The sequence below is a fragment of the Mesorhizobium sp. M0659 genome (genome assembly GCF_040320605.1).
Lineage (GTDB): Bacteria > Pseudomonadota > Alphaproteobacteria > Rhizobiales > Rhizobiaceae > Mesorhizobium.
Window position 1 is genome coordinate 115,344 of sequence record NZ_JAMYPY010000004.1, and the last position, 56,481, is coordinate 171,824.

Annotated in this window: 54 protein-coding genes and 1 pseudogene (2 of these 55 running past the window's edge); 22 read left to right on the forward strand and 33 right to left on the reverse strand. The window is 63.1% G+C overall.

The genetic code is table 11. The features are described from left to right. Positions 1-494: pseudogene (locus NKI31_RS08205) on the reverse strand (polysaccharide pyruvyl transferase family protein) (its annotated part extends 673 nt beyond the left edge of the window); the annotation flags it as partial. A 177-nt stretch (positions 495-671) separates the two neighbouring features. Between NKI31_RS08205 and NKI31_RS08210 the strand changes: the two are divergent. The 6 genes from NKI31_RS08210 (at position 672) to NKI31_RS08235 (ending at position 8,307) form a co-directional block, all read left to right on the forward strand. Then, positions 672-1,844 (forward strand): glycosyltransferase, encoded by a 1,173-nt coding sequence (locus NKI31_RS08210; RefSeq protein WP_023689991.1) that lies wholly within the window; start codon positions 672-674, stop codon positions 1,842-1,844. A gap of 42 nt (positions 1,845-1,886) precedes the next feature. After that, on the forward strand, positions 1,887-2,882 hold the full coding sequence (locus NKI31_RS08215) for a glycosyltransferase family 2 protein (RefSeq protein ID WP_023711254.1): 996 nt from the start codon (positions 1,887-1,889) through the stop codon (positions 2,880-2,882). Further along, a complete protein-coding gene (locus NKI31_RS08220; protein WP_023684220.1) occupies positions 2,879-3,826 on the forward strand; it encodes a glycosyltransferase family 2 protein in 948 nt (315 codons plus the stop codon). The genes NKI31_RS08215 and NKI31_RS08220 overlap by 4 nt, the downstream gene beginning before the upstream one ends. Next, positions 3,816-4,766: a glycosyltransferase family 2 protein gene (locus NKI31_RS08225; protein ID WP_352651150.1), complete on the forward strand. Its 951-nt coding sequence runs from the start codon at positions 3,816-3,818 to the stop codon at positions 4,764-4,766. Before NKI31_RS08220 ends, NKI31_RS08225 begins: the two co-directional genes overlap by 11 nt. A gap of 75 nt (positions 4,767-4,841) precedes the next feature. Beyond that, entirely contained in the window at positions 4,842-5,738 is an 897-nt protein-coding gene (galU, locus tag NKI31_RS08230; protein WP_023668795.1) for a UTP--glucose-1-phosphate uridylyltransferase GalU, read from the forward strand. Between the two features lie 190 nt (positions 5,739-5,928). Beyond that, positions 5,929-8,307: a polysaccharide biosynthesis tyrosine autokinase gene (locus NKI31_RS08235; RefSeq protein ID WP_023742523.1), complete on the forward strand. Its 2,379-nt coding sequence runs from the start codon at positions 5,929-5,931 to the stop codon at positions 8,305-8,307. A gap of 89 nt (positions 8,308-8,396) precedes the next feature. Here NKI31_RS08235 and NKI31_RS08240 read toward each other — a convergent pair whose 3' ends face one another. Beyond that, the gene (locus NKI31_RS08240) at positions 8,397-9,098 is read right to left on the reverse strand and encodes a metallophosphoesterase family protein (protein ID WP_245259932.1); all 702 of its coding nucleotides are present in this window, start codon (positions 9,096-9,098) and stop codon (positions 8,397-8,399) included. Between the two features lie 71 nt (positions 9,099-9,169). Continuing rightward, the gene (locus NKI31_RS08245) at positions 9,170-11,077 is read right to left on the reverse strand and encodes a propionyl-CoA synthetase (protein ID WP_023742521.1); all 1,908 of its coding nucleotides are present in this window, start codon (positions 11,075-11,077) and stop codon (positions 9,170-9,172) included. Between the two features lie 218 nt (positions 11,078-11,295). Between NKI31_RS08245 and NKI31_RS08250 the strand changes: the two genes are divergently transcribed. From NKI31_RS08250 to NKI31_RS08265, 4 genes are all read left to right on the forward strand, one after another. Next, the gene (locus NKI31_RS08250) at positions 11,296-12,093 is read left to right on the forward strand and encodes a DUF2259 domain-containing protein (RefSeq protein ID WP_023689998.1); all 798 of its coding nucleotides are present in this window, start codon (positions 11,296-11,298) and stop codon (positions 12,091-12,093) included. Between the two features lie 545 nt (positions 12,094-12,638). Further along, a complete protein-coding gene (locus NKI31_RS08255) occupies positions 12,639-12,926 on the forward strand; it encodes a PqqD family protein (protein WP_023684213.1) in 288 nt (95 codons plus the stop codon). Next, a complete protein-coding gene (locus NKI31_RS08260; protein ID WP_023668789.1) occupies positions 12,926-13,360 on the forward strand; it encodes a lasso peptide biosynthesis B2 protein in 435 nt (144 codons plus the stop codon). Before NKI31_RS08255 ends, NKI31_RS08260 begins: the two co-directional genes overlap by 1 nt. Then, a complete protein-coding gene (locus tag NKI31_RS08265) occupies positions 13,357-14,352 on the forward strand; it encodes a serine kinase (protein ID WP_352651153.1) in 996 nt (331 codons plus the stop codon). Before NKI31_RS08260 ends, NKI31_RS08265 begins: the two co-directional genes overlap by 4 nt. Positions 14,353-14,369: 17 nt before the next feature. On the opposite strand, the gene NKI31_RS08270 is transcribed toward NKI31_RS08265, so the two are convergent. The 15 genes from NKI31_RS08270 to NKI31_RS08340 form a co-directional block, all read right to left on the reverse strand. Continuing rightward, positions 14,370-15,395, reverse strand: a complete 1,026-nt coding sequence (locus tag NKI31_RS08270; RefSeq protein ID WP_352651397.1) for a nucleotidyltransferase family protein — start codon at positions 15,393-15,395, stop codon at positions 14,370-14,372. Between the two features lie 448 nt (positions 15,396-15,843). Continuing rightward, positions 15,844-16,830, reverse strand: coding sequence for a dihydroxyacetone kinase subunit DhaK (dhaK, locus tag NKI31_RS08275; protein ID WP_023668785.1), 987 nt, complete (start codon positions 16,828-16,830; stop codon positions 15,844-15,846). Between the two features lie 22 nt (positions 16,831-16,852). After that, positions 16,853-17,278 carry a hypothetical protein gene (locus NKI31_RS08280; protein WP_023668784.1) on the reverse strand — a complete coding sequence of 142 codons (426 nt, stop codon included), beginning with the start codon at positions 17,276-17,278 and terminating at the stop codon, positions 16,853-16,855. A gap of 10 nt (positions 17,279-17,288) precedes the next feature. After that, complete coding sequence (gene ptsP / locus NKI31_RS08285) at positions 17,289-18,875, reverse strand: phosphoenolpyruvate--protein phosphotransferase (RefSeq protein WP_352537231.1); 1,587 nt, start codon at positions 18,873-18,875, stop codon at positions 17,289-17,291. Next, positions 18,859-19,161 (reverse strand): HPr family phosphocarrier protein, encoded by a 303-nt coding sequence (locus NKI31_RS08290; protein WP_352651156.1) that lies wholly within the window; start codon positions 19,159-19,161, stop codon positions 18,859-18,861. The genes ptsP and NKI31_RS08290 overlap by 17 nt, the downstream gene beginning before the upstream one ends. A gap of 21 nt (positions 19,162-19,182) precedes the next feature. Then, entirely contained in the window at positions 19,183-19,572 is a 390-nt protein-coding gene (gene dhaM / locus NKI31_RS08295; protein ID WP_352511052.1) for a dihydroxyacetone kinase phosphoryl donor subunit DhaM, read from the reverse strand. Next, on the reverse strand, positions 19,569-20,171 hold the full coding sequence (dhaL, locus tag NKI31_RS08300) for a dihydroxyacetone kinase subunit DhaL (protein WP_352651158.1): 603 nt from the start codon (positions 20,169-20,171) through the stop codon (positions 19,569-19,571). The genes dhaM and dhaL overlap by 4 nt, the downstream gene beginning before the upstream one ends. Before the next feature lie 70 nt (positions 20,172-20,241). After that, positions 20,242-21,885 (reverse strand): dihydroxyacetone kinase subunit DhaK, encoded by a 1,644-nt coding sequence (locus NKI31_RS08305; RefSeq protein ID WP_352651160.1) that lies wholly within the window; start codon positions 21,883-21,885, stop codon positions 20,242-20,244. 60 nt (positions 21,886-21,945) lie between these two features. Further along, positions 21,946-22,959, reverse strand: a complete 1,014-nt coding sequence (locus tag NKI31_RS08310; RefSeq protein ID WP_352651162.1) for an ABC transporter ATP-binding protein — start codon at positions 22,957-22,959, stop codon at positions 21,946-21,948. Further along, positions 22,952-24,064 carry an ABC transporter ATP-binding protein gene (locus NKI31_RS08315; protein WP_352651164.1) on the reverse strand — a complete coding sequence of 371 codons (1,113 nt, stop codon included), beginning with the start codon at positions 24,062-24,064 and terminating at the stop codon, positions 22,952-22,954. Before NKI31_RS08315 ends, NKI31_RS08310 begins: the two co-directional genes overlap by 8 nt. Positions 24,065-24,066: 2 nt before the next feature. Then, positions 24,067-24,270 (reverse strand): hypothetical protein, encoded by a 204-nt coding sequence (locus tag NKI31_RS08320; RefSeq protein WP_352651166.1) that lies wholly within the window; start codon positions 24,268-24,270, stop codon positions 24,067-24,069. A gap of 208 nt (positions 24,271-24,478) precedes the next feature. Continuing rightward, positions 24,479-25,429, reverse strand: a complete 951-nt coding sequence (locus NKI31_RS08325; RefSeq protein WP_352651168.1) for a carbohydrate ABC transporter permease — start codon at positions 25,427-25,429, stop codon at positions 24,479-24,481. Further along, the gene (locus NKI31_RS08330) at positions 25,426-26,373 is read right to left on the reverse strand and encodes a carbohydrate ABC transporter permease (protein ID WP_031198535.1); all 948 of its coding nucleotides are present in this window, start codon (positions 26,371-26,373) and stop codon (positions 25,426-25,428) included. Before NKI31_RS08330 ends, NKI31_RS08325 begins: the two co-directional genes overlap by 4 nt. Positions 26,374-26,602: 229 nt before the next feature. Next, positions 26,603-27,934: an ABC transporter substrate-binding protein gene (locus tag NKI31_RS08335; RefSeq protein ID WP_023713419.1), complete on the reverse strand. Its 1,332-nt coding sequence runs from the start codon at positions 27,932-27,934 to the stop codon at positions 26,603-26,605. 268 nt (positions 27,935-28,202) lie between these two features. Beyond that, positions 28,203-28,886 (reverse strand): PIG-L deacetylase family protein, encoded by a 684-nt coding sequence (locus NKI31_RS08340; RefSeq protein ID WP_352651170.1) that lies wholly within the window; start codon positions 28,884-28,886, stop codon positions 28,203-28,205. A 26-nt stretch (positions 28,887-28,912) separates the two neighbouring features. Here NKI31_RS08340 and NKI31_RS08345 point away from each other — a divergent pair, with 26 nt between their 5' ends. The 5 genes from NKI31_RS08345 to nhaA all read left to right on the forward strand — a co-directional run bounded on the left by NKI31_RS08345 (position 28,913) and on the right by nhaA (position 35,916). Further along, entirely contained in the window at positions 28,913-29,803 is an 891-nt protein-coding gene (locus tag NKI31_RS08345; protein ID WP_023725843.1) for a DMT family transporter, read from the forward strand. Between the two features lie 40 nt (positions 29,804-29,843). Continuing rightward, positions 29,844-32,306, forward strand: coding sequence for an ATP-dependent helicase HrpB (gene hrpB / locus NKI31_RS08350; protein ID WP_352651172.1), 2,463 nt, complete (start codon positions 29,844-29,846; stop codon positions 32,304-32,306). Between the two features lie 32 nt (positions 32,307-32,338). Then, positions 32,339-33,664 carry an ActS/PrrB/RegB family redox-sensitive histidine kinase gene (locus NKI31_RS08355; RefSeq protein WP_023692667.1) on the forward strand — a complete coding sequence of 442 codons (1,326 nt, stop codon included), beginning with the start codon at positions 32,339-32,341 and terminating at the stop codon, positions 33,662-33,664. Between the two features lie 86 nt (positions 33,665-33,750). After that, entirely contained in the window at positions 33,751-34,314 is a 564-nt protein-coding gene (locus NKI31_RS08360) for an ActR/PrrA/RegA family redox response regulator transcription factor (RefSeq protein ID WP_352651174.1), read from the forward strand. Between the two features lie 369 nt (positions 34,315-34,683). Beyond that, complete coding sequence (gene nhaA, locus NKI31_RS08365) at positions 34,684-35,916, forward strand: Na+/H+ antiporter NhaA (RefSeq protein ID WP_352651176.1); 1,233 nt, start codon at positions 34,684-34,686, stop codon at positions 35,914-35,916. Positions 35,917-35,923: 7 nt separating this feature from the next. Here the strand turns inward: nhaA and NKI31_RS08370 are convergent, their stop codons facing one another. Continuing rightward, entirely contained in the window at positions 35,924-36,424 is a 501-nt protein-coding gene (locus NKI31_RS08370) for an MmcB family DNA repair protein (protein ID WP_023806146.1), read from the reverse strand. A 127-nt stretch (positions 36,425-36,551) separates the two neighbouring features. On the opposite strand from NKI31_RS08370, the gene NKI31_RS08375 reads away from it, so the two are divergent. From NKI31_RS08375 to NKI31_RS08385, 3 genes are all read left to right on the forward strand, one after another. After that, positions 36,552-36,809: a hypothetical protein gene (locus tag NKI31_RS08375; protein WP_352651178.1), complete on the forward strand. Its 258-nt coding sequence runs from the start codon at positions 36,552-36,554 to the stop codon at positions 36,807-36,809. Positions 36,810-37,013: 204 nt separating this feature from the next. Then, positions 37,014-37,205: a hypothetical protein gene (locus NKI31_RS08380; RefSeq protein WP_352651180.1), complete on the forward strand. Its 192-nt coding sequence runs from the start codon at positions 37,014-37,016 to the stop codon at positions 37,203-37,205. After that, positions 37,202-37,849: a Fic family protein gene (locus tag NKI31_RS08385; protein WP_352651182.1), complete on the forward strand. Its 648-nt coding sequence runs from the start codon at positions 37,202-37,204 to the stop codon at positions 37,847-37,849. The genes NKI31_RS08380 and NKI31_RS08385 overlap by 4 nt, the downstream gene beginning before the upstream one ends. A gap of 11 nt (positions 37,850-37,860) precedes the next feature. On the opposite strand, the gene NKI31_RS08390 is transcribed toward NKI31_RS08385, so the two are convergent. The 4 genes from NKI31_RS08390 to cueR form a co-directional block, all read right to left on the reverse strand. After that, a complete protein-coding gene (locus NKI31_RS08390) occupies positions 37,861-38,046 on the reverse strand; it encodes a hypothetical protein (protein ID WP_352651184.1) in 186 nt (61 codons plus the stop codon). Continuing rightward, positions 38,018-38,977: a hypothetical protein gene (locus NKI31_RS08395; protein ID WP_352651186.1), complete on the reverse strand. Its 960-nt coding sequence runs from the start codon at positions 38,975-38,977 to the stop codon at positions 38,018-38,020. The genes NKI31_RS08390 and NKI31_RS08395 overlap by 29 nt, the downstream gene beginning before the upstream one ends. A 369-nt stretch (positions 38,978-39,346) precedes the next feature. Then, entirely contained in the window at positions 39,347-40,300 is a 954-nt protein-coding gene (locus tag NKI31_RS08400) for an IS1595 family transposase (RefSeq protein ID WP_352651188.1), read from the reverse strand. A 686-nt stretch (positions 40,301-40,986) separates the two neighbouring features. Continuing rightward, the gene (cueR, locus tag NKI31_RS08405) at positions 40,987-41,406 is read right to left on the reverse strand and encodes a Cu(I)-responsive transcriptional regulator (protein WP_352543470.1); all 420 of its coding nucleotides are present in this window, start codon (positions 41,404-41,406) and stop codon (positions 40,987-40,989) included. Between the two features lie 238 nt (positions 41,407-41,644). Here cueR and NKI31_RS08410 point away from each other — a divergent pair, with 238 nt between their 5' ends. Beyond that, positions 41,645-42,262, forward strand: coding sequence for a L,D-transpeptidase (locus NKI31_RS08410; protein WP_023692663.1), 618 nt, complete (start codon positions 41,645-41,647; stop codon positions 42,260-42,262). 182 nt (positions 42,263-42,444) lie between these two features. On the opposite strand, the gene NKI31_RS08415 is transcribed toward NKI31_RS08410, so the two are convergent. From NKI31_RS08415 to NKI31_RS08440, 6 genes are all read right to left on the reverse strand, one after another. Continuing rightward, positions 42,445-43,014, reverse strand: a complete 570-nt coding sequence (locus NKI31_RS08415) for a NifU family protein (protein WP_023685140.1) — start codon at positions 43,012-43,014, stop codon at positions 42,445-42,447. A 200-nt stretch (positions 43,015-43,214) separates the two neighbouring features. Then, on the reverse strand, positions 43,215-43,706 hold the full coding sequence (locus NKI31_RS08420; protein WP_023672856.1) for a universal stress protein: 492 nt from the start codon (positions 43,704-43,706) through the stop codon (positions 43,215-43,217). A 101-nt stretch (positions 43,707-43,807) separates the two neighbouring features. Further along, complete coding sequence (gene trpS / locus NKI31_RS08425) at positions 43,808-44,875, reverse strand: tryptophan--tRNA ligase (RefSeq protein WP_352651191.1); 1,068 nt, start codon at positions 44,873-44,875, stop codon at positions 43,808-43,810. A 172-nt stretch (positions 44,876-45,047) separates the two neighbouring features. Continuing rightward, on the reverse strand, positions 45,048-46,655 hold the full coding sequence (murJ, locus tag NKI31_RS08430; RefSeq protein ID WP_352651193.1) for a murein biosynthesis integral membrane protein MurJ: 1,608 nt from the start codon (positions 46,653-46,655) through the stop codon (positions 45,048-45,050). A gap of 76 nt (positions 46,656-46,731) precedes the next feature. After that, a complete protein-coding gene (locus tag NKI31_RS08435) occupies positions 46,732-49,527 on the reverse strand; it encodes a [protein-PII] uridylyltransferase (protein ID WP_352651195.1) in 2,796 nt (931 codons plus the stop codon). A 33-nt stretch (positions 49,528-49,560) separates the two neighbouring features. Further along, positions 49,561-50,598 carry a glycosyltransferase family 25 protein gene (locus NKI31_RS08440; RefSeq protein WP_352651197.1) on the reverse strand — a complete coding sequence of 346 codons (1,038 nt, stop codon included), beginning with the start codon at positions 50,596-50,598 and terminating at the stop codon, positions 49,561-49,563. On the opposite strand from NKI31_RS08440, the gene NKI31_RS08445 reads away from it, so the two are divergent. The 3 genes from NKI31_RS08445 to NKI31_RS08455 all read left to right on the forward strand — a co-directional run bounded on the left by NKI31_RS08445 (position 50,581) and on the right by NKI31_RS08455 (position 54,450). After that, entirely contained in the window at positions 50,581-53,085 is a 2,505-nt protein-coding gene (locus NKI31_RS08445) for a heavy metal translocating P-type ATPase (protein WP_023703107.1), read from the forward strand. The genes NKI31_RS08440 and NKI31_RS08445 overlap by 18 nt on opposite strands. 43 nt (positions 53,086-53,128) lie before the next feature. Then, on the forward strand, positions 53,129-53,512 hold the full coding sequence (copM, locus tag NKI31_RS08450; protein WP_023685134.1) for a CopM family metallochaperone: 384 nt from the start codon (positions 53,129-53,131) through the stop codon (positions 53,510-53,512). 92 nt (positions 53,513-53,604) lie between these two features. Continuing rightward, positions 53,605-54,450: an aldo/keto reductase gene (locus NKI31_RS08455; protein ID WP_023703106.1), complete on the forward strand. Its 846-nt coding sequence runs from the start codon at positions 53,605-53,607 to the stop codon at positions 54,448-54,450. Positions 54,451-54,478: 28 nt separating this feature from the next. On the opposite strand, the gene NKI31_RS08460 is transcribed toward NKI31_RS08455, so the two are convergent. From NKI31_RS08460 to mutS, 4 genes are all read right to left on the reverse strand, one after another. Beyond that, entirely contained in the window at positions 54,479-55,027 is a 549-nt protein-coding gene (locus NKI31_RS08460; protein WP_023703105.1) for a hypothetical protein, read from the reverse strand. Between the two features lie 129 nt (positions 55,028-55,156). Further along, complete coding sequence (locus tag NKI31_RS08465) at positions 55,157-55,717, reverse strand: TetR/AcrR family transcriptional regulator (protein ID WP_352651200.1); 561 nt, start codon at positions 55,715-55,717, stop codon at positions 55,157-55,159. A gap of 66 nt (positions 55,718-55,783) precedes the next feature. Beyond that, the gene (locus NKI31_RS08470; RefSeq protein ID WP_023729603.1) at positions 55,784-56,248 is read right to left on the reverse strand and encodes a nuclear transport factor 2 family protein; all 465 of its coding nucleotides are present in this window, start codon (positions 56,246-56,248) and stop codon (positions 55,784-55,786) included. Positions 56,249-56,320: 72 nt separating this feature from the next. Beyond that, positions 56,321-56,481 carry the end of a DNA mismatch repair protein MutS gene (mutS, locus tag NKI31_RS08475; RefSeq protein ID WP_352651202.1) on the reverse strand. 2,569 nt of this gene lie beyond the right edge of the window, so only the last 161 of its 2,730 coding nucleotides appear in the window; its start codon lies beyond the right edge, outside the window; it ends in the stop codon at positions 56,321-56,323.

Consider the following 56,481-nt stretch of genomic DNA (forward strand, 5'->3'; position numbering starts at 1 on the left):
CCTGTGGTGACCACCATGTCCGCGTCGGCGTAGATATCGAGACCGCGCCGGTCGCGATAGCTGAAAAAATTGCCTAGCGCGCTGCTGCCAAACCAGCGCAGAGCCTGGAGAACGAGCCGATTGTAGATCGGCTTGAACCGGTCCCTCAGCCCGCTGCCATTCTTGTATCGGAACAGGGATTCCGACAGCAGCTTATGAAATTCGAGGTCGGGATAATCCGTCTTCGGATAGAGTCGTTCCGCAACCTCGGGCTGGCTGTCGAAGACGGCAAACCGCACGTCGCCTTGCACGATCGTCTTGAGAATGTGGCGGATCGCCAGCAGAATCGCCGCATCCCCGGTATTCAGGCAGACTGTGTTTTCAACGACGATCTTCATGGGATACCTCATTTCGTCAGCAGATTCCGCGGCGTGGCCTGCGGTGCCTAGGACGGGCATGGTGACCGAAAATACCCACGCCAGGACGATCCCGATGCGGCTCGCGTCACAATCCATCGCTGCATCGGGCTGGGTGACCAGCCAGAGCGGCGCTCAAGCCCGACGGAGGGTAACGCATCAATTTTGCAGTGCAACAAAAAACGTGCACTTATGCTACGGCGCACCAAAAATGTTGCGATGCAGCAAAAGCTGGGTTAGCATTCCCGTGGGTGGGCCAACAGCGGTCGAGTTTTCATGCTGCATGTCTTGTACCTTGTGCACGATGTTTCCGACCCGGCGGTGCGCCGGCGGATCATAATGCTCAAGGCAGGCGGCGCGCGGGTCACGTTGGCCGGCTTCCGTCGGACCACAAATGCTGTTCCCGACGTCGAGGGGCTGCAGCCGGTCGACCTCGGCGCGACGCGTGACGGCCGATTCGGCCAGCGTCTGGCGGCGGTCGCCAAGGCGGCGCTGTCGATAGGCTCGAAGCTTGCGGCGATGCCGAAGCCCGACCTCATCATCGCGCGCAATCTGGAAATGCTGGCGCTGGCCAGGCGCGCCAAGGCCGCCTTTCGCGGCGGCGTGCCGATCGTCTACGAATGCCTCGACATCCATCGCCTGGTGCTGCGCAATGACATGCTGGGCAAAGCACTGCGCACAGCGGAGCGTTATCTCGCCCGCGACGTGAAGCTTCTGGTGACGAGCTCACCGGCCTTCATCGCCAATTATTTCAAGCCGTTCGGGCAGGTCGCCGCACCGGTGGAACTGGTCGAAAACAAATACTTCGAAACCGCGCCGATCGCCTTGGATGACAGGTCAAAGGCCGAAAACCCTGCAGCACCCCCGTGGCGCATCGGCTGGTTCGGCGCGCTGCGCTGCCGCCGCTCGCTGGAGCTGCTGGCCGACTTCACGCGCCGTCAGGGCGGGCGCTTCGAGGTCGTCCTCCGGGGCCGTCCGGCACTCTCGGAATTCCCGGATTTCCATGCTTTTGTCGAGGCCGAACCCTATCTCTCCTTTCGTGGCCCCTACCGCAACCCGGAAGACATGGCCGCGATCTACGGCGAAGTGCATTTTTCCTGGGCGATCGATTTCTTCGAGGAAGGGCAGAATTCGGAATGGTTGCTGCCCAACCGCCTCTATGAGGGCTGCCGCTTCGGCGCCGTACCGATCTCGATGGGCACTACCGAGACGGGGCGCTTTCTCAACCAGCAGGACATTGGCATCCTGCTTTCTGCTGCCACGCCCGAAATCCTGGAAACCGCGCTCGGCCGCATGGACCAGGAGCACTTCGGCAAGGCCAAGGCGCGTGTGCTGGCCCGCAACCCACGAACCTGGAGCTACGACCGCAGCGACTGCCGCGCCTTTGTCGACAGGCTGCGCGGCCTTGCGGTTGCCCCTGGTTCGTTCGCCACCGAGGCACTGGCCTGAAGGATGACCAATGACAAAAGTGCAGTTCATGGAAAGGCGCCGATGACGCAAACCGAAGCGCTGCCGCCAAGCCTGATCGTCATTCCGTGCCTGAATGAGGCAGCCCATATCGGCGCGTTGCTCGAGCAGCTCAGGCCGGCAGCGCTAAGGCTCGGCGCCCGCATCGTCGTTGCCGATGGCGGCAGCACCGATGGTACTTTGGCCATTGTCGAAGCGGTTGCGGCCAAGGACCCTCAGGTCGTCCTCCTGCACAACCCAAAACGTATCCAGAGCGCGGCGATCAATCTCGCCGTCGCCAGCCTCGGTGACGGCGCCGAATACCTGATCCGCATCGATGCCCATGGCGGCTATCCCGCCGATTATTGCGACCGGCTGGTCGAGGAGGCGCTCGCCACTTCAGCCGATTCGGTCGTCGTCTCGATGCTGACCAGCGGCAGCGGCGCGGTGCAGAAAGCGGTCGCGGCGGCGCAGAATTCCAAGCTCGGCACCGGCGGCTCCAAGCATCGGCACTTCTCGGCCGGCGAATGGGTGGACCATGGCCATCACGCGCTGATCCGGATCTCGGCCTTCACCGCGGTCGGCGGCTATGACGAGACCTTCAGCCACAATGAGGATGCCGAACTCGACTACCGCCTGCGCCGGGCAGGCTACCGCATCTGGATGAGCGGCAAGACGCAGATGGTCTACTATCCGCGTTCGTCGCTGAAGGGCCTGTATTTCCAATATCTCGGCTATGGCCGCGGCCGCGCCAAGAATGTGCTCAAGCACCGCATGATCCCGAAAGTTCGGCAGATGATCCCGCTGCTGGTGGCGCCGGTCGTCCTTCTCGCGGTATTTTCCTTTATCCACTGGCTGGCGGCGGTGCCGCTGCTGGTCTGGGCTTCGGTCTGTCTGGGCTACGGCGCTGTGACCGCCATCAGCCAGCGCAATCCCAACAATGTGCTGGCGGGCATTTCGGCGATGGTCATGCATTTCGGCTGGTCGCTCGGGTTTTGGCTGCAACTGCTCGGCTCGCGATCGCAGCGCGGGGTGGCATGATGGTCGCCGACAGCCGCCGAATCGACATCTGCGTCTGCACGTTCCGGCGGCCGGAACTGGCCGACACGCTGCGGTCGCTCGCTGCCATGGATATGCCTGCCGGTTTCGGCATCGGCGTCATCGTCGCCGACAATGACGACGAGCCGACCGCCGAGCCGCTGGTGACCGCGCTGGCGAGCGAATTGAAGCTCGTGGCCCGCTACCGGCACGCTCCGGCGCGCAACATCTCGGTTGCCCGCAACGCCTGTCTTGATGCCAGCACGGCCGATTTTGTCGCCTTCATCGACGACGATGAAACCGCTTCCCGGCAATGGCTGGCCGAACTGATTGCTATCGCGGAGACAAGCGGCGCCGAGGCCGTGCTCGGTCCGGTGCGGGCGCTCTACCGCCCGGATGCGCCGGACTGGATGCGCAAGGGCGATTTCCATTCGACCTTGCCGGTCTGGGTGCAGGGCGAAATCCGCACCGGCTACACCTGCAACGTCCTTTTGAGGATGAGCGCCGACAGCTTGCGCGACCGTCGTTTCAGCCTGGCGCGCGGCCAGAGCGGCGGCGAGGACACCGAATTCTTCAACCGCATGGTCAAGGCAGGCGGTCGCATCGCCTTTGCGCCGGAGGCGTGGGTCGAGGAAGTCGTGCCGCGTTCGCGAGCCGCTTTCGACTGGCTGCGCCGCCGCCGCTTCCGCTTCGGCCAGACGCACGGCCACCTCATCGGCCATGACGCAGGCGTGATAGAGCGTGCGAAGGCTGTCGGCCTTGCCTCGGCCAAGGCCGTCTATTGCTTCGGCATGGCGGCGTTGACCGCGATTAGCCCGGTCCGCCGCAACCGCAGCGTGCTGCGCGGCATCATGCATGTCGGCGTCGTCAGCGGCCTGGTCGGTATCAGCGAAATTCGCCAATACGGACTGTCTTCCCCGCAGCAAGGAGGCAAGCGTGCAGCCTGACGTCTCCTTTGTCATCGCAGCCTACAATGCCGCGGCCACGCTCGACCGGGCGATCGCAAGCGCCATGGCCCAGCGCGATGTCAGCGTCGAAATCATCGTCGCCGATGACCAGTCGCGCGACAACACGCTCGACGTCGCAAGAGCCTATCCAAAAGATGTCGTCAAAGTGGTTGCGCTGCCGGCAAATCGTGGCCCTGGCGGCGCCAGGAATGCCGGGCTCGAACTGGCTTCCGGCCGCTGGGTCGCGGTGCTCGATTCCGACGATGCCGTCCTGCCCGGGCGGCTTTCTGCCATGATCGCGCGAGCCGAAAGTGCGGGCGCTGTAATCGCCGTCGACAACCTCCAGGTGGTGCGCGAGGACGGCATTGCCGAAGCGACGATGTTTCCCGCCAAATATCTGGAGGGCCTGCGTGAAATCACGCTCGCCGACTACATCGCTGGCAACATCGTTTTCGAATCCACGTTCAACCTTGGCTATCTCAAGCCGATCTTCCAGCGCCGTTTCCTGATCGAAAACGGGCTTCGCTATGATGAAAGTCTGAGCATAGGCGAGGATTACATCCTGCTCGCCAACGCGCTGGCCAAGAGCGGAAAATGCGTCGTCGAGCCGACGACCGGCTATATCTACCACATCCGCACGGGCTCGATCTCGCGCGTGCTCGAGCTTCACCATATCGAGGCGATGCGCAAGGCCGACGCGGTCTTCGCCGAGACCAATTCCATGGACGCTGCTGCTGCGGCCGCCTTCGCCAAACGCGCCCGCAGCCTGCGCAAGGCGGCATCGTTCCTGTCGCTGGTCCAGCACATCAAGGCGCGTTCGCCGTTGAAAGCGATACGCACCGCGCTAAGTGATCCGGCGGCTGTCAGGCACATGTCGATGCCGATCGCCGTCCGCCTCAAAAGGGTGGCGGCGCAGTTTGCCGTCGGCGCGGAGAGGTAAGGAGGGCGAGTACATGAAGACGTTTGTTCGTGGCCTGCAACAGGCTGAAATCGATCTGCTCAGAAGGAATTTGCGATGAAGAAAATCAGGAAGGCAGTCATCCCTGTGGCGGGGCTTGGAACACGGTTCCTGCCGGCAACCAAGTCGATTCCGAAGGAGATGCTGCCCGTGGTCGACCGGCCGGTCGTCCAATATGCGGTGGACGAGGCCTTCGAAGCCGGCATCGAGCACATCGTGTTCGTCACCGGCCGCAACAAGGCTGTCATCGAGGACTACTTCGACCTGCACCCCGAACTGATTGGAACGCTCGAACAAACCGGCAAGAAGACCCAGCTGGAGGCGCTCGAAAGCATGCTGCCCGTGGCCGGCGCCACCAGCTTCATCCGCCAGCAGTCGCCACATGGTCTCGGCCATGCGGTGTGGTGCGCACGCGAAGTCATCGGCGACGAGCCCTTCGCCCTGCTGCTCCCCGATATGGTGTCGTTCGGTCGCCGAGGTTGCCTGGCTGAAACAGTCGATCTCTATCAGCAGACCGGCGGCAATGTGATCGCCGTCGAGCGCTGTGATCCCAGCGAGACCAGCAAATACGGCATCGTCGGGCGCGGCGCCGAGACAGGCAGCGGCTTCGAGGTGACGGCCATGGTCGAAAAGCCGGCGCCGGCCAATGCGCCGTCGAACTATTACATCAACGGCCGCTACATCCTGCAGCCCGAGATCTTCTCGCTGCTGGGCAACCAGCAGCGCGGCGCCGGCAACGAAATCCAGCTTACCGATGCCATGGTGCGGCTGGCGAAAAGCCAGTCTTTCTTTGCCCAGCCTTTCAATGGCCGCATGTTCGACTGCGGCTCCAAGGAAGGCTTCATAGAGGCGACCATCGCCTTCGCGCTGGCGCGCGACGACATGAAGGGACCTGTGCTGGAAATGCTGCAGGCGTTCGTGCGGTCGCATGAGCGTCAGGAAGTGGCCGCATAATGCCCATCTTTCGAGGGCATATGCGTTTGGACGATGGCGCGGCTCATGCCTGCACGCCTGGCCGCTCAGGCCCGGCGCCGGATGGCATGAAGCTTGCGTTGCATATCTTGCCCCCGATCTCCGCAGCTTCGGACGAGGTGGGACCTGACCCGTCTCGCTCCGGCGCCTGTAACCTAGAATTGGATCGAAGATGAATTATGCCAGCTTTCCTCTCGACAAGAGGATGCCATTGCCCAACCCCGATCAGGAAAAGGGTGAAGACTTCATCGACGTCGAGCGCCTGCTTGGCATGGCGGCGCGTCAGGTCAAGGTGGTGGCGGTCTGCGCCATCATCGGCCTGTTCCTGGGGTTGCTCTATCTGCAGACCACGCCCAAGCAATACATGTCGGTCGCCAGCGTGCTGATCGACGAAGGCCTGAACAAGGTCATCGACGACATCTCGGCTGCATCCGTCACCATGCAGACCGACGCCGCCCTGCTCAGCCAGATCGAAATCATCACCTCGGCGCGGCTGGCCTCGGTGGTGGTCGACAAGCTGAAACTCGACCAGAACGCAGAGTTCATGAACCCGCCGCAATCGGCGCTGGTCAAGGGCATCGGCTTCGTGCGCGGCGTGATCGGCTATTTCCGCTCAAGTTCCGCCGAGCAGATTCCCGGCATGGAAAACGTCGATGAGGCGACACGCCAGGCCATGATGCAGACGGCGCGCCACGACTATGCCGTGCTGAAGCTGCAGAGCGAGGTGCTGGCGCAGCGCAACGGCCGCTCCTATGTGCTCGCCATCGGTTACCAGTCGACCAATCCGGCGCTCGCCACCGCCATCACCAAGGCCTATGCCGACGCCTATCTCGCCGACCAGCTCAACGCCAGTTTCGACGCCACCGAACGCGCTGCGGTCTGGCTGCAGGGCCGGCTGACCGAGCTTCGTCAGAACTCACAGGCGGCCGCTATGGCGGTCGAGAAATTCAGGGCCGAGCATGGTCTGGCCGCCAACAGCGACGGCCAGCTGATCAGCGACAAGCAGATTGCCGATCTCACCGCGCAACTGATCGTCGCGCAGGCCGATACGGCGCGCGCCAGCGCCCGCTATCAGCAATACAAGACCATCGTCGAAAGCGGCTCGGACAATGCCTTCAACGATTCCGCCATCTCAAGCGATCAGCCGGCAAGCTCGGTCATTGCAACGCTCAAGACTCGCTATCTCACAGTCGCCAAGCGGCTGCAGGACGTGACGGCCAATTTCGGCGCCGACCATCCGCAGGCGGTGGCGCTGGCCAAGGAAAAGGCCGATCTGTCGACCCAGATTTTCGGCGAGTTGAAGCAACTGACCGAAAGCTATCGCAATGAATATGAAGTCGCGCTTTCACGCGAGACCTCACTGAGGCAGAAGATCGCCGACGCGGCCGGCAAGAGCTCCATCGACAACCAGAGCCAGGTCAAACTGCGCGAGCTCGACCAGCAGGCGCAGGCGCTCACTACGCTCTACCAGACCTTCCTTAGCCGCTACGAGGAGGCCTCGCAGCAGCAATCCTTCCCGGTCGGCAAGGTCCGCATCATCTCGGATGCCTCAACGCCGCTTTCCGCCTCAAGCCCGCGCACCTCCAGGGTGCTGGCGCTGTCGCTGGTGCTTGGCGTGCTGCTTGGCGCCGGCTTTGGGGGCCTGAATGAGTTCAACGAGCGCTTCTTCAGGACCGGCGAGGACATTCGCGATCGCGTCGGCCTCAAATTCCTCGGCTATTTGCCGATGATCGGCGGCAGGCTCGGCAAGGACGCCGACGACGGTGCGGCGGATGCCAAAGGCGCCAACACATTGTCGGCGGCCGAGAAACGGGCGCGCTTGCGGGTCAGCGTCGATGCGCCGGCATCGATGTTCTCCGAAACGCTGCGCAACGCCAAGATCGCCTTCGACGTTGTCATGGAAGGGCAGGGCAGCCGGGTCATAGGCGTGGTCTCGATCCTGCCAGGCGAAGGCAAATCGACGGTCGCCGCCAATCTCGCCGGATTGCTGGCCGCCAACGGCTCGAAGACGCTTTTGATCGATGCAGATCTGCGCAATCCTGGCCTCAGCCGCAACCTCGGCATGGAGGCCGAGCAGGGATTGATGGAAGCCGTGGTCAACGGCCAGACCTGGCAGTCGGTCGGCAAGGTCGACCGCCAGACCAAGCTGGCGATCATCCCGGCCGTGCTGCGTGGCCAGTTCTCGCATACCAGCGAGCTGCTGTCGTCGGCCGGCATGCGGCGCTTCATCGACAACGCCAAGGAGACGTTCGAGTACATCATCGTCGACCTGCCGCCGCTCGGCCCCGTGGTCGACGCCAAGGCGTTTGCGCCGCTGGTCGACGGCTTCGTGCTGGTTGCCGAATGGGGCCGCACGCCGCGCGCCATGGTGCGCTCGCTGCTGGAGCAGGAACCCTACGTCGCAAGCAAGGTCGTCGGCGCCGTGCTCAACAAGGTCGATCTGAAGAAGCTGCCGAAATACGGCTCGCTCGGCGGCTCGGAAAAGTTCTTCGACCGCTATTCGACCTACTATCTGGAGAAATCGGACGTGCGGGCGAAGACCGCCGCCTGAACGGAGCGCGATCCTGAAAAGGAGCGTGATCCGGAAAAGCGGATCCGGTTTTCGGAAAGGATCACGCTCAAACGAAGAAGCACGGCATGTCAGGAAAAGATCAGCTTGCCGAATTTACCCACGATCCTGAGCGCTGTCAGCCGGCCGCTTTGAAAGGCGCCGGTGTCGATGCCGAGCCTTCGCCCGTCAAGCCTGGGGATATCGACCGGCGTGTGCCCATGCACCACAAAGCGGTCGAGCAGATGGGCGGCGTTGAAGAACTCGTCGCGGATGTTGAGCAGATCCTGCTCATCCTGTGCGACCAGGTCGATACCCGGCCTGATACCGGCATGGACGAAAACGAATTTATCCGAACAGAGCAGCACCGGCAGGCTGCGCAGAAAGTCGATATGGCTGGCCGGAATGACTTCCTTCACGCGCCGGTCGACCTCGTCGCTCGAGGCATAGAGGCTGGCAAGCCGCGCCGGATCGACCCCATAGGAAAACAGCGTCTCGAGGCCGCCGACCGCCAGCCAGCGGTCCCGCGACAGATATCCGTCGAGATAGTTCAGCATTGCCACTTCGTGGTTTCCCGCCAGGCAGACGCGCAGGAAGCCTTGTGGCGGCGCCGCCAACAGATGGTCGAGCACGCGCGCCGATTGCGGCCCGCGGTCGATATAGTCGCCAAGCATCACGATGATCTTGCGGCCGCTGAACTGCTGCGCGTCGCGCTGAACATTCTGCTCAAGCGACAGCAATTCCTTGTAGCAGCCATGCACGTCGCCGACCGCGTAGACGATTGCGTCCTCCATATCCATCTCCAGGCGCTCGCGCGGCGCCGGCCGGGGAGGTCTGGACCGCTGAAACAACGCCACTGGGACCGTCAGACCCCGATGCCGCGGGCTTTGAGCGCCGCGGTGATCTCGTCAAGAATGGCGGGATCGTCGATGGTCGCCGGCATCGTCCATTCTTCCTTGTCGGCGATCTTCTGCATGGTGCCGCGCAGGATCTTGCCGGAGCGCGTCTTGGGCAGGCGCTTGATCGTCACCACCATCTTGAAGGCGGCGACCGGGCCGATCCGTTCGCGCACCAGCCCCACCACTTCGCCTTCGATGGCAGCGGTATCGCGCGACACACCGGCATTGAGCACGACGAAGCCGAGCGGAACTTGGCCCTTCATCACATCGGCGACGCCGATGACGGCGCATTCGGCAACATCGGGGTGCGCTGAAAGCACCTCCTCCATGGCCCCGGTCGACAGCCGGTGTCCGGCGACATTGATAATGTCGTCTGTGCGCGCCATGACATAGAGGTAGCCGTCCTCGTCGATCATGCCGGCATCGGCCGTCTTGTAGAAGCCGGGAAATTCCTCGAGATAGGCTTGCCGGAAACGCTCGTCGGCATTCCACAGCGTCGGCAGGCAGCCGGCCGGCAGCGGCAGTTTCACCACCACATTGCCAAGCGTGCCGCGCGGCACTTCATGGCCGGCATCGTCGAGCACGCGAATGTCGTAGCCCGGCATCGGCACGCCGGGCGAGCCGTATTTCACCGGCAGCAGGCCGAGGCCTGCCGGGTTGATGGTCATCGGCGAGCCGGTCTCGGTCTGCCACCAATGATCGACCACCGGCACGTTGAGTTTCTGCTCCGCCCATTTGATGGTTTCCGGGTCTGCGCGTTCGCCGGCCAGGAACAGAGTGCGGAATTTCGACAGATCGTATTTCGGCACGAATTCGCCCTTGGGGTCCTGCCCCTTGATGGCGCGGAAGGCTGTCGGCGCGGTGAACAGCGCGACCACGCCGTGTTCTGCGATCACCCGCCAATAGGTGCCGGCGTCGGGTGTGCCGATCGGCTTGCCCTCGAACAGCACGCTTGTCGCACCATGCAGCAGCGGTCCGTAAACGATGTAGGAATGGCCGACCACCCAGCCGACATCGGAGGCCGCCCAGAACACTTCGCCCGGTCTGACGCCGAACTCGTTTTCCATCGTCCATTTGAGCGCGACCATGTGGCCGCCATTGTCGCGCACGATGCCCTTAGGCTGGCCGGTCGTGCCGGAGGTGTAGATGATGTAGAGCGGGTCGGTGGCGAGCACCGGAACGCAATCGACGTTGGCGCCCGCGGCGCGCTCGCGGGCAACGGCGTCGGCAAAATCGATATCGTAATGCTCCCTCAGATCGCAGCGCAGCTGGTCGCGCTGCAGGATCAGGCAGGCGTCCGGCTTGTGGCGGGACATTTCGATCGCCTTGTCGAGCAGCGGCTTGTAGGCCACGACACGTCCAGGCTCCAGGCCGCAGGACGCGGAGATGACCAGCTTCGGCTTGGCGTCGTCGATGCGGGTGGCGAGCTCGTGCGAGGCAAAGCCGCCGAACACCACCGAATGCACCGCGCCGATGCGGGCACAGGCAAGCATCGCGATCGCCGCTTCGGCCACCATCGGCATGTAGATGATGACGCGGTCGCCTTTGCGAATGCCGCGGTTCTTGAGCACCGAAGTCAGCGCTACCACTTCGCGCTTCAATTCGGCATAGGTGAATTTCTTGACCGTGCCGGTGATCGCGCTGTCGTAGATAAGTGCGATCTGGTCGGCGCGGCCGCCTGCGACATGGCGATCGAGAGCGTTGAAGCAGGTGTTGCAGCTGGCGCCGTTGAACCAGCGCCCGTAAACGCCCGCCTTGGCATCGAAGACGCTGGTCCACGGCGAATACCAGTCGATCGCCTCGGCCGCATCGGCCCAGAATTGTTCCGGGTCGCGTTTCCAGCCGTCATAGACCTCGTGGTAGCGTGACGCCATTCATCCCTCCTCGGGAAAGCTCTCTATCTTGCAATAGCCTATGCGGGTTTTCCCGGCCACGTCTTTCCCCAAATGCCATGTCTTTCCCGAAATTTGGGGCTTGGCCGATCTCGCCTTGGCCATAAATTGCAGGCACCATGGCCGGGTTTGAAATCCGGGCAGGGCGCGCAATGACGGTACGATACGGGGTTGGATCTGCCGTTGGAGCAGCGCTGCTGTTGACGATCGTTTCCGCCGCCCAGGCCGGCGATGCCGCCGCGCGGCGCATCATCGGCTTTTCCCCCGACGGCAAATATTTCGCCTTCGAGCAATATGGCGAGCTCGACGCTGCCGTTTCCGGCTGGTCGCAGATCGACATCATCGACACAAGCACAGACGAGTTCGTCGGCGGCAAGCCGATCCTTGTCCTCGACGAATCGGAAGAGGCGACCACGACGGTGGAGCAGGCACGGGCGCAGGCCGCAAAGCAGGCCGCGCCAATCCTGGCCAAATACGGCATCGCCGAGCGCGGCACGCGCACGGCCTCCGACAGGTTCACCTTCCCGGACGACACGGTCGAGTACAACGACATTTCCCGCCTCGAGCAGGCCGCGCAGAAATGGCTGTCGCCGTTCTATGGCGAAACACAGATTTCGACCATCCAGCTCGATGAGATTTTGGCCGACAGCAAGACGGACTGCTCGGCAAGCTTTGATGACGCCAAGCCAAGCGACCAGGCTCTTCCGAGCGACAAGACACTTCAGGGCGAAAAGAAACTTCAAGGCGCCAAGACGGGCAAGGCGCGCGGCTTCCGCCTGTCGCTGCAGGGGCAGGACGGCAAGCCGTTCAAGGTGCTGCACGAGGACAAGGCCGTGCCGGGCTCGCGCAACTGCCCGACTTCCTACAGCCTGTCGGAATCCTACGAATACACCCCGCCCGGCAGGCCGGCGGTAGTGGCGGTGCTGGTGCAGCGCTTCAGCCAGGGCTTCGAAGGACGCGACCGCCGCTTCATCGCCGTAACCGGCCATGCACGCTAAGCCGCGGCCCGTCTTGTGGCAGGCAGAAAAAGCTCATGCGCCCGGAGAAAGCAGGGCGTTCGTGTCGGATATCAGGTCTTAAAGCGGCAAGGCCGCCAGCATCAGCCCGACGCCACCCGCGATCAATATGGCGGCTGCCAATGCTTTTCGATGACGTTCGAACGCGGTCGGAGCCCGCTCCCAGTTGTAACGCATACCCAATGCTCTCCCAAAACCCCGCGACTCCATAGCTTACTTTAGGTAAGAAAAGCAAGACCTTGACCCTGCGAGATAGCTGGCTTGACCGTTTGCGGCGGTGTTTCCCAGCTGCAATCACCGACTATTTCTGGGGTGCTTCCCTGTTCTCAGGCTCTGAATGATGTGGAAGTTACCACAATCTGAAATTGGATGTCTCCATTAGGCTTCGGTTGCCTGTGTCGTGAGGATGGTGGCGTTGCCGGATTGCCACAGAACGGTCAGGCCGGCCTGTTCTCCCTCTCGTCCGCGCAATGGACAGACCCGCATCGCCGCGCTATCTGCTCTCCAGGAAAATGGTGGAGGGCTCCATGGCCCAAATCGGTTCTGAAATGGTTCTGCGGCTGGCGGACGACGCCTCGGTCCAGCATGTCGGCGATGGCGCCGTCGTGCTCTTGGCGCGCAGCGGCCAGCTTTACACCTGCAACGGCACCACCGAAGCCTTTCTCGACAAGGTGGACGGCGCCCGCAGCCTTGACCAGATCGTCGTCCTGTTGTCTGACGAGTTCGAGGTCGACAAGGGCACGCTCGACCAGGACATGGCGGCGCTGGCCGCCGAACTGGTGAGCGAAGGCATTCTCGCCGACCCGGCTCCCTGATGGTGGACGGCGTTCTCCTGCGCGCTTTGTTTCGTGTCCATTTATGGGCAAGCGCGCGGCTGATGCCGACCCTGATCGGCCGCCGCAGCTTCGAATCGGTGCTGAAATGGGCGCCGCTCAGCGCACCCACCCCTTATCGCGGCCTGTCGTCAGCCTACATCGTCGCTGCCGTCAACCGGACCGTCCGGCACCCCTGGCTGATGCGCGACCGCAGATGCCTGCGCGAGGGCCTGCTCGCCCACCGCTTCCTGCGCTTTGCCGGCTTCGATCCGGATCTGCGCTTCGGCGTCGATCCGAAGTCGATGCAGGCGCCGCGTATGTCTGCCCATTGCTGGGTCTGTCTCGATGGCCGCCCGGTGGTCTCGGACAGCCTCCCCGGCATGGTGCAGATCTATCGCCATCACGCCGATGCCGGAAAGGCGCACGCTGCTTGACCGGTCCGGCGACCACCTTCTGCTATGATCTCCAGGGCCAGGTCATCAGCATATCGGCCTCGCGGGCCGATCTCTGGCCGAGCTTCGACCTCTTGCTCGGCACGTTGCGCGTGAGCGGGCCGGTCGAGCCCGATTTCCGCGTCGACATCGTCGAGACGCGGGAGTTACCGGAATCGCCTGCCGGAAAACTCGCTTTCGACGGCGAGGTGCCGGAGGACGGCCATTGCCGGCTGATCGACGGTGGCGGCACCGTTCATCTGGTCTTTCCCGGCCTGCAGACCGTCTCGATCAATGCCGATGGAGGCTGGGCCGAGATACGAGTCCATCCCGATGCCAAGGTCAAATGGACGGTGCTGATGATGGTGCTGGATGCAGCACTTGATGCCGGCGACCAGCACATGCTGCACACCGCCGGCCTGACATTGCCCGGCCGCGAGGCGCTCGTGCTGATCCATGCGCCGAGCGGCACCGGCAAGTCGACGACGTCGCTGGCGCTGGCGTCGCAAGGTTTCGGCCTGTGCTCGGATGACGCCATGATCCTCAAGGTTTTGGCCGGTGGCGGCATCACGGCCTGGGGCTTGCCGCGCAAGGTGAAGGTCCACCGCCACACCGCGGCAATGCTGCCCTTCGTGGCGCCTTGCCTTGGCGACAAATGGGACGCCAATGGCGAGCAGGCCGTCTCGCTGGAACGTCTCGCCGAGATCATCCGCATAGAGGAAACTGTCGGCAGACCGGTTGCGGCACTGTTTCATCTCGCCCGCTCGGCGGACGCGCAAACCCGGCTCGTGCCCATGACCAGGACAGACGCCATGGTAGCGCTTGCCACCGACAATGTCAGGACCGGCATGACCGGCCTTTTGCCGGCGCAGAAGCGCCGCATGGCAACCATCGCAACGCTGGTCAAAGCCGTCCCGACCTTTACCCTGGAAGTCGGCGAAAAACCGGCCGAGGCGTCACCGTTGATCCGCGCCGCGCTGCCGGCGCCGGACTGACGGCCGGCGCGGCAAGTTCAGGCAAAACGTGACTTTGGCCTGGCGAGCCGCTGGATCCAGCGGAAGGCGTCGCGGCGCAGGCGCGAATGCATCTTGTCCCTGGAATTGACGCCGAGCAGCGTATCGCCGGTGATCAGCCATTTGGCCAAAAATATCGAGAGGTCGGGCTTGATGCGGTCGGCCAGTTCGATCGCGCGCGGTGCATCAAACAGCCGCCCCGTCACATTGAGAACCGTCGCCAGTTCGAGCTCGATGCCGCTGATTCGCGCCGCCTCGAAAAGCCGGTCTTCATCCGCGGGCGACCGCAGCGCGCGCACGCCCTGCAGCACATCGACGCAAAGCTGCAGCCGGTGGAACTTGTGCCCGCCGGCGGCGTGGACAATGGCGATGGTCAGCAGCGCGGCCGGCGTGTCGGCCTCGCTGCCGTCGATGATCTGCAATTCGCGAAAGCCCAGCGACAGCCGCCGCCGCATGCCGGAATCATGCACCAGGTTGCCGTGCAGTTCGATCAGCAGGCTGGTATTCTCCTTCTCCAGCCACTTGAACTCCTGCAGATCCTGCGACTGCGCCTCGCCGCTCCAGAGCTCGAAGCCGCATTCGGCAATCACCGTGTTGGCTTCAATGATGCTGGCCGGCTCGACCAGAATGTCGATGTCGGTGAACGGCCGGTCAGCGGCGTGGCGGTAAAGTCTGCGTGCGAAGACCGGACCCTTGACGATGCGGGCCGGAACATTTTTCGCCGCCAATGCCTTCATGATGCGGTCTCCATGATATTGCAGCAGCATCGATTGGCCGGTCGCCAGCGTCGAGCGATCACGCAGTTCCGACAGCTTTTGCCGCAAGGCTGCGTCCGCAGGCAGTTGGGCGTCGCCGATCTCGCTGAGCTTGCGCAGCATGATCGGCAGCACGCCGTGGAACTCGGCATTGGCGAGCAGTGCCAGCAAGCTTTCGGCAGCAACGTCACGGCCAGTGGCAACCGTCGCCTCCGGGTCGGCGAAGGTCAGCAGCAGTTTTTCATCGGCAGGCGCAAGAGATGGCAGCATCAAACCCGGATTGCGTTCGCCCACATCAGCAATTCCCGTCCGGAATTGCGTCAAACAACCAACTCAGAGGAGCGTATGTTGCAGAAAAGCATGCATGAAGCCAGCGTGTGGTGGCAGAACCAGCTCATGAATTGACTTTCCACGGTTTCGGTCCATTCTTTTGCACTGGACTGAAAAGGGTGTTTGGAATGGCCAAGAAAAAGTATGAAGCGCCCGTGCTGCGCAAGGCAGGAAAGTTGTCCAGCGTGGTGGCCGGGCCGTCGCTGCCGATACCGCGATAAGACTTCTACGGCTTCGGTTTGGATGAAGCCGGAGCGGTCGGCCGCAAGGCAAGCCGCGCTGCAGGCGGGCAATCTGTCGGCGTGACTGCGGGTAACGGTCCGTCCGGTCCCGCAGGCTAAGGCAAGTTCATAAGCCGCCTGTTCGGGATATGGGCAAGGCCCCTCCGTTACAGTCCCCAGCGCAGCGCGGCTGTGTGCACCGGCGCGTCCCACATTGACGTTGCCTCGTCATCCAGCATGGTCAGCGTGATCGAGCAGCCGGCCATGTCGAGCGATGTCACGTAGGACCCGACCAGCGAGCGGGTCACCGTCACGCCCTGTTTTTCGAAGATGTTTCGGGCGCTGTTGTACATCAGATAGAGCTCCATCAGCGGCGTGCCGCCAAAGCCGTTGATGAACAACAGTGCCGGGCCTTTCGCCCTGTCGCCGAGATCGCCCAGGATCGCGGCGCAAATCTCTTCGGCGATCGCATCGGCGCTTTTCAACGTGTCGCGACGCCGGCCGGGCTCGCCATGAATGCCGACGCCGAATTCCATCTCGCCATCACCAATCTCGAAGGTCGGCCTGCCGGCCGCCGGCACCGTGCAACTGGTCAGCGCCACGCCCATCGAACGCGTCGCGCTGTTGATGCGACCGCCGAGCGCCTTGAGATCCGCCAGCGCCATGCCTTGCTCGGCGGCGGCGCCGACGATCTTCTCCACCACCAGCGTGCCGGCGACGCCGCGCCGGCCGGTCGTAAAGGACGAATTCTCGACGGCGACGTCATCATTGATCACCACCTGCAGGACGCCGTCGGCCATTTCGCCGGCCATGTCGAAATTCATCACGTCGCCTTCATAGTTCTTGACGATGAACAGGCAGCCGGCGCCGGTATCGACGGCGGCGGCCGCCGCCAGTATCTGGTCCGGCGTTGGCGAGGTGAAGACCTGGCCGGGGCAGGCGGCGTCCAGCATGCCGTGACCGACAAAGCCGGCATGCAACGGCTCGTGGCCGGAACCGCCGCCCGAGATCAGCGCCACCTTCCCCGGCTTCATCACCTTGCGGCGAATGAATTTGTGCTCCTCGCCCAGCACCAGGATGTCGGCATGAGCTGCAACGAAGCCGTTGAGGCTTTCGGTCAGCACCGTGTCGACGGAATTCATAAACTTCTTCATGTGTCCTCCCGACACAACACGATCAGCCGCCACTCCTGCCGGTGATGCTGGTGATCTTCTGGATGAATTCGTTGATCGCCTTGTCGAGCGCTGCATTCTGCTTGTCGTCGCCGAAATCGGGCACGATCAGCGAGACATGCCGGGTCTTGCGCATGCCTGCCGCAACCGACATCTTGCCGGGATGCGCCAGATGATAGGCAGCCAGAAACTGATCGCGCTCGGCCGGACTGAAATGGCAGACCGAAAAAATAGCCGGCAGATGTTTTGACGGGATCGGGGTCGAATAGGCCGCGCTGGAAATCTGGGTGACGAAGCTGCGGTGCTTGCCAAGCGCGTCGGCAAGGCGTTGTCGCATACCCGACGGTCGCTGGTCGATGACCTGCGACAGGATCGTCTTGTAGGCGCGGATCGCCTCTTCGGAGCCGGCTTCTGGTGTCTTGTCGGCCATCTCAGTCATCCTAGACCGATGCATCCGAGATGGCCGCCTTGGCCATGGCGAGTTGGGCGGGAGCCACCGAGAGATCCCGCAGGCCGGCCTCGAGCAGTGCCGGGATCGATGCCGGATCGCCGCCGGCATCGCCGCACAGGCTGACTGGGATTTTCGCGCGCAGGCCAAAAGCGGCAACCGAGCCGATCAGCCGCAACACGGCGGGATGGCGGACAGAATTAAGATGCGCCACGGCTGCGTTATCGCGGGCAGCCGCCATTACATATTGGGTCAGATCGTTCGAACCGATCGAGAAGAAGGCGACATCGGCGAACGCCTCCGGCGCGATCGCCACCGAAGGCACCTCGACCATGATGCCGAGCGGCGGCATTTTTTGCGCGATGCCGCGCGCGGCAAGCCCGGCCTGCTCCGCCACGAACAGAGCGGCGGCGCGTTGGTATTCCTCCGCGACGGCGATCATCGGAAACATCACCTTCAGATTGCCGTGCACCGCCGCGCGCAGCAGCGCCCGGATCTGTACGCGAAACACCTCCGGCCTTGCCAGCGACAGCCTGATGCCACGCAGCCCGAGGAACGGGTTGCTCTCCTCGACGGTGAAGCCCGGCACCGGCTTGTCGCCGCCGGCGTCGACGGTACGGATGGTCACCGGCTTGTCGCCTGCCCATTCCAGCACCTTGCGATAGGCCTGGTATTGCGTCTCCTCGTCCGGCGGCGCCTTGCCGAACAGGAATTCGGTGCGCATCAGCCCGACGCCGTCGCAGGTCGAAATGTCGATGCCGTCGACCTCGGACGGATCGGCGATGTTGACCTGCACGCGCACTGTCGTCCCGGCCCGGGTTACCGCCGGTTTCGCGAGATAGACTCCGGCCTTGTCTCGATGTGCCACAAACGAGGACGAGGATCGGTGGAACGCTTCGATCTCGGTCGTGGTCGGCGAAAGCACGATACCGCCATGCTCCGCATCGAGCAGAGCCAGACCGACGGGATTAGCCGGCGAAGCGCCAAGCCCCACCACCATCGGCACGCCGCGCGAGCGCGCCAGCATGGCGACGTGGCTGGCGGCGCTGCCGGCCCTCAGCGCGATGCCGCCGCCGGTGCTCCAGTCGGTCTCGAGAAAGCGCGTCGGCGCGATGTCCTCGCCATAGAGAATGGCGCCCGCTGGTGGAGCGCTCTCCTGCTCCTCGGTAAGGGCGCGCAGCACGCGGTCGCGGATATCGCTGATATCGGCGGCGCGAGCCCGGAAATAGTCCTGGTCTGACGTTTCGTAGCCGGAGATCTCGGCGTCCAGCGCCTGTCGCCAGGCCATGTCAGCCGGCATGCCGGACGCGATCGCGGCAAAAGCCGGGCCGGTCAGTGCCTCGTCCCCAAGCATGGCGAGCTGGAATTCGAGAATGCCGGCGGCCTCGTCATCGGCGGTTTCGATCAGGGTCGCGAGCCGGTCCGTCGCGCTGGCGATAGCTGCTTCCAATGCGGCCTTCTCGTCCGCGGCGCTCGCCTTGCCCGTGTAGTGCGCGGTGCCGTTGTCGAGGTTGAACAACGGCCCCTCGGCATAGCCGGCCGAGGCCGAAATGCCTTGCAGCCTAAGCGGTTCGGGCATGGCCCGCATCCTCGTCGAAACCGCGTCGCACCAGCTCGGCCAGCGCTCTCACGGCATCATCGGCGCCGCCGCCTGTGGCCCGGATGTGCAGCATGGTGCCTTTCGGCGCCCTGGCCGCCATCACCTTGACGATGCTCTTGGCGTCGAACCATGGGCCGTTGGCGGCAAGCGCAATCTCCACCTCGGCGGCAAAGCTCTTGGCAAGCTTGGTGAACTTCACCGAAGGGCGCGCGTGCAGACCTACCTCGTGGGTGATCAGGACGGTGGCCTCGGCAAATGCGGACATCAGGTCAAAATTCCCGTTCGCTCACGACGGCGACAATTCATGCGCCGTCGCCACCACTTCCTTGAGCGAGGCGCCGCCGGACGCCTCTGTCGCGGCCATCACCGCGCCTTCGACGATCGGCGCGTTGCAGACGATAATCCTGAGCGCCCGCGGCTCGCCGATCATTTCCACCGCCATTTCCGAATTGGTCTCGGCGCCGCCGAGATCGACCAGTATGGCGACGCCCGCCTCCGACCACGCCTTGTCGATGGCGCCTATGATCGCTTCGACGCTGGTGCCGAGCCCGCCATGGCCGTTTCCGCCGCACCACGCAAGCGGCACTTCGTCGCCCACCATCTGCCGCACCATGTCGGCCGTGCCTTCGGCGACCAGCGGCGAATGCGAGACGATGACGATGCCGACATTGCTCATGGCTGACCTTCCAGCGTTTCGCCGATCGTTCGCACCAGCAGCGCAACCGAGCGTCCGCCGGCATCCATGTGACCGATGGAACGGTCGCCGAGGAACGAAGCGCGGCCGCGCAGAGCCTTCATCGGAATGGTCGCCTCGGCCGCCGCGTCGGCGATATCGGCGATTTCCGCGCCTGTCTTTCCCTCCAGCAGCGCGTCATGCACCGGCTGCAGCACGTCGAGCATCGTCTTCTGGCCGACCTGCGATTTGCCTCTGGCGGCCACCGCCTCGATTGCCTTGCCGAAAGCAGCCGTCAGCTTGGGGCGATCCGGCTCTCCTGAAATCTCCTTGCCCAGCGCCAGGAACAATGTGCCGAACAGCGGCCCGGACGCGCCGCCGACCGTCATCACCAGCTTGGTGCCGATCGCCTTCAGCGCCTCGGGCAGCGGCTTTGCAGCGAACGCCCCGGCATCGGCGCGCACAGCCTCGAAGCCGCGCTTCATGTTCAGCCCATGGTCACCGTCGCCGATCGCCTGGTCGAGCGCGGTCAACTCTTCCGAGTGAGCGGCGATCGTGTCCGCGGCGGCGGTGATCAGCCTGGCAAGGTCGAACGCTGCCATGTCCAGATTCCCGGTTTCGATCCTGCCGGCAGTATCGCAAGAGTTTTCATTCGACAATCGAAGCATGCCGTCAGGCCGCTGCATGGAGCGCGGCGGCGGCCGCGAACACTTCGGCCACGGCATGGGCGCCAGGGTCGACTACGCCTTGCAATTTGGCGCCAACATAGGCGGAGCGTCCGGCCTTCGCCTTCTCCATGGCAGCGGTCGCCTCGGCGCCGTGCCGTGCCGCTGTAGCCGCGGCATCCAGCCCCTTGGCATCGAGCGCCTTCAGCGCCGGCTCCAAGGCATCGACCATGGTGCGGTCGCCGACCCTGGCGCCACCGTAAAAAGTAATGCGGTCAAGCCCGGCAAGCAGCGCCTTGGACAGGGTTGCTCCGCCGTTCGAAGCCTGAGCCGCTGCCGTGAAGAAGATCGACAGCAAGACGCCTGAGGAGCCGCCCATTGCGACGCCCAGACTATCGCCTATAGCCGCGAGCGTGGCGGCAGGGTCGGCCAGCGGCAGTGTATCGAGCTTCTCCAGCACGCTGCGCGCGCCGGTCGCCACCGTCGAACCGGTATCGCCGTCGCCCGCCTTGGCGTCGAGCCCGTTCAGTGTCTCTTCGAGCTCGATCAGCCGTTCGCAGACCGTGACGATCAAACGCCTGGTACCGGGATCCTGACTGGCCTTTTGGGCTGCGCTGTTTCCAGCCGCTTTCGCCATAGGCACGATAGCCGGCGCGACGACGGTTTTGGCCGGCATCCAGGCATGTGGGCCGACAGGCGCCAGCAAGGCTGCCTCGCGCGCCGCATCGAGCTTGATCAGCGACAGCGAAAAGCCGTTCATGTTGAGCGCCGTCATCAGCGGTCCGGGGCCGATCGCAAGTTTGACGGTTTTGGCCAGCGGCGAGGCCAGCACGGCATTGGCGACCAGCGACATCTCAAGCGGCGGCACCGAGCCGAGATTGTTGATGAGCAGCGCGTGGCTGGCGTTCGGGTCGAGCCGCGCGGCCAGCCGCTCCGCCATGATCGCCACCAGCTTGTCGGCGCTTTGCACCGCGATGCGCTCGACGCCCGGCTCGCCATGGATGCCGAGGCCGAGTTCGCCGTCACTTTCGCCGAACCGCTCTTCATGTGGCTGGCCGGGGATCGAGCAGGACGACAGCGACATGCCGAGCGAGATGATGTCCTTCGCCGCCGCGCGAGCGGCTGTAGCAACGGCTGCCAAGTCCTGACCGGTCTCCGACAAATGGCCGGCGATCTTGTGCACGAACAAGGTGCCGGCGACGCCGCGCGGCTGGTTGATACCCGGCAGGGCGATGTCGTCGGCAACGATCGCCATCTCGACGCGAAACCCCTCGGCGCGCGCCTTCTCGGCCGCCAGGCCGAAATTGAGCCGGTCGCCGGTGTAGTTCTTGACGATCAGCAGGCAGCCGGCGGGGCCGGTCACCGCGCGGATGGCCGCCAGCACCGCCTCGACGCTGGGCGAGGCGAAGATCTCGCCCGAAACCGCCGCCGTCAGCATGCCCTTGCCGACAAAGCCGGCATGGGACGGTTCGTGTCCGGCGCCGCCACCGGAGACGACGGCAACTTTCGCCTTGTCCCAGTCGGCGCGCAGCACGACCTTGATCTCGGGATAACCGTCGAGGCGCGCGAGATCGCCGGAACCGATGGTCCGCAACAGGCCATCCAGCGCCTCGGTGACGATCGTTTCTCTGCGGTTGAAAAAGTGCTTCATCGAATTCGTCCTGTATTCGCAATCGTCAATCAGAAGCCGGCGCGCAGACCGCCGAAACCGTCACATCAGTCGTTGTCCGTCGGCGCCGAAATAGAGCGGCGAGCGGTAGCGGATCACCACCTTGTCGCCCTCGGCCAGATCGGTGTCGGGGTCGGTCAGCGTCACCAGCTTCCTGGCCCCGACCGTGACATGCAGATGGTTCTGGTCGCCGAGATGCTCGACCCAGTCGACGACGCCGTCGGCGTGGCCGTTTGCGGCCTTCTCGATCGACAGATGCTCGGTGCGCGCGCCGATGGTCTTGGTTCCGGTCGGCGCCCCACCATCAGGCAGCAGCCCGGCCGGCAGCAGGTTGATCGCCGGCTGGCCGAGGCGGGCCGCGACATGAAGATTGGCCGGCTCCGAATAGATTGTGCGCGGCGTGCCGATCTGCACCAGCACGCCGTCATTGAGGATGCCGATGCGGTCCGCCATGGTCATCGCCTCGATCTGGTCGTGCGTGACATAGAGCATGGTGGCGCCGAGCTCGGCTTGGATGCGCTTGAGTTCGAGCCTGAGATCGGCGCGCAATTTGGCATCCAGCGACGACAGCGGTTCGTCCATCAGATAGATCGACGGTTTGCGCACCAACGCTCGGCCGATGGCGACGCGCTGCATTTCACCGCCCGACAGCTTGGTCGAGCGGTTGTTCAGCTTGTGGTGGATGCGCACCATTTTCGCCACCTCTTCGACGCGGCGGCGGATCTGGTCCTCCGGTATTTTCCGCGCCGGCGAGCGCAGCGGGAAGGCGAGGTTGTCGTAGACCGACAGATGCGGGTAGAGCGAATATTGCTGGAAGACGAAAGCGGTGTCGCGCTCGGCCGGGGACAGCGTCGTCGCATCGTGGCCGCCAATATCGATCCTGCCGCTATCGGGCCGCTCCAGCCCGGCGATCAGCCGCAGCGTCGTCGTCTTGCCGGCGCCGGTCGGGCCGAGCAGCACGACGAATTCGCCATCGGCGATGTTAAGGTCGAGGCCATTGACGGCGACATGGTCGCCGAAGCTTTTGGTCACGCCCTTGATGTGCACGTCAGCCATGCTGCGCTCTCCCTTGAGAGGCGGTATCGTGAACAGCGGTGCGCACGGCGCGGCCCGAGCCCTTGTCGAACAGCGACAGTCGCGCGCTGTTCAGCGTCAGGCCGACATGGTCGCCGGCAGCAAGCCGGATTTCGGCCGGTACCCGCGCCTTGATGATCCCGCCCGCCGTTTCCACGGCCACGATCTGCGTCGTGCCGAGATATTCGGTGCCATAGATGGCGCCGCGTAGTTTCGAGGCGTCGTCGAAGCGAATGTGCTCGGGGCGGATGCCGAGTGCCATGTCGGCCGGCGCGATATCCTCGCGCACCTCCGGCACCGCGACTTTAGCCCCCTGGACGACGATCTCTTTCGCCCCCTTCGCCAGTCCGCCGCCAAAGCCGAGAAAGTTCATTGGCGGCGAGCCGATGAAGTCGGCGACGAACATGGTTGCCGGGCGGTCGTAGATCTCGCGCGGAGTGCCGAACTGTTCGATGACGCCATGGTTCATCACCGCGATCTTGTCGGCCATCGACATCGCTTCCATCTGATCATGCGTGACATAGACGGTGGTGGCGCGGATGCGGTTGTGCAGCTCGCGCAGCTCATGCACCATCAAATCGCGGAATTCGGTGTCGAGCGTGCCGAGCGGCTCATCCATCAGGAAGCATTTTGGCCGCCGCACGATGGCGCGGCCGAGCGCCACGCGCTGGCGGTCGCCGCCGGCAAGGCCCGAGACCGATTTGTTGAGCAGGTGGTCGATGCGCAAAAGCTTGGCCGTCTCTTCGACCCGCTGGCGGGTCTCGGCGGACGGCATGCCTTGCGCGAGAAGCGGGAAGCCAATGTTCTTGCGCACATTCATATGCGGATAGAGCGCGAATAACTGGAAGACGAAGGCGATGTCGCGTCCGCGCGCCCGCCGCATGGTGACATCCTCGCCGCCGAGCAGGATCTGGCCGCCGGTCGGCAATTCGAGGCCGGCGATCATGCGCAGCGTCGTCGTCTTGCCGCAGCCTGACGGCCCAAGCATGACGAAGAACTCGCCATCCTCGACGACGAAGCTGGAATCCTGCACGGCGACGAAATCGCCGAAGGCCTTTCTCAAATGTTGGACGCGGATTTCGGCCATGATTATTCCGGGAATTTCGAGACGATGATGAACATCACCGTGCCGGCGAGCATGGTGATGAAGGAGTAGGTGTAGAGCGCGAGCGCGAAAGGCTGGAACAGCATCAGGAAGCCGATGGCGATCAGCGCCGTGGCGATGTTTTCCATGAGGCCGCGACGGGCCCAGCGCGGCCAGGATGATTTTTTGGAGATGGTGGGGTGTTTCATGAGTTCCTCCCTTCCCCGTTGAAGGGGAGAGATGGTTGCCAGGTGGTTCCCCCACTCCGTCGCTGCTTCGCAGCGCCACCTCTCCCCCCTCCGGAGGGAGAGGAAGGGAGCCTGGCTGAATGAAACTCGCGCCCTTCCTCTCCCCCGTCGATCGGGGGAGAGGTGTCGAGCGAAGCTCCACGGAGTGGGGGTCGACCTGGCACATCAATCATTTGCGCACCGCCCCAAAAGTGATGCCGCGCAGCAATTGTTTGCGAAGCAGGATGGTGAAAACCAGGATCGGCACCAGGAAGATCGTCGTGCCGGCCGCAACCGCCGGCCAGTCCTGGCCGCCTTCGCCGATGATGGTCGGGATGAAGGGCGGCGCGGTCTGCGCGGTGCCGGACGTCAGGAGTGCGGCGAAGGCATATTCGTTCCAGGCGAAGATCAGGCAGAAGATGGCGGTCGCGGCGATGCCGGTGGTCGCCTGCGGCAGCACGGTGCGCCAGAAGGCCTGCAGCCTGGTATAGCCGTCGATCATCGCCGCTTCCTCATACTCGCGCGGGATCTCGTCGATGAAGCCTTTCAGCAGCCACACCGCGAGTGACACGTTGACCGCGGTGTAGAGCAGGATCATGCCCAGCGCGGTATCGGACAGGCCGAGCTCGCGGTACATCAGGTAGATGGGAATGGCGACGGCGATCGGCGGCATGAAGCGCGTCGACAGGATGAAGAACAGAAGGTCATCGGCCAGCGGCACCTTGAAGCGCGAGAAACCGTAGGCCGAAAGCGTGCCGAGGAATACGGCGCAGAAGGTGGAACCGAAGGCGATTATCAGTGAGTTGACGAAGCGCGGCAGGAAATTGGACGGGCCGGCAATCACCATGTTGCGCTTGCGCGAGGTCTCGTCGCAGAAACCGGTCGCGGGTCCCAGCGAGTTGATGTACTCGGGCGTTTGCCTGGTGCGCGTCGTGAACAGGTTGCAATAGCCCTCGATGCTCGGCTGGAACAGAATCTTGGGCGGATAGGCGATCGAATCCGGCGGCGTCTTGAAGCTGGTGGCAAAGATCCACAGCAGCGGCACGATCGAGATCAGCGCGTAGAGCACGTTGATGGTGCCGGCGATCCGCTTCGAATTGGTCGAGGGGGCGACGACGGAGTGGGCGGTGGTCAAGCTCATCTCTGCTTCACCTTGTTCAGCGCCTTGACGTAGATGTTGGCCAGCCCAAACACCGCGACGAACAGGATGATGGCGAAGGCCGAGGAATATCCGGTGCGCCAGCTCTCGAACGCCTGCCGTTTCAGCGTGATGGAAGCGACCTCGGTGGTCGAGCCCGGCCCGCCACCGGTCAGCAGGTTGACCATGTCGAACATCTTGAAGTTCTCGATGCCGCGAAACAGCACCGCCAGCATGATGAAGGGCAGCGCCATCGGCAGCGTGATCGACCAGAACTGCCGCCAGTTGGATGCGCGGTCGACCTCGGCCGCCTCATAGATGTATTCGGGGATCGAGCGCAGTCCGGCGAGGCAGATCAGCATCACGTAGGGCGTCCACATCCAGGTGTCGACGATGATGATCGACCACGGCGCCAGCGACACGTTGGACAGCATCTGGATGTCGGTCGGTGGTATCCGGGTGACGAACGAGATGGCGTAGGCGAACAGGCCGATCTGCGGCTCGTAGAGGAAGCGCCAGAAATTGCCGACCACCGCCGGCGACAGCATCATCGGCACCAGGATGATGGTCGTCCAGAAGGCGTGGCCGCGAAACTTCCTGTCGATCAGCCACGCCAGCGTGAAACCGATCAGCGTCTGCAGCAGGATCGTCCAGAACACGAAATGCGCCGTCGTCTGCATGGCGATCCAGATGTCCTGGTCGCCGAGGATGCGCTGGTAGTTGGCGAAGCCGAGGTTTTTCACCACCTCGTTCGGGCGGTTCGCGCGGAAGTTGGTGAAGGACAGGTAGATCGCCCAGAACAGCGGGAAGATGTTGATGGCCAAGAGCAACAGGATCGTCGGCGAGATGAACAGCCAGGCGAGGCCCTTGTCGCTGATCCCCCGGACCTTGCGGGCCAACGGCTCCGGGGTCGCCCGGGCAACGTTCTCCGCAGTCCGATTGAGCATGGTGAGTCCTGCTTCGGTCACGTCAAGTCTCGACACTGGAATTTATCTGAACTGCGTCCCGTGCCAAGGGCAGCACGGGACCAAGAGCATGATGCCGAAAAGTGTGAAGCGGTTTTCGGACCACATCATGCTCTCTCTCTTTTTAGCCCTGAGGCGGATGATTTCTGATCGATTCGGCCTGAAAATCATCCGCCTCTGGGGTCAGGCTCGGGAGGAGCCGTTGGTCCGGTTACATCTTGCCGTCGTCCTGGAACACTTGCGTCCAGTCCTTGACCAGGCCGTCAAGCGCGTCCTTGGCCGAACCCTGGCCGGCTACGACATAGTCGTGGAAGCGCTTCTGCGACGCCTGCAGCAGCGGTGCGTAGCTCGGCTCGGCCCAGAAGTCCTTCACGATCGCCATCGAGTCGAGGAAGGTCTGCGCATAAGGCTGGCTGGACGGGAAGGCCGGGTCCTTGACCACCGCGTTCAGGCAGGAATAGCCGCCGAGCGACCACCATTTGGCCTGCACATCCTTGTTGGCGAACCACTTGATGTATTTCAGCGCCGATTCCTGCTTGTCTGAATAGGACACGACCGAAATGCCCTGGCCGCCAAGCTGCGCAAACTGGGCGCCGCCGGGACCCTTCGGATTGACGAAGTAGCCGATCTTGTCACCGCCGACATTCTCGTCCTTCTGCAGGCCGGGCCAGGTGAAGGCGAAGTTCATGTGCATGGCCACCTGACCGGATTTGAAGGCGTCGACGCCTTCGCCCATATAGCTGTTCGAGGCACCCGGAGGCGTGCAGCAATCGTAGAGCGACTTGTAGAACTCCAGGCCTTTGACCGCGTCTGGCGAATTGACGAAGCCTTCCATCTCGTAGGGCTTCTTGGGGTTTTCATACTGGAAGCCGTAGCTGTAGAGCACGTCCATGGCGCCCATGGTGATGCCTTCCGAGCCACGCTCGGTGTAGATCGAAGCGCCATAGACGGTCTTGCCGTCGATCTCGCGCTTCTGGAAGAATTCGGCGACCTGCTTCAGTTGGTCGAAGGTGGTCGGCGGGCCGAGATCCCAGCCATATTTTTCCTTGAATTCCTTTTGCAGCTCCGGCTTGGAGAACCAATCCTTGCGGTAGGTCCAGCCGACGACGTCGCCCATGGCCGGCAGCGCCCAGTAATTCGGCGTGTTCTTCGGCCATTCGGAATAGCCGACGACTGTTGCCGGCACAAAGTCGTCCATGCTGATCTTCTCCTTGTCGAAGAAGTCGTTTAGCTTGACGTAGTGGCCGTTCTCGGCCGAGCCGCCGATCCACTGGCTGTCGCCGATGATCAGGTCGCACAGTTTGCCGTGCGAGTTGAGCTCGTTGAGGAAGCGGTCGGCATAGTTGGTCCACGGCACGAATTCGAATTTCATGCCGATGCCGGTTTCCTTGGTAAAATCCTTGGACAGTTCGACCAGCGCGTTTGCCGGATCCCAGGCGGCCCAGCAAAGCGTCAGGTCTTCAGCGTGCGCAACGTTCGAGACGGCTGTCGACGCGGTAATCGCCGAGGTCAGTCCCAACGCCAGTTTCAAGCTCGATTTCATGCCTTCCTCCCATTTGCGAAACGCGCCCGGATGGCCGTTTCAAGAACCCCTCAACCCTCGCTCCTCCGAGGGGCTAAACACGGCGCGCTATGCGTCGCCAGGGCGGCGCGGTGCGCCGCAGATGTTTAGTAATTTGTTTAGTGATGCAATTTTTACTAAACAAGGCAAGCGAATTCGTCGCTGCGCCGCAACATGGCGAAACGGCGATTGAAATCGTTGGGAAATGATTGCCGGACGGCTCGCCCGGAAGTTGCTTAGCCGGGGCCGCCTATAATTTCGTCTGCGGCATCACCGGCCGAACGGGGGGCGCGGGCGGCAGCAGCGCGCGGATGTCGGCGAAGGGAAATGTCGGCTCGAATCGGAAGGCCTCGGCCAAGGAGCCGGGAACGCTGTTGCATTGCCCGGCGCGAAACTCATTCTGGACGCGCGCTCTGTCGACATATTGCTCCGGCCACTGCGACTGGTGCGCGCGGATCGCCTGCGTCTTGATATCGCCGTAGGCGGAAATGTCGACGTAATGCGTCGGCGCAAAGCCGGTGCCGCCCATCGTGTCGGCATGCAGCACGGGGACGCCGAACGAGGCCGCGATGCGCACGCCGTCCGACAAAGCACGATGGTCGGCGTGATAGTCGTTGGGGGCATGCGTGATAACCAGATCCGCCGCGGTCTCGCGTATCAGCGCTTTCAGCGAAGCGATCAGTGCCGCATCAGCCACCAGTTCGCCGTCGGGAAAGTCGAGAAAGCGAAGGGTTGCGCCGAGCAGCGCCGCAGCGGCCGCCGCCTCGTCGCGGCGGGCACGAGCCAAAACGCTCGGGTCGCCCATGCCGCCCCTGGCGCCATCCGTGGCCACGGCAAAAGTCAGTTCTGCGCCTTGCGTGGCATAGGCAGCCAGCGTACCGAACATGAATATCTCGATGTCGTCGGGATGCGCGCCGAGCGCCAATACCTTCACTGCACTCTCCCCGGAAATGGAAAAACGTGACGAACGGAATCCTGCTCGCCCTCATCGCCTATGCAAGCTATTCGTGCAGCGATGCCGTTATCAAGAGCCTTGGCGGACAGTTCACCGTCTTCGAGATCGGCTTCTTCATCACGCTGTTTGCCGGCTGCTTCCTGTTTTTCAGCCGCCCAGTCGATGAGCGCTGGCGCGACTTCTGGCGCACCGGACGGCCATGGGCGGTGCAGGCCCGCGCCTGGGCCGGCATCGCCTCGGGCGTGCTCAGCGTCTACGCCTTCACCACCATTCCGCTGGCCGAGACCTATGCACTGATCTTCCTGGCGCCGCTTTGCGTTACCATTCTCTCGACCGTCATCCTGAAGGAAAAGGTCGGCCCATGGCGCTGGCTGGCGGTGGTTGCCGGCTTTGCAGGTGTCATGCTGGTGGTGCGGCCAGGTTTTCGCGAGTTGCATCTCGGACACCTTGCCGCCTTCACGGTGGCCTTCCTCGCCGCGGCGAGCGTCATCCTGATGCGGTCGCTCGCCCAGCAGGAAAAGCGCACCACCATGCTCGGCGTGCTCATCGGTTACGGGCTGCTGTTCAACGGGGCCGGCACCATCGCCACATCGTTCACCCTCCCCAACGCCATGCAGCTGCTGTGGCTGGTGCTGGGCGGCGCCTTTACCGCCGGCGGCCAATTGCTGCAGCTGCTGGCCGCCAAATACGCGCCGGCCAACCGCATGGCGCCGACGCATTATTCGCAGATCGTCTGGGCGGTCATCCTCGGCGCGCTGTTCTTCCAGGAGTATCCGGACTGGATATCGCTGGTCGGCTTGGCCGTCGTTGGCGCGTCCGGCCTGCTCACCATGGTGCGCGAGGAGGTGCGGCTGGGCACGGTGCGCTGGAACCCGTTTTCACGCACAAGGCTTTGAGCCGTTGCACGGTTGTGGTGACCGCTGATATGCGGACGCAATGACGACGAGATCCTTGCCCGAGCTTCCGGTCTCGGCTGTGCTGCCGGCATTGAGCGAGGCGCTCGCCTCCGGCAACAGCGCCGTCCTGGTGGCGCCGCCCGGTGCCGGCAAGACGACGCTGGTGCCGCTGGCGCTGCTCGATGCGCCCTGGCTGGTCGCCGGCAAGATCGTCCTGCTCGAACCGCGCCGCCTCGCCACCCGCGCCGCCGCCCGCCGCATGGCCGAATTGCTTGATGAAGAGCCCGGCGCCACTGTCGGCTATGCCATGCGCATGGAAAACCGCACATCGGCCCGGACAAAAATCCTCGTCGTTACCGAAGGCGTGCTGGCGCGGATGATCCTCGACGATCCGGAACTGCCCGGCGTTTCGGCGGTGATTTTCGACGAATTCCACGAGCGCTCGCTCGACGGCGATTTTGGCCTCGCTTTGGCGCTCGATGTGCAGGGCGCGCTGCGGCCCGATTTACGCTTGCTGGTGATGTCGGCGACGCTCGACGGCGCGCGTGTGGCAAAACTTTTGTCCGGCGCGCCAGTGATCGAAAGTCAAGGCCGCGCCTTTCCCGTCGACATCCGTTACGACGAACGGCCGGCCGGCGTTCCCGTCGAAGACACCATGGCCAAGGCTATCCGCTCCACCCTTGCCGAGGAGAGCGGCAGCGTGCTCGCCTTCCTGCCCGGCCAGCGCGAGATCGAGCGCACCGCCGAGCGGCTGCAGGGCCGCCTCGGCGCCGACACCGACATCGTGCCGCTCTACGGCCAGCTCGACAACAGGGCGCAGGACGCCGCGATCAAGCCGGCGCCGCCCGGTCGCCGCAAGGTGGTGCTGGCGACGTCGATCGCCGAGACCTCGATCACCATCGACGGCGTGCGCGTCGTCATCGATTCCGGCCTGTCGCGGCTGCCGCGCTATGAGCCGGCGAGCGGCCTGACCCGGCTGGAGACGGTGCGTGTTTCCAGGGCGTCGGCCGATCAACGCGCCGGTCGCGCCGGACGCACGCAGCCAGGTGTCGCCATTCGGCTGTGGCGGGCCGAGCAGACGGCGGCACTTCCCGCCTTCACCCCGCCCGAGATTCTTGAGGCCGATCTGTCCGGGTTGCTGCTCGATTGCGCCGTCTTCGGCGTCGCCGATCCGGCGAGCCTGTCCTTCCTCGATCCGCCGCCCATTCCCGCGCTCAACGAGGCGCGGGCGCTGCTCCTGGCGCTGCACGCCATCGATGCGGCCGGCCGGCTGACGGAGGCGGGCGGCGCGATGCGCAAGCTGGCCCTGCCCGTGCGGCTCGCACACATGGTCGCTGAAGCCGCTGGCGGCGGCCACGCGCTCGAGGCTGCGATGCTAGCCGTCCTGCTCACCGAGCGTGGTCTCGGCGGCGACGGCGCCGACCTCGAACGGCGCTTGATGCGCTTCCGCACCGAAAAGTCACCGCGCGCCGTTGCGGCAAGGCAGCTTGCCGGGCGATTGGCGAAGGAGGCGGGCGGCGCCAAGAGCAGCGAAACCGCTTCTGCCGGTCTTCTCCTCATCCACGCCTGGCCGGACCGTGTCGCAAAAGCGCGCGGTGAGCGCGGCCGTTTTGTGCTGGCCAATGGCTCCGGTGCAATGGTCGACGCCGCCGATCCGCTGGCCGGCGAGACCTGGCTGGTCGTCGCCGATCTGCAAGGCAAGGCGCAAAACGCCCGTATAACCGCCGCGGCCGCGGTCCACGAGACCGACATCCGTGCCGCTCTCGCCGACAGGATCGAGACGCGCCGCGAGACAAGCTTCGACCGCGAGCGGCGCGCGGTGCGCGTGCGCGAGACCGCCAGGCTCGGCGCCATCACTTTGTCGGAGCGCATGCTGCCCGCACCAACTGGAACAGACGCCGACCGCGCCATCCTGGATGCCTTGCGCGAGCACGGCCTGTCGCTGCTGGAATGGGGCAAGGACGGCGAGACGCTGCGCCAGCGCCTAGGCTGGCTGCATCGCGGCCTCGGCGCGCCCTGGCCCGATGTTTCGGAAGCCGCCCTGCTCGAACGCCTCGACGACTGGCTGCTGCCGTTCCTGTCGGGCAAGGCGTCCTTCGCCGCCATCGACCCCGGCACGCTGTCGTCGGGCCTGATGGCGCTGGTGCCGCATGATTTGCAGCGCAAGATCGGCACACTGGCGCCGACCCATTTCGACGCGCCGTCCGGCAGCCATGTGCCGATCCGCTATGACGGCGAATGGCCGGTGCTGGCCATCCGCGTGCAGGAACTGTTCGGCCTTGACCGCCATCCGGCAATCGCCAACGGCACCGTGCCGCTGACGCTCGAGCTGTTGTCGCCGGCGCACCGGCCAATCCAGACGACGCGCGACCTGCCCGGCTTCTGGCGCGGCTCCTGGGCCGATGTGCGCACCGACATGCGCGGCCGCTATCCCCGCCATGTCTGGCCGGAAAATCCGCTGCTCGCTGCGGCCACCGCCCGCGCCAAACCGCGAGGGACCTAGCGCTCATCCTTTCCCGGCTATAATCCTTGGCCATGATCAACATCGTGCACGCGCCAGACTTCCAGCAAAGCCAGCGGCTGCGCCTCAACACGCTGATCCGGCTGCGCTGGCTGGCCATCGTGGGCCAGAGCCTGGCGGTGCTGGTCGTCGCCTATGGGCTCAAATTCCCGCTGCCGGTCAGCCTCTGCTTCGCGCTGGTCGCCTGCTCGGCCTGGCTTAACCTGGTGCTGACCTTCCGCTATCCGGCAGCGCACCGGCTGACCCCGTTCTCAGCCTTTTTCATCCTGACCTTCGACAGCCTGCAGCTTGCCGGCCTGCTCTTTTTGACTGGCGGCCTCACCAACCCGTTCTCGGTGCTGATGACCGTGCCCGTCGTCATCTCGGCGGCGTCGCTGCCGCTGCGGCTAACTGCGGTGCTCGGCGCGCTGGTCATGGCGGCGGCCACGTTGCTGGTCTTCTTCCACCAGCCGCTGCCATGGTATGAGGGCGCGCCTCTGCCCATGCCATTCATCTATGTCGCCGGCATATGGATGGCGGTGTTTTCCTCGATCGCCTTCACTGCCATCTATGCCTTCCGCGTTGCCGAGGAAGCCCGCCTGCTCGCCAATGCGCTTGCCGCCACCGAACTGGTGTTGCAGCGCGAGCAGCATCTGTCGGCTCTGGATGGGCTTGCCGCCGCCGCCGCGCACGAACTCGGCACGCCGCTCGCCACCATCGCCCTTGTCTCCAAGGAGATGGAAAAGGCACTTGGCGACGACCCAAAATACGGTGAGGACGTCAAACTTCTGCGGTCGCAGAGCGAGCGCTGCCGCGAGATCCTGAAGCGGCTGACCAGCCTGTCCTCCGAGGGCGAGGCGCATCTGTCGCGTCTGCCGCTGACCTCGCTGGTCGAGGAGGTGACCGCGCCGCACCGCGATTTCGGCATCTCGATCAAGCTTCGGCCGGGCGAGCGCGTCGGCCCCGAACCGGTGGGACGGCGCAACCCCGGCGTCATCTACGGCCTCGGCAATCTGGTCGAGAACGCCGTCGACTTCGCCCGCAACAGTGTGACGGTGCGATGGAGCTGGGACGAACTCGACGTCACCTTCTCGATCATCGATGACGGGCCGGGCTTTCCCCCCGAAATCATCGATCGCATCGGCGAGCCCTATATGTCGACACGCCAGGGCAACGAGGCTGGCGGTGGCCTGGGTCTCGGGCTGTTCATCGCCAAGACCTTGCTCGAACGCTCCGGCGCCACGCTCGATTTCCGCAATTCGAGCGGACTGGGCGAAGGCGCGATCGTGCAGATATCGTGGCCGCGCACGGTCTTCCTCAACCCGGAATCGGTGGGGATCTCGATGTTCGACACCGCGTAAATGCCTTGGCGGAGGCGGCAAAATTGGACAATGGCGTTCAGGAACTATATCTGCGTAAAATTAAGGCAGCAGGATTTTTTGAGATAATGACTGGCGAAGAAGCAATTGGCGCAATGGTCGAAGGCGAGGACACCTCGCTGCTCATCGTCGACGACGACAAGCCGTTCCTGACGCGGCTGGCCCGCGCCATGGAAACCAGGGGTTTCGTGGTCGAGACGGCCGAGAGCGTCGAGGAGGCAGTGGCCAAGGCGCGCGCCCACCCGCCGGCCTATGCGGTGGTCGACATGCGGCTTGGCGACGGCAACGGCCTCGACGTCGTCGCCGCCATCCGCGAGAAGCGCGACGATGCCCGCACCGTCATCCTCACCGGCTACGGCAACATCGCCACCGCGGTGACCGCGGTGAAGCTCGGCGCCATCGACTATCTGTCGAAGCCGGCTGACGCCGACGACGTGTTTGCAGCGCTCACCCGCACCGCCGGCCAGCGCGCCGCCCCCCCGGAAAATCCGATGTCGGCCGACCGCGTGCGCTGGGAACACATCCAGCGCGTCTACGAAATGTGCGACCGCAACGTGTCGGAAACCGCGCGCCGGCTCAACATGCATCGCCGCACGCTGCAGCGCATACTCGCCAAGCGCGCACCACGCTGAGGTTCACGCGCCGGTGGCGCCGGCCGCCAATTGCCGAACCTCAGCGCTGCCCCTCACCTGCCTGCCGGCATCCTCTCCCCGTATAGAGACGGGGAGAGGGGCGCTCTCATCGCCGGTTTCGCCAATCGCCGGCGTTGCAGGAGACGACGGCGAGGCTGAAGCTGCCTCTTTCTCCCCGTCGCTATGCGGGGAGTTGAGGAATGGTCCGCGAAGCGGACGAAAAGCCAACTGCTTGGCTTTTCGAATGATGAACGTCCGGCAGGACAATGAGGGGCGGCGCCAACGCTGGAAACAGTTGCGCTTGCCGTGCCATCGACCTTTGCCCATCATCGGCAATAACGCCGCCGGAAAACCGGCAACGGAGCACAGATGCGCGACAAGCAGCCGAAATCCATCCTTCGCGAATTCCTCGACGGCGAGGCGGCGGGCGGCATCATCCTGATGGTTGCGGCAGCCCTTGCGCTGATCGTCGCCAATTCACCATTGGCCGAAACCTATTTCGCCGCTCTCCACGCCTATCTCGGCCCGCTCAGCGTGTCGCACTGGATCAACGATGGGCTGATGGCGGTGTTCTTCCTGCTGGTCGGCCTCGAGATCAAGCGCGAGATGCTCGACGGTCAGCTCTCGACCTGGCCGCGCCGCGTGCTGCCGGGCGTCGCCGCCGCCGGCGGCATGCTGGTTCCCGCGCTGGTCTATGTCGCCATCAACCGCAACAACGCCGCCGCGCTCTCCGGCTGGGCGATCCCGACCGCCACCGACATCGCCTTTGCGCTCGGCGTACTGTCGCTGCTCGGCAACCGCGTGCCGGCGTCGCTCAAGATCTTTCTCACCGCGCTCGCCATCATCGACGATCTCGGCGCCGTCATCATCATCGCCATCTTCTACACAAGCGGCCTGTCGCTGGCCTATCTCGGTGCGGCCTTCGCCGTCATCGCGGTGCTCATCGTGCTCAACCGCATGCGGGTGACGAGGCTGACGCCCTACCAAGTGCTCGGCGCCGTGCTGTGGGTGCTGGTTCTGAAATCGGGCGTGCATGCCACGCTGGCCGGCGTCGCGCTGGCGCTCACCATTCCGCTGAAAATCTCTGACGGCAGCGGCCACGATCTCGACCATTCCCCGTTGCACCGGCTTGAACACGGCCTGCACAAGATCGTGCCCTTCTTCGTCATCCCGATCTTCGGCTTTGCCAATGCCGGCGTGTCGCTGGCCGGCCTCAGCGCCTCTGCCCTGGTCGAGCCGCTGACGCTCGGCGTTGCCGCCGGCCTGGTGCTGGGCAAGCTGGCCGGCGTCTTCGGCTCCTCGGCGCTGGCGATCCGGCTCGGCTTCGCCGACCTGCCGGTCAATGCCGGCTGGCTGCACATGATCGGCATTTCGCTGCTCTGCGGCATCGGCTTCACCATGAGCCTGTTCATCGGCCTGCTTGCCTTCGCCAACGACATGGCGCTGCAGGACGCCGTCAAGGTCGGCATCCTGGCGGGGTCCTTCGTTGCAGCGCTGCTGGGTGCCGCCGTGCTCCTGATGGCGCCGCGGCAGGGGTGGAGGAGGTGGTGGAGTAGGTGTTCTTGGGTTCCTCGCCCCCGCAAAGCGGGGCGAGGAACTTGAGCTTCGTCTACTCGCTCTCTCCCGCCAGCGCCGGCACCGCCACACCCGCCAGTTCCGCCGCCAGCAGCCGCGCCGCACCCGCCCGTGCGATGCGCAGCATCAGCGCCTTGCGCGTTGCCGCCGCCATCCGGTGCTCGGGCGCATCGCGCAGAATCTCGGCGCCGTAGCCGTCGGACAGGATGAAGCCGCATTCCTCCGGAAAAATATCCGAGGGCACGCCCGGATGCGTGGCGAAGAAGAAGCGGTCGGAGTGCAGCCGGTAATCAGGCCATTTGCGGTCGACGCGAAAATCCTCGATCGAGGATTTGATCTCGATGATCCAGATGTCGCCCTGCCTGGTCAGCGCCACAAGGTCGGCGCGCCGCCCGGTGGCCAGCGACAGTTCGGGCAGCACATGCATGCCCATTTGCATAAGCAGCCTCTGCACGCCACGCCGCACCAGCATGGCGCGTTCCGACTGGCGGCCATCGATCAGGGGATTGAGGAGAATCGGGGAGATGATCGGCATGGCAGCCACCATGCCAGATTTTGTTCACGGTTTGAACCCTGTGTGCCACGGCGATTACCCGGTTGACAAACCCATTTGCTGATACTCCCTAGTCTGCTAGGCTTGAGAGCCAAACAGCGAGGGAGCCATGGCTATTGAGATTTACCGGCATGCCTTATCTACCGGCTTGGGAACCCTCACGAGCAATGGGCGCTTTGCTGCCTATGCTGGCGGTGAGGAGGTATCTGTGCGGTTCGAAACCGGGGGATCAGTCAGAGGATCAACTTGGCGCGTGGCGATCGATTCCACTGATTTTGCTGATCTTGCCGCAGCTATGTTCAAGGCTGATCCAGAGCGAGCGGCCAAGGCTTTCGGGAAGGCGCTGGCAACGACAAAGATCACCTAGCAACGCTACCCCAGCCGTAGGGGAATGGCCGTAATCGATTATAAGGGTGACAGGCCGGCACAAGGTTGATAGGCCACACATGGCCCTGACAGCTTCTGTCAGTTGGACGGACAAAATGGGAACTTGCGACCTCTTTACCGGTTGATAAGCGTGCCCGCCTATGGTCTGAGTACGCAGATTCGCTACGAAATTCGGGAGATTGCCATGACCGCTGCGCTTGAAGCTTTGGTTGCAAAAGCTCAGAAGATTCAGATGACCGAGGGTCAGATGCGTGAGCAGAGGCTGAGCTTTGTCTATGGGAATACTCATATTGAGAACGACATGATCACTCGCGAGATGGTTGCAGCCGCTGATGAGAAAATTTCGCGAGAGGAAGCGGCCAAAGTCCGTAAATGAGCGAGGATCGACACAGTCAAGCTGATCCTGTTGAACTTATAACTGACCCCGCCGAAAAGGCCCAACGCGAGGCTGAAAACGGGGTCAGGCAGTTCAAAGAGGCAATTGAAATAGTCCGGGCATCTATACAGGGTGCCGGGGGTAAGTTTCGGCTTACTCAGTCAATAATTTTGCGGCTCCATCAGAAGGCGCTGGAGGGAATTCATCCTCTGGCCGGCACCTACCGAAATTCCCCTGTTTATATAGGCAAGAGCAATCACCATCCGCCGGCGCATACGGAGGTGCCCGATATGGTCGCCGAAATGTGCGGGTATGTGAACGAAAACTGGCACATGTCTGCAATTCATTTGGCGGCTTACCTGCTCTGGCGGATGAACTGGATACACCCATTTGCAGATGGCAATGGCCGGACGGCGCGTGTCGTCTCTTATGTCGTGCTGAGTGTAAAGCTCGACAGTCTTCTTCCTGGCGCACCGACTATCCCGGATCAGATCGCAGCGGACAAAAGCCCATATTACAAAGCTCTTGAGGGTGCAGACGATTCTTGGAAGCGGAGCATTATCGCCGTGGCAGACATGGAGGCGATGCTTGAGAATATGCTCGCAATTCAGCTTCTAAAGGCGACCCAAGAAGCCGCGATATAGGCAATCATTCCCTATCGGGCTTCGCGCTTCCGGCTTACCAGTTCCTTGATCTGCTCATTGGTGAGCTTCGGCGCGTGGGCGATCTTGTTGACGACAGCCTGAAATGCGGCGTCGGACTGATCGGTTTTCAGTTCGCGCACCGCCTCTAGAAACTTGTCGATTTGCCTCTCAGGCGTCGTCTTGGTCGGGTTCTTCATCATCGCCCATAGATAGCACGGATTCGAACATCCGGAGTTGCTTTCGCAGCTTTCGCAGTCCTTTCAGATCCACGTCCGCTACAATGATAAGCCGATCACCGACCATGCGGACATCCGGCATGTTCTGGTGCGGCGAGTCATTCGGCAGTTCACGCATTGGAGGCATCTTAGCGGCAGCAGGCGGCGCGGCCTGCACGACGATCTGTTCCATCTTTACCGCTGCTTTCTCCCCCTTCACGAACACCCAGAATTCACCTTCGTGCTCTCGAATCTCCTCGACGGGCTTTGGCTCCTTTAACAGGAAAGACCCGTTGATTTCGATCTGCACGAAGTCGCCTACCTTGACCTGCGGAGGGGGCGGCGGATCATCTGGTAGCGCCACGGCAGAATCGGCTTTTGAGGCTGGCTTGTCAAGTCCGGCAAAGGCCAATGTGTCTTTGTACTCGTCAATCAAAGACTCTACGGTTGATAGGTTATAGCCACGGTCCCGCGTTAGATAGGTTGCCAGCACGACATCCGCCGGCAGCATGTTCTGATACCGTTGATAGAGATCGGAGTGGATCGCTGGGGTCAGCGCCGCCAGCTGTAGCGCCTGCACTCGCTCCGGGCTGCCTGGTACCTTATCCAAAGCGATCTTGATGCCAAGGTCGCTCACCTTGACCTTGCGAACATCGCCGCGCCCATCGTAGTCAACAAGCCCGAAATGGTTGAGGGCGGCCATAGTGGCACGAGCACCGCTGCTCTGCGGGCCAATATCCCAAAGCTTGTAGAATGTCTCCGGCGGATAGGCATTGCGCGCGACCCCGGCGTCAATGACGGTCTGCAGACGCTCTACAGCCTTCGCCAAAGGGATAGAGGGATATGCAGGGCTGCGACCCTGAGTGATCTTCGGCAGCACGGCAGCCGGTACTGGCTTGTCTGGAACGTTCATCGCGACCTCCTGTGGCTTCACGCTGGCTTATATACAGTGGCTTATTCAAGATGTCTAGACAGACAGCATAGCCGCGTGTAGATTGAGTCGCGTCGAACACAGGAGGCTGTAGTGACGATAAGGAGAGTTCCCCTAGCCGGGTCACGGTCCACGGACACGGCGCGGGATAAACGAAGAGGCTTCGCAACCGGCAGGGTCACGAAGCCTCGAAGTGGGCCACCAAGTCGAAACTGGAAGCGGCGGTGAGCATATCACCGCCGCTTTCGTTTGGGAATCCCTTCAGTCTGTTTGCCGGGGCTGGAGGGCTTTGCGTAGCGCCAGAGCGGAAGCTCTAGCTGCACCGGTTTGCGGGCGTGCGTCCGCTTCTCGTCAAGCAGGTCTATGATAGGTGAGGCGCTTACCGGCAGCGCCCTTCAAGGCGATGAAGACGCGGGTGCCGTCATCGACGCCAAGCGCGATGCGGTTTGAGTAGCGGAAATCGAATTCAGCGAGGCAGCGGTGCAGATGGTGTTCGCCGCAATGCTGATAGACGCCCTTCATGCCGCGCGTGAAAATCGAATAGAAGCCTTCCACGGTATTGGTGTGGATGGTCTTCTCGCCTTCGTAGCGAACGTATTCATCGTTGGAATGCGTGACGACATCGTGAGAGGCGAAATCCTGGCTGGCACGACGATAGATGCCGCTCTCGTCGCTCGTCAATGCGCTCTCGCGAGCGATGTTGGCTCGAACGATCGGCATGACGTTGCCCATGCGGGCCGTATCGACGTGGAAGGAACGGGCGCGGCCACCACGCTCTACCAGCGCAACGACCGTGTTCTTGTGAGCGCCGCCGCCACGCTTGACGGGAGCGCCAGCGAGGCGGCCAATGTAGGTCTCGTCAACTTCTACGGTCTTGCCGTTGCCACCAAGCGGCGAGAAGTCGCCAGACGCCATTGCAAGGCGAATGCGGTGGCACAGAAACCACGCGGTCTCATACTTGCATTCGAGTATGCGGTGCATCTGGTGAGCGCTGATGCCCTTCTTTGAGGCGCACATAAGGTGGATTGCCTGAAGCCACTTGGTCAGCGGCATATGGCTTTCCTCAAAGATCGAACCCATGCGGACGGTGAATTGCGAGCGGCAGGCGCTGCACTTGTACAGGCCATGACGCTCGACGCCGTTGGGGTTCTTTTTGGACGGCTTGGTGCGAACGCCCTTCAACGAATAGTGGCGATCAACAGAGCCGCACTTGGGGCAGACCGGGCCATTCGGCCACAAGATGCCTTCCACATGCTCGAAAGCCTTGGCTTCGTCGTGGAACTCGGGGCGGGACAGAACGGACATGGAAATCTCATATGCCCTTACCCTACGTAATCAGTTTGGGTTTGTCAACCGGATAATCGCCTGTGCCATGGCGAGCGTATGGTTGACAAACCCATAGGCGAATTTTCTCTCGCAATGATAAGAAGCACGGTCCTTGGCACGAGGGGAGACACCATGGGGTTTTTGGGATTCAATCAACCGGCTTTTCCCGGCGACCGAAGAGTTGCGCCGGTACTCAGCGATCGCGGGTCCCTATTCATTCATGTTTCTGGTGAAGCGCATCCCAGCCGAAAACCGGAAATTCGTACGCTTCCGCCTCAGCCATATGGGAGCGGTCCAGGATAGTTGCACATTCAGCGGCGAGGAGTTCGGTTCCCTCGTTGATGCCGTCCTGAAGACAAAGGCAGAGCTAGATGACCCACTGCTCACGAGCGCTACCCAGCCGTAGGGGAATGGCGGCGATTATACGGTTGACAGAACTGAGGCTACGACTTGATCCGAGCGCCTTCCGCGATCGCACCATATCTGTATCGGCGCGGTCTGGTATTGCTCCGGAACGCCCCTGCGTCCGCCGATCAACTTCCGTTCTTAGCTATAAGGCGGCCGGACTAAAGTCTTGCGCCGGGAACGCAAAGGTCTGATGTAACCGCTTTGGTTCCGTTCTTGTCCCTTGGACGTTCCCGTATTTTAGTCAGTCGAGATACTACCTATATGGCCGAAGCCGGCCTGTTCTCGAGCAGCGCAGCCCCCGCAATATCATCCAAAATCGGGCAGTCCGGCCGGTCGTCACCATGGCAGGCATGGATCAGCTTCTGCAAGGTCGTGCGCATCGACTGCAGCTCGCGCACCTTTTCCTCGATGGCGCTGACATGGGCGGCGGCAATCTCGCGCACATCGTGGCTGGCGCGGCTGCGGTCCCGGTAGAGCGCCATCAGCTGGCGGCAATCGTCGATTGAAAAGCCGAGGTTGCGAGCGCGGCGCAGGAAGGCTAGCCGATGGATGTCGTCGCTGGAATAATCGCGATAGCCATTGCCGGCGCGCGCCGGGGCGATCAGGCCGATCTCTTCATAGTAGCGGATGGTCTTGGCCGGCAGGCCGGACCGCGCCGCGGCATCGCCTACATTCATTGTGATTCCTCGATGTGGTTCCCTGATTCTAGGCTATCCGACAGGACCGACCATTGTTTTTCCTTCACAATCCCGTGAGTCCTGTTGCCGAAATGCCATAGTTGCCGGCTTACCGGCACGTAAGCTCCTGCATATAGGCATCGCGCGCTTGGCAAGCAAAGCAAATGCCAGCATGAATGATTTCAGGAAAAGCGGCCGTAACGTGTCGCGACATCTTGGTGGGGCATCGGACCATTTCATGCGCATGAAGTCATTTGCAATCGTCGCCGCACTTGCGTTGTCGGCCGCGATCTCGGGTTGCAGCACGATCGGCTCGCAGCTGTTCACCAACAACTACGGTTCGGTGAACGATGCAGGCTACCAACTGCCGCGCATCCCGATCGAGAGGGTGCCGCTGAAGTACCACCGGCAAGAGGTGAACTACGACACATCGGAAAAGCCGGGCACCATCGTCGTCGATACCCAGAACAAGTTTCTCTACTTCGTCGAAGGCGACGGCCGGGCGATCCGCTACGGCATCGGCGTCGGCCGCGAAGGCTTTGAATGGCACGGCACCGCCCATATCGCGCTGAAGCGCGAATGGCCGACCTGGACGCCGCCGCGGCAGATGATCCAGCGCCAGCCGGAGCTAGCGAAGTTCGCGAGCGGCATGGAGCCGGGCTTGAAGAACCCGCTCGGCGCGCGCGCCATGTATCTGTTCAACAAGGGCGGCGACATGGGCTACCGCCTGCACGGCAGTCCGGAATGGAATTCGATCGGCAAGGCGATGTCGTCAGGCTGCATCCGGCTGATGAACCAGGACATCATCGACCTCTACGACCGCACGTCGGTCGGCGCCAAGGTCATCGTGATGTAGGACCATGATCCGGAACCGAGGTCCACGAAAGCGAAAAGTGGAACCGGTTTTCGGGAAGACCATGGTCAAAATAGGCGTTACCCTTCGTACGCGGACCGTCTAGGCAACAACGGACGTCCAAAACAGAAAACCGGGCAATCTGGCCCGGTTTTTTGTTGCTCGCTCGAATGCGTGAAGGGGTCTTAGGAGACCTGCTCGACCTGCTGTACTTCCGGCACGAAGTGGCGGAGCAGGTTCTGGATGCCGTGCTTCAGCGTCGCCGTCGAGGACGGGCAGCCGGCGCAGGCGCCCTTCATGTGCAGGAACACGGTGCCGTTCTCGAAGCCGCGGAAGGTGATGTCGCCGCCATCCTGGGCAACCGCCGGGCGCACCCTGGTGTCGAGCAGTTCCTTGATGGTGATGACCAGTTGCTCATCCGCCTTGTCGTAGAATTCGCCGGTCTGGCTGGTCTCGGCGGCGGGGCCGGCATTGACCATGACGGGCGCGCCCGACATGAAATGCTCCATGATGGCGCCCAGGATCGCCGGCTTCAGGTGCTGCCAGTCCGGGCCGTCCTTGGTCACGGTGATGAAGTCATAGCCGAAGAAGACGCCGGTCACGCCGGGGATCTCGAACAGCCGGCCGGCCAGCGGCGAGGCGCTGGCTGCACTGTCGGCGTCGCGGAAATCGGCGGTGCCTTCAACAAGGACTTCCTTGCCGGGCAGGAACTTCAGCGTTGCCGGGTTCGGCGTCGATTCGGTCTGGATGAACATGGCCGTCTCCGTGCCCAGTCGGGCAGCTAGTTTGGAATAGTTCTAAATAGGCTCAATCGGCTGGACATTCAAGCGAAACGCGTCGCTCAAAACGGCTGGCTGGCGGAATGTTTTTGCTGGCTGGGAATGAATCCCGCGCGGGCTATAAATCCAGGATCGTGATGTTATCCGAAACCGCTTCACACTTCCGGCATCACTCTCTATGCGAGGCTGTCGATCTCCTCGTCAGACAGGTTCTGCGGCACCACTGTGACCGGAATAGGGAAGGCGGCGCCCTTGCCGGCAACAGCCCCGACCAGCGGCCCGGGTCCTTCCTTGCCGGCACCTGCCGCCAGCACCAGGATGGCGATGTCCTGGTCTTCCTCGATCAGCTTGTGGATCTCCTCGGTCGGCTTGCCTTCGCGCACCACCATCTCGGGCTCGATGCCGAGCTTCTGGCGCACCTTGTTGGCGTAGCCGTCGAGTGCCGCGCGTGCCGTGGCATTGGCTTCCTCGCGCATGATCTTCTCGACGCCCAGCCAGTGCTGAAAGTCGTCCGGTGTGATGATGTAGAGCAGCACCAGCGTGCCGCTGGTGCTCTGCGCCCGCTTGGAGGCGTAGGCGACGGCGCGCTCGCACTCCGGCGTGTCGTCGATGATCGTCAGGAATTTCCTGCGATGGCCGGCTTCGCGACTGAGGCGTTTGGAGACCATGTCTATCTACTCGATGTTTTCGGCCGCAATCTGCCACCGCGACAGACCGGCGGCAAGCCGCCGGCCTTGGGCCAGAATGGTGCGGTGCACTGACGGTAGGATCAGCCCTGCAACAGGCCTATAATGTCGCGTACCGTCTTCATCGTGGTCTCAGCCAGCGCGCCGGCGCGTTCGCCGCCGTCTCTCAGCACCGCGTCGACATAGGCGCGGTCGCCCTCGATACGGCGCATCTCGCCGGCGATCGGCGCCAGTTTTTCCACAGCAAGGTCGGCGAGCGCCGGCTTGAACACGGAAAACTGCTGGCCGCCGAATTCCTTCAGCACGTCCGCCTTCGACATCTCGGCCAGCCCTGCATAGATGCCGACCAGGTTTTCCGCTTCCGGGCGGCTTTCCAGGCCGTCGACTTCGCTTGGCAACGCTTCCGGGTCGGTCTTGGCCTTGCGGATCTTCTTCGAGATGGTGTCGGCATCGTCGGTCAAATTGATGCGGGACAGATCCGACGGGTCCGACTTCGACATCTTCTTGGAGCCCTCGCGCAGGCTCATGATGCGCGCCGCCGGCCCGCCGATCACCGGTTCGGTGATCGGGAAGAACCCGTTTACCGTCTCTTCGCCAACCTGCATCTCGACGCCGACGCCAAGACTGGCGATGCGGCTCGAAAAGTCATTGTTGAACTTTTGCGCGATGTCGCGGGTCAGCTCCAGATGTTGCTTTTGATCCTCGCCCACCGGCACATGGGTGGCGCGGTAGAGCAGGATGTCGGCCGCCATCAGTGAGGGATAGGCTAGCAGGCCCAGCGAGGCATTTTCGCGGTCCTTGCCGGCCTTGTCCTTGAACTGCGTCATCTTGTTCATCCAGCCGATGCGCGCCACGCAGTTGAAGATCCAGGCAAGCTCGGCATGCTGCATCACCCGCGACTGGTTGAAGACGATGTGCTTCTTCGGGTCGATGCCGGAGGCAAGGAAGGCGGCGGTGATCGAGCGGGTCTGGTCGGCGAGGTCGTCATGGACGAGTTGTGCCGTCAGCGAATGCAGGTCGACGACGCAATAGATGCAGTCGGACGTTTCCTGCAGGGCGACGAATTTCTTGATGGCGCCGAGATAGTTGCCGAGATGCAGATTGCCGGTCGGCTGTACCCCGGAAAAGACGAGCTGTTTGAAGGCGGTCATGGGTTCCTCATGGCTTGTGGAGGGCCGTATAAGCGTGATTCCGAAAAGTTGCAGACTTTTCGGAGCCAATCACGCGGCTGGAAACCACGCGCGGCGAAAGTCTTGCGACGGCGCGCTTATGGACGAAGGGGCGGAGAGGATCAAGACCGGTGTTGCTGTTAGCTCGCCCGGACTATTCGTCCAGATCGGCGTTTGGCGCTGGCGCCGCTGCCTTGCTCGAGCCGCGTTTCACATTGCGCCGGATCATTCCGAAATCGGCGCCGCCGGTGGCGAAAGCCGTGACGAAGTAGAGCAGCGCCCCGCCGGCCACCAATGAGAGAAGCGTCACGGCCTTGATCACCAGTGGCGAGCCGGGGCCGAGCCTGACGGCCAGCCAATGCTCGGCGAAATAGAGTGCTGTCGCCATCACCGCCGCCGACAGCACAAGACGCGGAATGCGCTTCAACAGCGGCACGTCGCGGCCCCAATGGCCACGTCGGATCAGCACCGCAAGCAGCATCACCGCGTTGACCCAGCCGGCGACGGCCGAGGCCACCGCAATGCCGGGCGCGCCCATTTTCGGGAACAGCGTCAGCGCGGTGATCACGTTCACGCCGACCGAGATGGCGGCGAACATCATCGGCGTGCGCGTGTCCTCGCGGGCGAAATAGCCGGGAGTGAAAGCCTTGATCAGCACGAAGGCCGGCAGGCCGAGGCCAAAGATCGCCAGGATTGCGGCCACTGTCGGCGTCGAGCCGTTGGCGGCGAAGGCGCCGCGCTCATAGACCAGCCGCACGATCGGCTCCGCCATCACCCACAGTGCCGCCGCCGCCGGCAAGGTCATGAACAGGGTGAACTCGACCGAGCGGTTCTGCAGATTGGCCGCCTCGACCAGATTGCCCGATTTCAGCGCCCGCGACAGCTCCGGCAACAGCACGATGGCCACCGCGACGCCGACGACGCCGAGCGGCAGCTGGTAGATGCGGTCGGCGTAAGCAAGCGAGGACACGGCGCTGTCCTGCGCCGACGCGATCGCCGTGCCGATCAGCTGGTTGATCTGGGTGATGCCGCCGGTGATCGCCGCCGGCAGCGCCAGGATCAGCAGGCGCTTGACGTTGGGCGTCATCTTCGGCCGGCGAAAGCCGATGGCGATGCCGGCATTGCGCACCGCCACCCAGACGATGGCAAGCTGCACCAGCCCCGCCGCCAGCACGCCCCAGGACAGGCTGAAACCGACCTCACGGGCATCCATGCCGTGGTACCAGGCGTAGCCGAGCACGCTGATCAGGATGATGTTGAGGAAAGCCGGCGCCACGGCAGCCGCGAAATAGCGGCGCAGCGAATTCAGCATGCCGGCCATCATCGCTGCGAGCGACATGCAGATGAGATACGGGAACATGATCGTCGCCAGCAGGACGGTCGTCTCGAATTTGCCCGGCGTGTCGGCAAAACCCGGCGCCACGAGATAGCGCACGATCAGCGGCATCGCCAATTCCATGACGATGGTCAGCGCCAGAAGTGCGGTGAACAGGACGCCGAACACTTCCTCCGAAAAGCGCTTGGCGCCGTCGGTGCCGTGGGTCTCGATCTCCTTGGCAAACAGCGGCACGAAGGCGGCGTTGAAGGCGCCTTCGGCAAACAGCCGGCGAAACGTGTTTGGAAACTGGAAGGCGGCGTTGAAGGCGTCCGCCACCGGCCCGGTGCCGAGTGCGGCAGCCATCAGCATCTCGCGGCCAAAGCCAAGGGCGCGGCTCATCAGCGTGCCGGACGCAACCGTGGCGAATTTCTTGACGAGGCTCATGCGCGGGGAGATTGCCTGGATGATTGGGACAAAGGGGATGATTGGGACAAAGGGGGTGATTGGGACAAAGTGATGGTCACTCGGCCGCCGCCTTGTCCTTGCCGCCGCGCTCTGGGACAACGCCTCCAAGCGCCGCGATCAGCCTGGCGTGGATGGTGGCGGTGCGTGCCGGGTTGTCGATCTTCTGCCCCGTAAGGTCGGTGACATAGAAAGTGTCGATCACCTTCTCGCCGAAGGTGGTGATGTGAGCCGAGGCGATGTCGAGCGAGAGATCGGACAACGCACTGGTGATTTCCGACAACAGCCCAGGCCGGTCCAGGCCCTCGACCTCGATCACCGAAAACCGGTTCGACAGCGTGTTGCGGATTTCGGCGCGCGGCGGAATCTTGAACACCTTGGCGCCGCGCCGCGGCCGGGTGCGCTTCTCGATCATCTCCGGCAGCCAGCTCTTGCCCGACAGCACGTCCTCGATCAGCCGGCCGACGCGCTGGGCGCGACGGCGCTCATCCTCATCGCGGTCGAATTCCCGTGAGATCAGGATGATGTCCAGCGCGCGGCCGTCGGACGTGGTGAAAATCTGCGCGTCGACGATGTTGCCGCCGGCGCCGGCACAGGCGCCGGCAATAACCGAAAGCAGGCGCGGATGATCCTGCGCCAGCACGGTGATCTCGGTCACCGCCTCGAATTGGTGCGTCCTGACCACGGTGGCGAGCTTCTTGCCTGCCGCGTCGGCTTCGCGGATGAATTCGGCATGACGCAGCTGATCGGGGAGGTCGACCGTCAGCAGATAGTTCTCGTAATGCAGGCCGACATAGCGCTTGCGGGCCTTGTCCGGCCAATCGGCTAGCGCCTCGGCTAGCCGCTCGCGCGCCGCCGCCGTCCGCTTGGCGCGCGACACTTCCGAGAAGCCGCCGGTCAAAAGCAGTTCGGTCTCGTAGTAGAGCGTGCGCAGGAGCTGGCCCTTCCAGCCGTTCCACACGCCCGGCCCGACACCCCTGATGTCGCAGACGGTCAGGATCAACAGCATTTTCAGCCGCTCGACCGATTGCACGATCGAGGCGAAATCCTCGATCGTCTTGCGGTCGTTGAGGTCGCGCGTCTGCGCCGTCATCGACATCACGAGATGGTTCTCGACCAGCCAGGCGACTGTCTCGGTGTCGGCCGCCGACAGCCCCATATGCGGGCAGATGCGGCGCGCGATCCGGGCGCCGGCCTCTGAGTGATCCTCCGGCCGGCCCTTGGCGATGTCGTGCAGCAGCACCGCGACATAGAGCGCCTCGCGGCTCTTCTCTAGCCCCGGCATCAGCGTGTGCGAGAGCGGATGCACCTTTTCGCCGTCGCCGCGCTCGATCTCGGCCAAGACGCCGATGCAGCGGATCAGGTGCTCGTCCACCGTATAGTGGTGGTACATCGAGAACTGCATCATGGCGACTATTCTGCCGAAATCGGGGATCAGCCTGCCGAGCAGGCCGGCCTCGTTCATGCGCCGCAAATTAAGCTCGGCATTGCGGTCCGAGGTCAGGATGTCGAGGAACAGCCGGTTGGCCTCCTCGTCGCGCCGCAGCGACTTGTTGACCAGACCGAGCGAGCGGGTGAGCAGCTTCAGCGCATCGGGATGGAACTCCAGCCCGTGCTTGTCGGCGAACCAGAACAGCCTGAGCAGATTGACCGGGTCGCGCTCGAACACGCTGTCGTCGGCGACGTTGATGCGGTGATTGTCGACAATGAAGTCCGACGTGCCTGCCAGCTTGCGCTTGCGGCGCTGGAAGGTGAGGAAGATGCGGTTGAAGCCGGGCACATGCTTGGCCTGCTCTTCCTCGAGCGCGGCGCAGAAGATGCGGGTGAGGTCGCCGACATCCTTGGCGACGAGGAAGTAATGCTTCATGAAGCGCTCGACCGCCGACAGACCGGGATGGGTGGTGTAGCCGAGACGTTCGGCAATCTCGCGCTGGATGTCGAAATGCAGCCGTTCCTCGGCCTTGCCGGTGAGGAAATGCATGTGGCAGCGCACCGCCCAGAGGAAATCCTCGGCCTTGAGGAATTCCCGGTATTCGGCCTCGGTGAACACAGCCTTGTCGACCAATTCCTCGCCGGTGCGCACGCGATAAAAATACTTGGCGATCCAGAACAGCGTCTGCAAATCGCGCAGGCCGCCCTTGCCGTCCTTGACGTTGGGCTCGACCAGATAGCGGCTTTCGCCGGCCTTGGCATGGCGATCGTCGCGTTCGGCGAGCTTGGCCTGCACATATTCCGGTCCGGTGGTGCGCACCACTTCATGGTCGAAGCGGGTGAGCAATTCGTCGAAGAGCTTCTGTTCGCCCCACAGGAACCGCGCTTCCAGGATCGTGGTGCGGATGGTGATATCGCTGCGCGACAGCCTGAGACACTCGTCGATGTTGCGGGTGGCGTGGCCAACCTTCAACCCGAGGTCCCACAGCATATAGAGCATATATTCGACGATCTGTTCGCCCCACGGCGTCTGCTTGTAGGGCAGCAGGAACAACAGGTCGATGTCGGAGCCCGGCGCCAGCGTGCCGCGGCCATAGCCGCCGACGGCAACGACCGCCATGCGCTCTGCGGTCGAGGGGCTTTTCACCCGGTAGACGTGGGTCGCGGCGAACTCGTAGAGGGCGCGGATGATCTCGTCCATCAGATGCGACAGCCGGGCGGCGCAGGCCGTGCCGCTGCCATCGTCCATCAGCATGCGCTCGGCAACCTTGCGGCCCTCGGTCAGCCGATCCTTCAGCAGCCGGAGCGCACCGACGCGCGCGCCGGGCTCGATGCCGCTGGCCGCCGAGATCAGCGCCGTCATGTCGCGGCGCAAAGCCTCGCTGTCGATCAGCGCGTCGAGCTTGAGGGAGATTTTTGCCATGGATTGCCGGTGGGCCTCGCCTTTGCGCGGCGTCTATAGCGCGTTTTCACGGCGCTGTGTATGGGGCGGACGGACGCGTCGGCCGCGATACCAGAAAGGGATGATCATCTCGCGCCGGAGCCGGAAGAGATCGGCGATCTGCCGCGTCAACCGCCTGGCCTCGATCCTTACCTTGGCGGTGATTGGCTTCTGGCGCTGTTTGCCTATCCCGCTTGCCACCCATTCCTCTGTTCGCTCCTGCTTGAGCAGGCTTGGCAATCTCACCGGACTGTCGCCGAGGAATTGTGCCTGCAGGCACAATGCCGGGACGAGTTGGTAAATGACCTTGTCGGACGAGGTCGCAAAACGCGGATTGAAGATGAGGTGATCGACGGGAATGCTGATCTCCTTCGTTGCCGCAAGAAGGTCCTGCGCGGCCTGTCTGGACAGGATGTATCCCGCCGTACCGATATGGAGCCCGTGCAGTCTGCTCGCAGAAAAACCGTGGCCGCAGGCGACTTGCTTGCGTGAAATTACGGTCCGGTTGAAGAACGTTTCCAACTTGACGATGTCCGCATCGGCGGGAATCCAGCCCGCATCGGCAAGCAAAGCACCGGCTTTGTCCGGGAAAACGACATCGTCCTCGAAAATCGCCGCGTAAGCATCCTCACCTGTCGCGATCATCGACCAACACTGTTGGTGGCTGAGCAGGCAGGCAATCTCGGCGTCGGCCAGACGCAAATGCTTCTTGCCCTGCGGCATTTCGGCCAGATCCGGCCGATCTCGCGCATCGATGGCGGCGACCCGCTCGAAGGCGGTGCCGATGCGGGCGAACTCCGCCGTTACATGGGCTAGGCGATCGCGGGACCGATCGAGATTGATAATCAGGCATTTCATTTGGGTGGGATCGATGCAGTGGGACGCGCGTCCATAGCATGGGAACAAAGTCGCGTAAGCGATTTTCCCTTTGATGTGCGCGATGACGGCCATGATCGAAAAGTCGAAATCGCCCCTTGACCTTCCAGTTACTGGAAGCACTACCTCCTCACCCAGACAGATATAAGGCATTTTTCGATGGCGCATTCCGAGCATCACCACCACGCGGCCGATGGCAGCTGTTGTGCGGCAAAGGCTGCTGAGCCGGCCGCCGAAGCCGTGGTGCGCGATCCGGTGTGCGGCATGAGCGTCGATCCGGCCGCGGGCAAGCCGACGGCCGAGCATGGCGGCCGTCTCTTTCACTTCTGCAGCGAGGGTTGCCGTACGAAATTCGTCGCCGGGCCCGAAAAATACCTGACCGCCACCGACCCCGTCTGTGGCATGAGTGTCGACCGCGCTACCGCCAGGCATTTTTTCCGCCACGAAGGCCAGGGTTTCTATTTCTGCTCGGCCGGCTGCCGGGCGAAGTTCGAGGCCGAGCCGCAAAACTATCTCGGCGATAGGCCGACGCCGTCGCCAGTGCCGAAAGGCACTCAATACACCTGCCCGATGCACCCCGAAGTGATAAGAGACAAGCCCGGCTCCTGCCCGATCTGCGGCATGGCGCTTGAGCCGATGGGCGTTCCCACTGGCGATGAGGGCCCGAACCCCGAACTGGTAGACTTCACCAGACGGTTCTGGGTCAGCGCGGTGCTGTCCCTGCCGCTGCTGATCGTTGCCATGGCGCCGATGCTCGGCCTGACGTTCCAGGCGTTTGTCGACGGGCGAACGATGGTCTGGCTGGAATTGGCGCTGGCCAGCCCGGTGGTGCTGTGGGCGGCCTTCCCCTTCTTCCACCGCGGCTGGGAGTCGCTGGTCAACCGCAGCCCCAACATGTGGACGCTGATTTCGCTGGGTGTGGGTGCGGCCTACCTCTACAGCGTCGTCGCCGCACTGTTTCCGGACATCTTTCCGCATCAGTTCCGCGGTCATGGCGGCACAGTGCCGGTCTATTTCGAGGCAGCCGCCGTTATCGTCGCGCTGGTATTTCTCGGTCAGGTGCTCGAATTGCGGGCGCGCGAGAAGACCGGCTCGGCCATCCGTGCGCTGCTCGACCTGGCGCCGAAGACGGCACGGCTGATCGGGGAGGACGGCTCCGAGACCGACGTGCCGCTCGATGCGGTCAAGACCGGCGACCACCTGCGCCTCCGTCCGGGCGACGCCGTGCCGGTCGACGGCATTGTAACGGAAGGCCGTTCCTCCATCGACGAATCGATGATCTCGGGCGAGCCGCTGCCGGTCGAAAAAACGAAAGGCGATGCCTTGACCGGCGGCACGCTCAACAAGAACGGTTCGCTGATCATGCGCGCCGAAAAGGTCGGCTCCGAAACGACGCTTTCGCGCATCGTCGAGCTGGTCGCAAAGGCGCAGCGTTCGCGCGCGCCGATTCAAGGTCTGGCCGATCGCGTCTCCTTCTACTTCGTGCCGGCCGTCGTGCTGGTCGCGCTCGCGGCCTTTGCCGCCTGGGCGATCCTCGGTCCCGAACCCAGCTTGATCTTTGCCATCGTCTCGGCGGTCTCGGTGCTGATCATCGCCTGCCCCTGCGCGCTCGGCCTGGCGACGCCGATGTCGATCATGACCGCCACCGGGCGCGGGGCGCACGCGGGCGTGCTGATCAAGGACGCGGCCGCGCTCGAGCGCTTCGCTTCGGTCGACACGTTGATCGTCGACAAGACCGGCACCTTGACCGAAGGCAAGCCTCGCTTGACCGATGTCGTCGCTGCCGAAGGCCTGTCCGAGAATGAATTGCTGGCGCTCGCCGCCGGCCTGGAAAAAGGCTCGGAGCATCCGCTGGCCGAGGCCATTGTCGGCGGCGCCGACGTACGCGGCCTGACGCTCGTCGAGGCCAGCGGCTTCGACGCCGTCACCGGCAAGGGCGTATCCGGCACGGTGTCTGGCAGGAAGGTTTCGCTCGGCAACGCCGCCATGATGGCCGATGTCGGCATCGACACCGCTTCCCTGTCGGCCAGGGCCGAGGCGCTGCAGGCAGAAGGCAAGACGGCGATGTTCGTTGCGGTGGACAAAAAACTGGCCGGCATTGTCGCGGTCGCCGATCCGGTCAAGGCAACGACAGCCGAGGCGATCAGGGCGCTGCACGATAGAGGCTTGCGGATCATCATGGCGACCGGCGACAACGAGCGCACGGCGCGCGCCATCGCCAAAAGCCTTGGTATCGACGAGGTGCGCGCCGGCCTGCTGCCGGAACAAAAGGCAGCCCTTGTCGAGGAGTTGCGTGCGAAAGCCGGAATCGCCATGGCCGGCGACGGCGTCAACGATGCGCCGGCCCTGGCCAGCGCCGATGTCGGCATCGCCATGGGCACCGGCGCCGATGTCGCTGTCGAGAGCGCCGGCATTACGCTGGTCAAGGGCGATCTCAACGGCATCGTCAGGGCGCGAACGCTCGCGCAGGGGACGATCCGCAACATCCGCCAGAATCTGTTTTTCGCCTTCCTCTACAATGTGCTTGGCGTGCCGGTTGCTGCCGGCGTGCTCTATCCGCTCACCGGCACGCTTTTGTCGCCGATGCTGGCGGCGGCGGCCATGAGCCTGTCTTCGGTTTCGGTGATCGCCAACGCATTGCGGCTGCGGACGTTGAAACTCTGAGCAAAGCCCCCAGATACGAATTTCAATCAACAGGAGATCATGGATGACCTTGGCTAAGAAAATCGTGCTTTTGATGATGGCGGCGGGAATGCTGCTTGCCGTTTTCCTCGAAAGCGTCCCGGCGCAATCCGAAGAGATGAAACACGACATGGGCGCGATGGGCGCGCAAGGTCCTTCGACCGACGGCTACAAGGCGGCGATGGACAAGATGCACACCGACATGATGATCGAATATTCCGGCAATGCCGATGTCGATTTCGTGCGCGGCATGATCCCGCATCATCGGGGCGCGATCGACATGGCCAAGGTGGAACTCGCCAATGGCAAGGATCCCGAAATCCGCAAGCTGGCCGAAGATGTCATCGCCGCGCAGGAAGCCGAGATCGCCAAGATGCAGGCCTGGCTCGCCGCCCATCCGGCGAAGTAAGGCAGCAACGGCCATGCCGGAGAGATCCATTCTGGATTTCTCTCCGTGGTTGTGATGCCATTCACATCGATTACACGGCGCCAGGAGCCCACATGCCATCGACGATAAGAGCCACCACGCTGCCTTCGGGCGAGGCCGTCCAGGTGCTGGGACAGGGCACATGGAAGATGGGCGAAGATTCCCGCCGCCGCGCCGGGGAGGTCAATGCCCTGAAGCTCGGGCTGGACCTCGGCATGACGTTGATCGACACCGCTGAAATGTATGCCAGCGGCGGCGCCGAGGAGGTGGTGGCGGAAGCCATTGCCGGGCGCCGCGACGAACTCTTTCTTGTCTCCAAGGTATTGCCGTCCAATGCCTCGCGCACCGGCGTGGCGCGGGCCTGCGAAAACAGCTTGAAGCGCCTGCGCACCGACCGCATCGATCTCTATCTCCTACATTGGCCGGGCAGTGTGCCTCTAGGCGAAACGGTCGACGCTTTCGAGGCGTTGAAGAAGGCCGGCAAGATCCGTCACTGGGGCGTCAGCAATTTCGACACCGACGAAATGGAGGAACTGACCGGTCTGTCGTCTGGCGATCATGTCCAGACCAACCAGGTACTCTACAATCTGTCGCGGCGCGGCCCCGAATTCGATCTCGTACCGTGGAGCCGGCAGCGCGGCATCCCGCTGATGGCCTATTCGCCGGTCGAGCAGGGCGCGCTGGCGCGCAATTCTAGGCTGGAAACCATCGCCGCCCGCCACAACGCCACGGCAGCACAGATCGCGCTTGCCTGGGTGATGGCGCAGCCCGGTGTCATCGCCATCCCGAAGGCCAGCAGCCAGGAGCACGTCCGCCAGAATGTCGCCGCGCACGATATCAGGCTGACGGCCGAAGACCTCGCCGAACTCGACCGCGCCTTTCCACCGCCGACGCGCAAGCGCGGGCTGGAGATGATCTGAATTGATTGCGGTTGGTCAGACTGGCCGTCTACTTGCTGCCCAGTCGTAGGTTTTCGATCTCGCGCGCTGCGTTTCGCACATCGCGGACACCGACAAAGCTCACTGTGGTTGTGGTTGGTTCGTCGCCCGTATCAACCGTTTCCCGGCGAAAGGTAATCGATCCTCTACCGTTCGAGCGTTCGTTTCGCTCAATGGTGTTTATGGCATTAGGGGCCACGGCAAGGACATGCCGCCACCACAAATCGCTGATGATAAGGATTCGACGGTCGGTCACGGCGTAGACCGTTCGCCATACAGCCAAAGTATTCCAGACGGCATTGCCGAGCAGGCATAGTCCAAAGCCAATAGCGACAAACCACGTGATCAGCGAGAGTGAATTCCACCCAATGTGCTTAAGGAATGGTTCGCTTAGAGCGCTGAGGAGGAGTGGAGTACAGAAACAGGTCAAGGCGATGGCAAAAATAATCGGAAATAACTGGGTCCGAAGCATACCCATAAAGGATGGAGATCCAGTCCAGCGCACGGTTTCTCCAGGTTGCAATTCAGTCTTGACGACCTCGTGCGGAGTCCAAATCATGTGGGGCAGTATCCTCACGGCAATGCTTCATGAGATCGCGCCATTTGCCTTCCCAATTTCGTTATGGATGGGCCTAGGAGGTGGCAATGAACAACTCGCATTCTGAATGCCAGACGCCCATGCAATTGGCTAGGTGGTTTCCAGCGCCGCCCGCGCTCGTTGCAGGGCGCGGGAAAACACTGCCGTGTCGTCGAAGGCGCGTGCCAGCGTGAGCGCGCCCTGGATGGCGCCGACCGCTTCTTCGGCGAGTTCGTCCGCCCTGCCAGCGCTGTGCCCGCTTCGGGTCAGCGCTTCGGCAAGATGCGCCACCCAGCGGCCGAAATAGCTTTTGATCGCAATGGCGAAGAGGTCGCGGGATTCGTCCAGCGCGAAGGCGCCGATCAGGCACACCCGGCGCCCCGACCGGAAATAGCTCTCCGTCGCTTCGAACATCCGATCGATGCCCGTACGAGGGTCGGCCCTGTCCTGCAACGGCACGAAGACATTCTCCTCGAACCAGCCATCTATATGGGCAATGACAGCCGCCGCCATCTCTTCCTTGCCGCCGGGGAAGAAGTGGTAAAGGCTGCCTTTGCCTAGGCCGGTCGCCGCACCGATCCGCGCCAGGCTCGCCCCTTCATAGCCGTGTTCGCGGAAAACCTCGCCGATGATGGAGAGCAAATCGGCGCGATCGGGCGCGATCCTGCGCATGCGCTAGTTTTTCCGCTTGAGCATGATCTTTGCCGAAAACCGCGACACAGCTCTAGGGATCATATTCTAAAGTCCGAGTTCGGACAGGCCGGGATGGTCGTCCGGCCGGCGGCCGAGCGGCCAGTGATATTTGCGCTCACCCTCGGCGATCGGCAGGTCGTTGATGCTGGCGACGCGCCTACGCATCAGCCCAGCCGCGTCGAATTCCCAATTCTCATTGCCATAGGAGCGGAACCAGTGGCCACTGTCGTCGCGCCATTCATAGGCAAAGCGCACCGCGATGCGGTTGTCGTTCCAGGTCCAGACCTCCTTGATCAGGCGGTAGTCGAGCTCGCGAGCCCATTTGCGCGTGAGGAAGGAGACGATCTCATTTCTGCCCGAGACGAACTCGGCGCGGTTGCGCCAGGTGCTGTCCTGCGTATAGGCGAGCGAAACCCGTTCGGGATCGCGGCTGTTCCAGGCGTCTTCGGCAAGCCGAGCCTTCTGCGCGGCGGTCTCGGCGGTGAAGGGCGGCAGCGGCGGACGGCTCATGTCATTCTCCCATCGGCAAAGGCGATGGCGAGCATTGTACCAATCGGTACAATGGTCAAGGCCGAAATCGGGCTAGGTTTTCCCCGCCAGCCCCTTCAGCCGGTAGAGCGCTTCCAGCGCCTCGCGCGGCGTCATCTCGTCTGGATTGATCTCACCCAGCGCTGCGCCCAATGCGTCGCTCTTCGCAGGCTTTGCCGCTTCCCGCTTCATTGCCACCGAAAACAGCGGCAGAT

Bases quoted from the DNA above. Each gene is read 5' to 3' on its own strand.
- NKI31_RS08310 (WP_352651162.1), bottom strand. From the start codon at position 22,959: ATGGCTGACGTGCACATCAAGGGCGTGACCAAAAGCTTCGGCGACCAT.
- nhaA (WP_352651176.1), top strand. From the start codon at position 34,684: ATGCGCGACAAGCAGCCGAAATCCATCCTTCGCGAATTCCTCGACGGC.
- NKI31_RS08245 (WP_023742521.1), bottom strand. From the start codon at position 11,077: ATGGCGTCACGCTACCACGAGGTCTATGACGGCTGGAAACGCGACCCG.
- ptsP (WP_352537231.1), bottom strand. From the start codon at position 18,875: ATGCCCGAACCGCTTAGGCTGCAAGGCATTTCGGCCTCGGCCGGCTAT.
- NKI31_RS08370 (WP_023806146.1), bottom strand. From the start codon at position 36,424: ATGCCGATCATCTCCCCGATTCTCCTCAATCCCCTGATCGATGGCCGC.
- NKI31_RS08445 (WP_023703107.1), top strand. From the start codon at position 50,581: ATGGCGCATTCCGAGCATCACCACCACGCGGCCGATGGCAGCTGTTGT.
- NKI31_RS08255 (WP_023684213.1), top strand. From the start codon at position 12,639: ATGGCCCAAATCGGTTCTGAAATGGTTCTGCGGCTGGCGGACGACGCC.
- NKI31_RS08280 (WP_023668784.1), bottom strand. From the start codon at position 17,278: ATGGCCGACAAGACACCAGAAGCCGGCTCCGAAGAGGCGATCCGCGCC.
- NKI31_RS08465 (WP_352651200.1), bottom strand. From the start codon at position 55,717: ATGCGCAGGATCGCGCCCGATCGCGCCGATTTGCTCTCCATCATCGGC.
- NKI31_RS08330 (WP_031198535.1), bottom strand. From the start codon at position 26,373: ATGCTCAATCGGACTGCGGAGAACGTTGCCCGGGCGACCCCGGAGCCG.
- NKI31_RS08420 (WP_023672856.1), bottom strand. From the start codon at position 43,706: ATGGTCTCCAAACGCCTCAGTCGCGAAGCCGGCCATCGCAGGAAATTC.
- NKI31_RS08355 (WP_023692667.1), top strand. From the start codon at position 32,339: ATGATCAACATCGTGCACGCGCCAGACTTCCAGCAAAGCCAGCGGCTG.
- dhaK (WP_023668785.1), bottom strand. From the start codon at position 16,830: ATGAAGAAGTTTATGAATTCCGTCGACACGGTGCTGACCGAAAGCCTC.
- NKI31_RS08325 (WP_352651168.1), bottom strand. From the start codon at position 25,429: ATGAGCTTGACCACCGCCCACTCCGTCGTCGCCCCCTCGACCAATTCG.
- NKI31_RS08240 (WP_245259932.1), bottom strand. From the start codon at position 9,098: ATGGAGGACGCAATCGTCTACGCGGTCGGCGACGTGCATGGCTGCTAC.
- hrpB (WP_352651172.1), top strand. From the start codon at position 29,844: ATGACGACGAGATCCTTGCCCGAGCTTCCGGTCTCGGCTGTGCTGCCG.
- NKI31_RS08375 (WP_352651178.1), top strand. From the start codon at position 36,552: ATGGCTATTGAGATTTACCGGCATGCCTTATCTACCGGCTTGGGAACC.
- trpS (WP_352651191.1), bottom strand. From the start codon at position 44,875: ATGACCGCCTTCAAACAGCTCGTCTTTTCCGGGGTACAGCCGACCGGC.
- NKI31_RS08210 (WP_023689991.1), top strand. From the start codon at position 672: ATGCTGCATGTCTTGTACCTTGTGCACGATGTTTCCGACCCGGCGGTG.
- NKI31_RS08455 (WP_023703106.1), top strand. From the start codon at position 53,605: ATGCCATCGACGATAAGAGCCACCACGCTGCCTTCGGGCGAGGCCGTC.
- dhaM (WP_352511052.1), bottom strand. From the start codon at position 19,572: ATGAGCAATGTCGGCATCGTCATCGTCTCGCATTCGCCGCTGGTCGCC.
- NKI31_RS08390 (WP_352651184.1), bottom strand. From the start codon at position 38,046: ATGAAGAACCCGACCAAGACGACGCCTGAGAGGCAAATCGACAAGTTT.
- NKI31_RS08335 (WP_023713419.1), bottom strand. From the start codon at position 27,934: ATGAAATCGAGCTTGAAACTGGCGTTGGGACTGACCTCGGCGATTACC.
- NKI31_RS08415 (WP_023685140.1), bottom strand. From the start codon at position 43,014: ATGTTCATCCAGACCGAATCGACGCCGAACCCGGCAACGCTGAAGTTC.
- NKI31_RS08410 (WP_023692663.1), top strand. From the start codon at position 41,645: ATGCGCATGAAGTCATTTGCAATCGTCGCCGCACTTGCGTTGTCGGCC.
- galU (WP_023668795.1), top strand. From the start codon at position 4,842: ATGAAGAAAATCAGGAAGGCAGTCATCCCTGTGGCGGGGCTTGGAACA.
- cueR (WP_352543470.1), bottom strand. From the start codon at position 41,406: ATGAATGTAGGCGATGCCGCGGCGCGGTCCGGCCTGCCGGCCAAGACC.
- NKI31_RS08220 (WP_023684220.1), top strand. From the start codon at position 2,879: ATGATGGTCGCCGACAGCCGCCGAATCGACATCTGCGTCTGCACGTTC.
- NKI31_RS08215 (WP_023711254.1), top strand. From the start codon at position 1,887: ATGACGCAAACCGAAGCGCTGCCGCCAAGCCTGATCGTCATTCCGTGC.
- copM (WP_023685134.1), top strand. From the start codon at position 53,129: ATGACCTTGGCTAAGAAAATCGTGCTTTTGATGATGGCGGCGGGAATG.
- NKI31_RS08305 (WP_352651160.1), bottom strand. From the start codon at position 21,885: ATGAAGCACTTTTTCAACCGCAGAGAAACGATCGTCACCGAGGCGCTG.
- NKI31_RS08385 (WP_352651182.1), top strand. From the start codon at position 37,202: ATGAGCGAGGATCGACACAGTCAAGCTGATCCTGTTGAACTTATAACT.
- NKI31_RS08260 (WP_023668789.1), top strand. From the start codon at position 12,926: ATGGTGGACGGCGTTCTCCTGCGCGCTTTGTTTCGTGTCCATTTATGG.
- NKI31_RS08470 (WP_023729603.1), bottom strand. From the start codon at position 56,248: ATGAGCCGTCCGCCGCTGCCGCCCTTCACCGCCGAGACCGCCGCGCAG.
- NKI31_RS08395 (WP_352651186.1), bottom strand. From the start codon at position 38,977: ATGAACGTTCCAGACAAGCCAGTACCGGCTGCCGTGCTGCCGAAGATC.
- murJ (WP_352651193.1), bottom strand. From the start codon at position 46,655: ATGAGCCTCGTCAAGAAATTCGCCACGGTTGCGTCCGGCACGCTGATG.
- dhaL (WP_352651158.1), bottom strand. From the start codon at position 20,171: ATGGCAGCGTTCGACCTTGCCAGGCTGATCACCGCCGCCGCGGACACG.
- NKI31_RS08235 (WP_023742523.1), top strand. From the start codon at position 5,929: ATGAATTATGCCAGCTTTCCTCTCGACAAGAGGATGCCATTGCCCAAC.
- NKI31_RS08320 (WP_352651166.1), bottom strand. From the start codon at position 24,270: ATGAAACACCCCACCATCTCCAAAAAATCATCCTGGCCGCGCTGGGCC.
- NKI31_RS08380 (WP_352651180.1), top strand. From the start codon at position 37,014: ATGACCGCTGCGCTTGAAGCTTTGGTTGCAAAAGCTCAGAAGATTCAG.
- NKI31_RS08435 (WP_352651195.1), bottom strand. From the start codon at position 49,527: ATGGCAAAAATCTCCCTCAAGCTCGACGCGCTGATCGACAGCGAGGCT.
- NKI31_RS08315 (WP_352651164.1), bottom strand. From the start codon at position 24,064: ATGGCCGAAATCCGCGTCCAACATTTGAGAAAGGCCTTCGGCGATTTC.
- NKI31_RS08360 (WP_352651174.1), top strand. From the start codon at position 33,751: ATGACTGGCGAAGAAGCAATTGGCGCAATGGTCGAAGGCGAGGACACC.
- NKI31_RS08460 (WP_023703105.1), bottom strand. From the start codon at position 55,027: ATGATTTGGACTCCGCACGAGGTCGTCAAGACTGAATTGCAACCTGGA.
- NKI31_RS08290 (WP_352651156.1), bottom strand. From the start codon at position 19,161: ATGTCCGCATTTGCCGAGGCCACCGTCCTGATCACCCACGAGGTAGGT.
- NKI31_RS08270 (WP_352651397.1), bottom strand. From the start codon at position 15,395: ATGCTGCCATCTCTTGCGCCTGCCGATGAAAAACTGCTGCTGACCTTC.
- NKI31_RS08400 (WP_352651188.1), bottom strand. From the start codon at position 40,300: ATGTCCGTTCTGTCCCGCCCCGAGTTCCACGACGAAGCCAAGGCTTTC.
- NKI31_RS08440 (WP_352651197.1), bottom strand. From the start codon at position 50,598: ATGCTCGGAATGCGCCATCGAAAAATGCCTTATATCTGTCTGGGTGAG.